At 70.6% G+C, this 51847-nt stretch carries 55 protein-coding genes, 1 pseudogene and 1 riboswitch; of the genes and pseudogenes, 34 read left to right on the top strand and 22 right to left on the bottom strand.

Features of this window, described 5'->3' with window-relative positions:
• Positions 1–827, bottom strand: an 827-nt coding sequence (locus tag JHN45_RS19435) for a methylmalonyl-CoA mutase family protein (RefSeq protein WP_236583814.1), incomplete at its 3' end; no start/stop codon positions are given.
• Between the two features lie 112 nt (positions 828–939).
• Here JHN45_RS19435 and JHN45_RS19430 point away from each other — a divergent pair.
• Positions 940–1755: a L,D-transpeptidase family protein gene (locus JHN45_RS19430; RefSeq protein ID WP_236583813.1), complete on the top strand. Its 816-nt coding sequence runs from the start codon at positions 940–942 to the stop codon at positions 1753–1755.
• Between the two features lie 202 nt (positions 1756–1957).
• Here the strand turns inward: JHN45_RS19430 and JHN45_RS19425 are convergent, their stop codons facing one another.
• The 3 genes from JHN45_RS19425 to JHN45_RS19415 all read right to left on the bottom strand — a co-directional run bounded on the left by JHN45_RS19425 (position 1958) and on the right by JHN45_RS19415 (position 4249).
• Positions 1958–3124, bottom strand: coding sequence for a hypothetical protein (locus JHN45_RS19425; RefSeq protein ID WP_201049828.1), 1167 nt, complete (start codon positions 3122–3124; stop codon positions 1958–1960).
• A complete protein-coding gene (locus JHN45_RS19420) occupies positions 3124–3786 on the bottom strand; it encodes an RNA polymerase sigma factor (RefSeq protein WP_200713663.1) in 663 nt (220 codons plus the stop codon). Before JHN45_RS19420 ends, JHN45_RS19425 begins: the two co-directional genes overlap by 1 nt.
• Before the next feature lie 247 nt (positions 3787–4033).
• Positions 4034–4249, bottom strand: coding sequence for a hypothetical protein (locus JHN45_RS19415; RefSeq protein WP_236583812.1), 216 nt, complete (start codon positions 4247–4249; stop codon positions 4034–4036).
• A 457-nt stretch (positions 4250–4706) separates the two neighbouring features.
• Here JHN45_RS19415 and JHN45_RS19410 point away from each other — a divergent pair, with 457 nt between their 5' ends.
• The 8 genes and pseudogenes from JHN45_RS19410 (at position 4707) to JHN45_RS19375 (ending at position 12788) form a co-directional block, all read left to right on the top strand.
• Entirely contained in the window at positions 4707–5813 is a 1107-nt protein-coding gene (locus tag JHN45_RS19410; RefSeq protein ID WP_200713678.1) for an ATP-binding protein, read from the top strand.
• Between the two features lie 20 nt (positions 5814–5833).
• Entirely contained in the window at positions 5834–6649 is an 816-nt protein-coding gene (locus JHN45_RS19405; RefSeq protein WP_200713679.1) for a roadblock/LC7 domain-containing protein, read from the top strand.
• Complete coding sequence (locus JHN45_RS19400) at positions 6642–7028, top strand: DUF742 domain-containing protein (protein WP_019066890.1); 387 nt, start codon at positions 6642–6644, stop codon at positions 7026–7028. Before JHN45_RS19405 ends, JHN45_RS19400 begins: the two co-directional genes overlap by 8 nt.
• Positions 7029–7032: 4 nt before the next feature.
• Complete coding sequence (locus JHN45_RS19395) at positions 7033–7593, top strand: ATP/GTP-binding protein (protein WP_200713664.1); 561 nt, start codon at positions 7033–7035, stop codon at positions 7591–7593.
• 8 nt (positions 7594–7601) lie between these two features.
• A complete protein-coding gene (locus tag JHN45_RS19390; RefSeq protein WP_201049827.1) occupies positions 7602–8978 on the top strand; it encodes a cytochrome P450 in 1377 nt (458 codons plus the stop codon).
• Positions 8979–9067: 89 nt separating this feature from the next.
• Positions 9068–10315, top strand: coding sequence for a cytochrome P450 (locus JHN45_RS19385; RefSeq protein WP_201049826.1), 1248 nt, complete (start codon positions 9068–9070; stop codon positions 10313–10315).
• 40 nt (positions 10316–10355) lie between these two features.
• Positions 10356–11124 (top strand): annotated as a pseudogene (locus tag JHN45_RS19380) (enoyl-CoA hydratase/isomerase family protein).
• 398 nt (positions 11125–11522) lie between these two features.
• Positions 11523–12788: an amidohydrolase family protein gene (locus JHN45_RS19375; RefSeq protein WP_201049825.1), complete on the top strand. Its 1266-nt coding sequence runs from the start codon at positions 11523–11525 to the stop codon at positions 12786–12788.
• A gap of 33 nt (positions 12789–12821) precedes the next feature.
• Here JHN45_RS19375 and JHN45_RS19370 read toward each other — a convergent pair whose 3' ends face one another.
• The 7 genes from JHN45_RS19370 to JHN45_RS19340 all read right to left on the bottom strand — a co-directional run bounded on the left by JHN45_RS19370 (position 12822) and on the right by JHN45_RS19340 (position 19215).
• Positions 12822–13013 carry a hypothetical protein gene (locus JHN45_RS19370; protein ID WP_234468800.1) on the bottom strand — a complete coding sequence of 64 codons (192 nt, stop codon included), beginning with the start codon at positions 13011–13013 and terminating at the stop codon, positions 12822–12824.
• Positions 13006–13656, bottom strand: a complete 651-nt coding sequence (locus tag JHN45_RS19365; RefSeq protein WP_201049824.1) for an RNA polymerase sigma factor — start codon at positions 13654–13656, stop codon at positions 13006–13008. The genes JHN45_RS19370 and JHN45_RS19365 overlap by 8 nt, the downstream gene beginning before the upstream one ends.
• 362 nt (positions 13657–14018) lie before the next feature.
• Positions 14019–15494 (bottom strand): DHA2 family efflux MFS transporter permease subunit, encoded by a 1476-nt coding sequence (locus JHN45_RS19360; protein ID WP_201049823.1) that lies wholly within the window; start codon positions 15492–15494, stop codon positions 14019–14021.
• Between the two features lie 124 nt (positions 15495–15618).
• Complete coding sequence (locus JHN45_RS19355; protein WP_200713672.1) at positions 15619–16005, bottom strand: hypothetical protein; 387 nt, start codon at positions 16003–16005, stop codon at positions 15619–15621.
• Positions 16006–16143: 138 nt separating this feature from the next.
• Positions 16144–16704, bottom strand: coding sequence for a hypothetical protein (locus JHN45_RS19350; RefSeq protein WP_200713673.1), 561 nt, complete (start codon positions 16702–16704; stop codon positions 16144–16146).
• Positions 16701–17522 carry a DUF4328 domain-containing protein gene (locus JHN45_RS19345; protein WP_201049822.1) on the bottom strand — a complete coding sequence of 274 codons (822 nt, stop codon included), beginning with the start codon at positions 17520–17522 and terminating at the stop codon, positions 16701–16703. Before JHN45_RS19345 ends, JHN45_RS19350 begins: the two co-directional genes overlap by 4 nt.
• 13 nt (positions 17523–17535) lie before the next feature.
• Positions 17536–19215, bottom strand: a complete 1680-nt coding sequence (locus tag JHN45_RS19340; protein WP_374195629.1) for a glycoside hydrolase family 20 protein — start codon at positions 19213–19215, stop codon at positions 17536–17538.
• Positions 19216–19394: 179 nt separating this feature from the next.
• On the opposite strand from JHN45_RS19340, the gene JHN45_RS19335 reads away from it, so the two are divergent.
• The 7 genes from JHN45_RS19335 (at position 19395) to JHN45_RS19305 (ending at position 25917) form a co-directional block, all read left to right on the top strand.
• On the top strand, positions 19395–19952 hold the full coding sequence (locus JHN45_RS19335; RefSeq protein ID WP_201049821.1) for a 2-oxo-4-hydroxy-4-carboxy-5-ureidoimidazoline decarboxylase: 558 nt from the start codon (positions 19395–19397) through the stop codon (positions 19950–19952).
• A gap of 279 nt (positions 19953–20231) precedes the next feature.
• Positions 20232–20612: a succinate dehydrogenase, cytochrome b556 subunit gene (gene sdhC, locus JHN45_RS19330; protein WP_079660228.1), complete on the top strand. Its 381-nt coding sequence runs from the start codon at positions 20232–20234 to the stop codon at positions 20610–20612.
• A 5-nt stretch (positions 20613–20617) separates the two neighbouring features.
• The gene (locus JHN45_RS19325; RefSeq protein ID WP_200713676.1) at positions 20618–21097 is read left to right on the top strand and encodes a succinate dehydrogenase hydrophobic membrane anchor subunit; all 480 of its coding nucleotides are present in this window, start codon (positions 20618–20620) and stop codon (positions 21095–21097) included.
• Between the two features lie 30 nt (positions 21098–21127).
• Positions 21128–22882, top strand: coding sequence for a succinate dehydrogenase flavoprotein subunit (gene sdhA, locus JHN45_RS19320; RefSeq protein WP_043677143.1), 1755 nt, complete (start codon positions 21128–21130; stop codon positions 22880–22882).
• Entirely contained in the window at positions 22882–23661 is a 780-nt protein-coding gene (locus JHN45_RS19315) for a succinate dehydrogenase iron-sulfur subunit (RefSeq protein WP_201049820.1), read from the top strand. Before sdhA ends, JHN45_RS19315 begins: the two co-directional genes overlap by 1 nt.
• Before the next feature lie 159 nt (positions 23662–23820).
• Positions 23821–24429: a Uma2 family endonuclease gene (locus JHN45_RS19310; protein ID WP_200713677.1), complete on the top strand. Its 609-nt coding sequence runs from the start codon at positions 23821–23823 to the stop codon at positions 24427–24429.
• Between the two features lie 111 nt (positions 24430–24540).
• Complete coding sequence (locus tag JHN45_RS19305) at positions 24541–25917, top strand: FG-GAP and VCBS repeat-containing protein (protein ID WP_201049819.1); 1377 nt, start codon at positions 24541–24543, stop codon at positions 25915–25917.
• A gap of 13 nt (positions 25918–25930) precedes the next feature.
• Here JHN45_RS19305 and JHN45_RS19300 read toward each other — a convergent pair whose 3' ends face one another.
• A complete protein-coding gene (locus JHN45_RS19300; protein WP_236583811.1) occupies positions 25931–26656 on the bottom strand; it encodes a class I SAM-dependent methyltransferase in 726 nt (241 codons plus the stop codon).
• A gap of 75 nt (positions 26657–26731) precedes the next feature.
• On the opposite strand from JHN45_RS19300, the gene JHN45_RS19295 reads away from it, so the two are divergent.
• The 4 genes from JHN45_RS19295 to JHN45_RS19280 all read left to right on the top strand — a co-directional run bounded on the left by JHN45_RS19295 (position 26732) and on the right by JHN45_RS19280 (position 28972).
• On the top strand, positions 26732–27142 hold the full coding sequence (locus JHN45_RS19295; RefSeq protein WP_201049818.1) for a VOC family protein: 411 nt from the start codon (positions 26732–26734) through the stop codon (positions 27140–27142).
• Positions 27143–27237: 95 nt separating this feature from the next.
• Positions 27238–27645 carry a hypothetical protein gene (locus JHN45_RS19290; RefSeq protein ID WP_200717458.1) on the top strand — a complete coding sequence of 136 codons (408 nt, stop codon included), beginning with the start codon at positions 27238–27240 and terminating at the stop codon, positions 27643–27645.
• Positions 27642–28163 carry a thiol-disulfide oxidoreductase DCC family protein gene (locus JHN45_RS19285; RefSeq protein ID WP_374195628.1) on the top strand — a complete coding sequence of 174 codons (522 nt, stop codon included), beginning with the start codon at positions 27642–27644 and terminating at the stop codon, positions 28161–28163. The genes JHN45_RS19290 and JHN45_RS19285 overlap by 4 nt, the downstream gene beginning before the upstream one ends.
• An 11-nt stretch (positions 28164–28174) precedes the next feature.
• Complete coding sequence (locus JHN45_RS19280) at positions 28175–28972, top strand: TetR family transcriptional regulator (protein ID WP_200716066.1); 798 nt, start codon at positions 28175–28177, stop codon at positions 28970–28972.
• A gap of 9 nt (positions 28973–28981) precedes the next feature.
• Here the strand turns inward: JHN45_RS19280 and JHN45_RS19275 are convergent, their stop codons facing one another.
• Positions 28982–31381, bottom strand: a complete 2400-nt coding sequence (locus JHN45_RS19275) for an MMPL family transporter (protein WP_201049832.1) — start codon at positions 31379–31381, stop codon at positions 28982–28984.
• Between the two features lie 187 nt (positions 31382–31568).
• Between JHN45_RS19275 and JHN45_RS19270 the strand changes: the two genes are divergently transcribed.
• Together JHN45_RS19270 and JHN45_RS19265 are read left to right on the top strand one after the other, a co-directional pair.
• Positions 31569–32255 (top strand): response regulator transcription factor, encoded by a 687-nt coding sequence (locus JHN45_RS19270; protein ID WP_200716065.1) that lies wholly within the window; start codon positions 31569–31571, stop codon positions 32253–32255.
• Positions 32252–33706 carry a cell wall metabolism sensor histidine kinase WalK gene (locus JHN45_RS19265; RefSeq protein ID WP_200716064.1) on the top strand — a complete coding sequence of 485 codons (1455 nt, stop codon included), beginning with the start codon at positions 32252–32254 and terminating at the stop codon, positions 33704–33706. Before JHN45_RS19270 ends, JHN45_RS19265 begins: the two co-directional genes overlap by 4 nt.
• A 13-nt stretch (positions 33707–33719) precedes the next feature.
• Here JHN45_RS19265 and JHN45_RS19260 read toward each other — a convergent pair whose 3' ends face one another.
• Both JHN45_RS19260 and JHN45_RS19255 read right to left on the bottom strand, forming a co-directional pair.
• Positions 33720–34127 (bottom strand): ATP-binding protein, encoded by a 408-nt coding sequence (locus JHN45_RS19260; protein ID WP_201049817.1) that lies wholly within the window; start codon positions 34125–34127, stop codon positions 33720–33722.
• A 95-nt stretch (positions 34128–34222) separates the two neighbouring features.
• The gene (locus tag JHN45_RS19255; RefSeq protein ID WP_200716062.1) at positions 34223–35779 is read right to left on the bottom strand and encodes an ABC transporter substrate-binding protein; all 1557 of its coding nucleotides are present in this window, start codon (positions 35777–35779) and stop codon (positions 34223–34225) included.
• Positions 35780–36088: 309 nt separating this feature from the next.
• Between JHN45_RS19255 and JHN45_RS19250 the strand changes: the two genes are divergently transcribed.
• The 5 genes from JHN45_RS19250 to JHN45_RS19230 all read left to right on the top strand — a co-directional run bounded on the left by JHN45_RS19250 (position 36089) and on the right by JHN45_RS19230 (position 38565).
• Entirely contained in the window at positions 36089–36697 is a 609-nt protein-coding gene (locus JHN45_RS19250; protein WP_200716061.1) for a DinB family protein, read from the top strand.
• 31 nt (positions 36698–36728) lie between these two features.
• The gene (locus JHN45_RS19245) at positions 36729–37292 is read left to right on the top strand and encodes a dihydrofolate reductase family protein (protein WP_200716060.1); all 564 of its coding nucleotides are present in this window, start codon (positions 36729–36731) and stop codon (positions 37290–37292) included.
• Between the two features lie 132 nt (positions 37293–37424).
• Positions 37425–37796 (top strand): hypothetical protein, encoded by a 372-nt coding sequence (locus JHN45_RS19240; protein WP_200716059.1) that lies wholly within the window; start codon positions 37425–37427, stop codon positions 37794–37796.
• Between the two features lie 69 nt (positions 37797–37865).
• Positions 37866–38306 carry a hypothetical protein gene (locus tag JHN45_RS19235; RefSeq protein WP_201049816.1) on the top strand — a complete coding sequence of 147 codons (441 nt, stop codon included), beginning with the start codon at positions 37866–37868 and terminating at the stop codon, positions 38304–38306.
• A gap of 40 nt (positions 38307–38346) precedes the next feature.
• Positions 38347–38565, top strand: coding sequence for a hypothetical protein (locus tag JHN45_RS19230; RefSeq protein ID WP_201049815.1), 219 nt, complete (start codon positions 38347–38349; stop codon positions 38563–38565).
• A gap of 19 nt (positions 38566–38584) precedes the next feature.
• Here JHN45_RS19230 and JHN45_RS19225 read toward each other — a convergent pair whose 3' ends face one another.
• Both JHN45_RS19225 and JHN45_RS19220 read right to left on the bottom strand, forming a co-directional pair.
• Positions 38585–39811 (bottom strand): metallophosphoesterase, encoded by a 1227-nt coding sequence (locus tag JHN45_RS19225; protein ID WP_201049814.1) that lies wholly within the window; start codon positions 39809–39811, stop codon positions 38585–38587.
• Between the two features lie 4 nt (positions 39812–39815).
• Entirely contained in the window at positions 39816–40055 is a 240-nt protein-coding gene (locus tag JHN45_RS19220) for an SCO4848 family membrane protein (protein ID WP_200715631.1), read from the bottom strand.
• Positions 40056–40146: 91 nt separating this feature from the next.
• On the opposite strand from JHN45_RS19220, the gene JHN45_RS19215 reads away from it, so the two are divergent.
• Positions 40147–41475 carry a D-alanyl-D-alanine carboxypeptidase family protein gene (locus JHN45_RS19215; protein WP_374195627.1) on the top strand — a complete coding sequence of 443 codons (1329 nt, stop codon included), beginning with the start codon at positions 40147–40149 and terminating at the stop codon, positions 41473–41475.
• Here the strand turns inward: JHN45_RS19215 and JHN45_RS19210 are convergent.
• Positions 41423–42373, bottom strand: coding sequence for a YihY/virulence factor BrkB family protein (locus JHN45_RS19210; RefSeq protein WP_201049812.1), 951 nt, complete (start codon positions 42371–42373; stop codon positions 41423–41425). The two genes, JHN45_RS19215 and JHN45_RS19210, sit on opposite strands and share 53 nt — an antisense overlap.
• Before the next feature lie 160 nt (positions 42374–42533).
• Between JHN45_RS19210 and JHN45_RS19205 the strand changes: the two genes are divergently transcribed.
• Positions 42534–43277: a decaprenylphospho-beta-D-erythro-pentofuranosid-2-ulose 2-reductase gene (locus JHN45_RS19205; protein WP_201049811.1), complete on the top strand. Its 744-nt coding sequence runs from the start codon at positions 42534–42536 to the stop codon at positions 43275–43277.
• 9 nt (positions 43278–43286) lie between these two features.
• Here the strand turns inward: JHN45_RS19205 and JHN45_RS19200 are convergent, their stop codons facing one another.
• Positions 43287–43865 (bottom strand): 2'-5' RNA ligase family protein, encoded by a 579-nt coding sequence (locus tag JHN45_RS19200; RefSeq protein ID WP_200715627.1) that lies wholly within the window; start codon positions 43863–43865, stop codon positions 43287–43289.
• Between the two features lie 163 nt (positions 43866–44028).
• Positions 44029–45042, bottom strand: a complete 1014-nt coding sequence (gene trpS, locus JHN45_RS19195; protein WP_200715626.1) for a tryptophan--tRNA ligase — start codon at positions 45040–45042, stop codon at positions 44029–44031.
• Positions 45043–45228: 186 nt separating this feature from the next.
• On the opposite strand from trpS, the gene JHN45_RS19190 reads away from it, so the two are divergent.
• From JHN45_RS19190 to JHN45_RS19175, 4 genes are all read left to right on the top strand, one after another.
• Positions 45229–45789: an RNA polymerase sigma factor gene (locus tag JHN45_RS19190; RefSeq protein WP_307783133.1), complete on the top strand. Its 561-nt coding sequence runs from the start codon at positions 45229–45231 to the stop codon at positions 45787–45789.
• On the top strand, positions 45782–46690 hold the full coding sequence (locus JHN45_RS19185; protein ID WP_201049810.1) for a hypothetical protein: 909 nt from the start codon (positions 45782–45784) through the stop codon (positions 46688–46690). The genes JHN45_RS19190 and JHN45_RS19185 overlap by 8 nt, the downstream gene beginning before the upstream one ends.
• A gap of 183 nt (positions 46691–46873) precedes the next feature.
• Complete coding sequence (locus tag JHN45_RS19180; protein ID WP_201049809.1) at positions 46874–47566, top strand: hypothetical protein; 693 nt, start codon at positions 46874–46876, stop codon at positions 47564–47566.
• Between the two features lie 10 nt (positions 47567–47576).
• The gene (locus tag JHN45_RS19175) at positions 47577–48281 is read left to right on the top strand and encodes a hypothetical protein (RefSeq protein ID WP_374195626.1); all 705 of its coding nucleotides are present in this window, start codon (positions 47577–47579) and stop codon (positions 48279–48281) included.
• A gap of 45 nt (positions 48282–48326) precedes the next feature.
• Here JHN45_RS19175 and JHN45_RS19170 read toward each other — a convergent pair whose 3' ends face one another.
• Positions 48327–49781 (bottom strand): glycine hydroxymethyltransferase, encoded by a 1455-nt coding sequence (locus JHN45_RS19170; RefSeq protein WP_200715622.1) that lies wholly within the window; start codon positions 49779–49781, stop codon positions 48327–48329.
• Between the two features lie 31 nt (positions 49782–49812).
• A riboswitch (ZMP/ZTP riboswitch) is annotated at positions 49813–49902 on the bottom strand.
• Positions 49903–50025: 123 nt separating this feature from the next.
• Here JHN45_RS19170 and JHN45_RS19165 point away from each other — a divergent pair.
• Positions 50026–50883 carry a hypothetical protein gene (locus tag JHN45_RS19165; RefSeq protein ID WP_201049830.1) on the top strand — a complete coding sequence of 286 codons (858 nt, stop codon included), beginning with the start codon at positions 50026–50028 and terminating at the stop codon, positions 50881–50883.
• Positions 50884–50939: 56 nt separating this feature from the next.
• Here JHN45_RS19165 and JHN45_RS19160 read toward each other — a convergent pair.
• Positions 50940–51847, bottom strand: a 908-nt coding sequence (locus tag JHN45_RS19160; RefSeq protein ID WP_374195625.1) for a PLP-dependent aminotransferase family protein, incomplete at its 5' end; no start/stop codon positions are given.

The following is a 51847-nucleotide window of genomic DNA, read 5'->3' as shown; positions in this document are numbered from 1 at the left end:
ATCCTGATCCTGCGCGCGGCACGGAACTTGGCGACCTCTTCGAGGAGTGTCGTACGCGCCACGAAGAAGAACGACAGCCTGGGTGCGAAGTCGTCGACGTCCATGCCGGCCGCGAGCGCGGTGCGGACGTACGCGATGCCGTCGGCGAGGGTGAAGGCGATCTCCTGCGCGGGCGAGGCACCGGCCTCCGCCATGTGGTAGCCGGAGATCGAGATCGTGTTCCACTTCGGGATCTCGGCGCCGCAGTAGCGGAAGATGTCGGCGGTCAGGCGGAGCGACGGCTCCGGGGGAAAGATGTACGTCCCCCTCGCGATGTACTCCTTCAGCACGTCGTTCTGGATCGTGCCCGTCAACTGCCCTGCCGCCACGCCCTGTTCCTCGCCGACCAGCTGGTACATCAGGAGGAGGAGGGCCGCCGGGGCGTTGATCGTCATCGACGTCGACACCTTGTCCAGCGGGATGCCGTCGAACAGCACCCGCATGTCGTCGACCGAGTCGACGGCCACACCCACCTTGCCGACCTCGCCGTGCGCGAGAGTGGCGTCGGAGTCGTGGCCCATCTGGGTGGGCAGGTCGAAGGCGACGGACAGGCCCGTCGTGCCGTGGGCGATCAGCTGCCGGTAGCGGGCGTTGGACTCGGCGGCCGTGCCGAAACCGGCGTACTGGCGCATGGTCCAAGGCCGCCCGGTGTACATGGACGGGTACACGCCCCGCGTGAAGGGGTACTCCCCCGGCTCGCCCAGCCGCTCGGCCGGGTCCCAGCCGGCGAGTGCCCCGGGGCCGTAGACGGGTTCGACGGGCAGACCGGACTCCGATTCGCGCACCATGGTGTGCACCTCCGGTCACCACGATGCCGCGCCGTTCGCGGCCCGTCATCCGGGGGTACGTGTCCGGGTGACACCGGTGAGACGGCGGGGGTCCGCGATGCGTAGTACGGGTATGGGGAGAGCGATCGTCGCCACGGCGGCCCTGTCGGCACTTCTGACGGTGTGCGGCTGCACGGTCCAGGGCACGGACTCGGACGGCAAGCACCACCTGCCGGTGCGCATCGAACTGCCGGGAGCCAAGACCAGTCCCCCGGCGACGACAAGCACGCCGGGCACGCCCAGTGCCGAACCCGCCGCGAACGTCCTGTGGTCGCGCGGCGACAGCGGCTCCGGAGTGCGCGAGCTGCAGGCGCGGCTACGGCAGGTCGACTGGCTCTTCGACGGGCCGACCGGGACCTACGACGACCTCACCGAACAGGCCGTCGCCGGTTTCCAGGGCAAGCGCGGGCTGCCGAGGACGGGCGAGACCGACAAGGTCACCTGGCAGCGGCTGGTGAGGATGACGCACGAGCCGGGCAAGTGGGACCTGTATCTGATGGGCGGCCAGCCCGCCGGAGCACCCGACCCGCGCTGCCTCACCGGCCGGGTGCTGTGCATCGACAAGACGACCCGCACCCTGCGCTGGATGATCGACGGACGGACGGTGTCGACGATGTCCGTCCGGTTCGGCGCGCAGTACACCCCGACCCGGGACGGTGTGTTCCACGTCTACTGGAAGGCCCGGGACTGGGTGTCGACGCTCTACAACTCCCCGATGCCGTATGCCATGTTCTTCAGCGGCGGCCAGGCGGTGCACTACTCCTACGACTTCTCGGCCCGGGGCTACGCGGGCGGCTCGCACGGCTGCGTCAACGTACGGGACGAGGCGGCGATCGCGAGTCTGTTCGCGCAGGTGCGGACCGGCGACAAGGTCGTCGTGTACCGGTGAGACGCGAGGGGAGATGTGCGGGGCGCGGGCGGGACCGGGGGAACGTGTCCCGCCCGCGCCGAGTGCACGAGCCGTAGGTACGGGGGGAACCCCGGCTCTGTGCGACGGCCGATGACCAGTCGGCTCACTCAGTACTGCGCCACGGGGCCCGAAAACGTCACACCCCGCGCGAAAAAAGTTCCGCGGATCACAAAACCACAGGTCAGAGGGCGCTGTACGTCGGGCCAGGCGCCGGTGCCCGCGAGGCGTCGGTCGTGTGCGACGGGGCCGGGACGGACGGTGTCCGCCGGGCGAGCGGGGTGAAGGCGGAGGGGGCCGGGGTGGCGACCACGCCGTTGCCCTTGTGCCCGCCGGCACTCCCGCCACTGCCGCTTCCGCTGCCACTGCCGCCGCCCGCGCTGCCGCCGCCCGGGGCGATCGGGGCCATGTTGCCGTTGCCCTCGCCTGCACCGCCCTGGCCGCCGCTCTGGTCGCCCTGGCTGCCTCCGGGACCGCTCTGGTCGCCGCCCTGGGAGCCGCCGCTCTTGCCGCTGCCGCCTTGGCCGTCCGTGCCACCGCCGGTCGCCTTGAGCAGGACCTTGCAGTACGTCCACACGTGGGAGGTGCCGCCCGCCGCGCCCTCCAGGGTGCGCTTGCGGCCGGGTTCCAGGGACTTGCCGTCGCGCACGGCGCGGCAGGAGGAGGCGACGGCCTTCCACCAGCCGCGCGAGTGGGAGGCCTCGTCGTCGCCGGTGCCGGCGGCGGGGGTGCGGTCCGTGCCGCCGCCGACCACCTCGCCGGAGGAGTCGTCGGAGCCGGCCGCACCACCGCCCGCCGAGGGGGTGCCCGAGCCGAAGGTGCCGCTGGGCGAGGGCGAGATCAGCGGGCGGTCCGGGGTCGCGGCGGCGGAGATCGAGGCGGCGGGCGCCGGGTCGTCGAACGGCGACGGCAGGACTCCCGTACCGGCCGCGACCGCGACCCCGCCGACCAGCCCGACGGCGACCGCGGCGGTCAGCGCGAACCGCGCGGATCTGCCGAGGCGCGGTGCCCCTGCGGTCTCCACGGGCCGCCCGAGCCGGACGAGCCCGGCGTCGGACGAGTGCGCGCGGCCGGGCCGGCCGAGGGCGGGCCGTTCGACATCGTTGCCGGTGCGCGCGGCCCGGAAGGCGGCCAACGCGGCTTCCTCGCCCGGGAGTTCGGCCTTGCCCCAGGTGGGTTCCACGGCCAGCGCGCCCAGGGTCCTGGCGAGCCGTTCGGCCTGGTCGCGGGCGGCCGGGTCGACGGCTTCGAGGGACTCGCCGCGCAGCAGCAGCTCGGCGGTTTCACGGTCCAGCCATCGGCCGGGGGGCCGGGGGGCGTCCCCCGGCACAGCAGAGCGCTCGTCGGCCATCACATGTCCTTCTGCGTCCGCGCACGCGTATGCGTCACAGTGGCGGACGTCACCGCGTGGTCGCGCGGCTCTCGCTGGGGTGGCAGGGCCTCGAGGGCCGCGGCCGATTCCGGGTCGCCGCCGAGCAGCTCCGCGAGCCGTTTCAGACCGCGGTGCGCGGCCGTGCGGACGGCGCCGGGCCGCTTGCCGAGGGTCTCCGCGGCGGTCTTGGCGTCGAGGCCCATCACCACCCGCAGGACGACGGCCTCGGCCTGGTCCTGGGGCAGCTGGGCGATGAGGGAGAGGGTGCGGTTGGTGGCGAGCGCCTCGATGGCCTCCACGGCCGTGTCGGACTCGGCGGCGCGGCCGGTCAGTTCGGTCTCGTCGCCGCCCGTCGCGGGGCGGCGGCCCCGCATCCGTATGTGGTCCAGGGCGCGGTTGCGGGCGATCCTGGCCGCCCAGCCCCGGAAGCGGTCCGCGTCCCCGCTGAAGCGGTCCAGGTCACGGGCGATCTGCAGCCAGGCCTCGGACGCGACGTCCTCGGCGTCGGGTTCGCCGACCAGTGTCCGTACGTATCCGAGCAACCGTGGGTGCACCGTGCGGTACACAGTCCGGAACGCGGTCTCGTCCCCGTCCTGTGCCGCAAGCACCGCGGCGGTCAGCTCCGCGTCGTCCCCCAGCACGTGGTCCCTCGAATTTTGTCGGTCGCGGCCGCCCTCCGGCGCGAAAGGCACGTTACGACCTGAAACTGTCCCTCGTCCATGTCCGTACAACGTGCAACTACATGCTTCGGGCGTGCGGTGTGACAGAAAACGCACTCCTGACGCTGTAGAGAGTACGGGCCGCCGCGCGGCCCGTGCCGCGCGACGGCCGGGGCCTCTCCTGTGGGGGGTGGCGGCCCCGGCCGTTGCCGCGACGGCCGGCCCGTGCTCACTCCTCCGGGTCGGGCCACGTCGCCACCAGCGCCCGCAGATCTGCAAAGCGGGGGCCGGGGACCGACTCCCGGGTGGGTTCACCGTTGAGCAGGCACACCTGCTCGGGGGCGCCGTCGCCGGTGTCGAACAGGCAGCAGACTCCGCCGCTGTCGGCGGTGAGGTCGGTGAACGCCTTCCTCACACGGTCCGACCGCGCGAACAGACGGCTCATCTCCGACGTCGCCGCCCAGCACTCCACCGACGTGTAACCGGGGTGCGGCAACGACTCGAACCGGACCGTGACGTAGACGTACCCGATCCTGATCCGCCCGTCCGCCGCTGACCGATCCTGCGGCGCCGGGGCCCTCGATGTCTCGCTAGGGTCAACACCCCTTACGCAGCAGGCGTGTTAACTCCGTGAAACCCGATGGAGCGACCTCCGATACTCACGGTTGACGGTGATAGCATTCCGCCGTCTGCGACCTTGATCCACATTTGGTCAGGCCTTGAGTCTGAACGCGGTGATCCCTCCGCGTCGATCAGTCATGCAGTCCCCTGGACGGGTTGCGGATCCTTGCAAGGCGTACCCGATGACGCCTGCGTGCCACGCGCCGGGAAAGGTTTCCATGACTCAAGACGTGCTTCTTTGGTGCCTGGTTGCGATAGCGGTGACAGCCGTAGCCGCAGTCGTGGCGCTCGTGCTCCGCAGCAGAGCCCTGGGGCGGAGGAAGAGGGAGTCCGAGGCCGCGCTGGAGGCGCGGCTGCGCTACGCGCAGGGTGAACTCGACCGCGCCCAGGCCGCGTTGACCACCATGCGGGACGAGCAGGACGAGGTCATCCGCGAGGCGGGGCAGGCCGCCGAGGAGAACACCAAGTCGGTCCTCAAGGGTGCCGCCCGCTTCCTGCAGAGCCTCGCGGCCGAGCAGACCACGCTGCTGGACGGGGTCCAGCGCGAGTACGGCGGCCACGCGGTCCTCTCCGACCTGATGGACATCACCCACGCCAACGCCCAGATGGCCCGCAAGGCGCAGGGCATCGCCGTCATGTGCGGCGCGCCGCTGGGCCGTCGCAACCAGCCCGCCAGCGTCTACGACGTCGTCCGCAGCGCCCAGAGCCAGATCCGCAACTTCCAGCGGGTCGAGATCATGCAGCCCAGCGGCATCGCGCTGAAGGCCTCGGCCGTCGCGCCGGTCGCCCTGGCCGTGGCCGAACTCCTCGACAACGCGGCCAGCTTCTCCCAGGCGGACGCCCCGATCGAGGTCACCTTCCGGCAGGCGCAGAAGAACCTGTGCATCGTCATCGACGACGCCGGTGTCGGCATGGGCGACGAGGACCGGCAGCGGGCCAGCGCCCTCCTGTCCGGCGAGGGCCTGCCCCGGCTGTCCCAGCTGGGCACCCAGCCGAAGTTCGGCTTCCCCGTCATCGGTCTGATCGCCCGTCAGCACGGCTTCACGGTGGATGTCACCGGTGTCTCCCGGTACGGCGGCGTACGGGCCGTCGTACTCCTGCCCGAGGAGCTGTGGACCATGGAGGAGGCCCTGCCGCCGGCCACCGAGGCGCCCGTGAGCAGCATCCGGCCGATGGAGACGGGACGGTCGGCGCGTACGGCGGGCGGCCTGCCGAAGCGCGGCTCCCGGATGTCGCCCACCGGTGTCGGCACCGGTGGCGAGCAGTCGCCCCGGCGCAGTGCCCGGCGCGGCACCGGCAGCCTGGCGGCCCTGCAGCGCGGTACGCAGTCCGCGCGCGACACGGCCTCCTTCGACATTCCGACGCCCGGAGGGTCCGAAAACGCATGAGTACAGCAGACCTGTCCTGGATGGTCCAGGACATCGTGGACAACGTGCCGAGAGCACGGCACGCCGTGGTGCTGTCCGCGGACGGTGTACCGCGCGGGTCCACGGACGACCTGACCGGCCAGGACGTGCGGACCATCTCCGCGGCCATGGCGGGGATGCAGTCGCTCAGCCGGGCCACCGCCCACTTCGCCGGACTGGCCCAGAACCGGAACTGGATCCAGACGGTCATCGAGTTCCAGCACGGCTGGGTGTTCCTGATCGGGGCCGGGCAGGGTGCCTATCTGGCCGCCGCCGCGGAGCCCGACGTGGACATGGAGCAGCTGTCGTTCCGGATGAACCGGCTGGTCTCCCGGCTGGGCAACAACCTCACGGTTCCGGCGCGGGTGGCCGGGAGCGAGCCGGCCCATCCCGGGGACGGTGCCGGGGCACCGCTGGACGGCGGGGGCGGCGGGGTCTTCCTGCTCGCGGAGCTGGACAAGGCGGTGGCGTCGGTGCCGGGCGCGCTGCACGCGCTGCTGCTGGGCGCGGACGGGCTGCCGCGCGGGGCGAGTTCGGGGATCGGCAGGAACCTCGCGGACACGATCTCGGCGGCCATGACCGGCATCCACGCCTACAGCCGGGCGACCGCGCCGTTCGCGGGCGGCCAGCAGGACGACGAGTGGATACAGACGGTCATCGAGTTCGAGCACGGCTGGGTGTTCCTGATCGCGGCCGGCGAGGGCGCCTTCCTCGCGGCGGCCGCCGAACACGGCTGTGACATCGAGGAGTTCACCGTACGGCTGGGCGACACGATGCCGGTGCTGGCCGCCGGGGGAGGAAGGACGGGCGATGAGTGACGAACTGGACAGCGAGCTGGAGCTGACGGCTCCATTAGTCCCACTCTTCGTCATCGCGCAGGGTCGCGCGCTGCCGCGGGAGAGCGAGTACGAGCACACCACGATCATCACGGCCCAGGACGGTGCGGTGGCGGCGGCGCGGACGCTCGCCCCGGAAGCCCGTACGGTCCTGGATCTGATCGCGGACGGGTTCCTCTCGGTCGCCGAGGTCGCCGCCCACACCCGGCTGCCCCTCGGCATCGTCCGCATCCTGTTGGCGCAGATGGCCGAGGACGGCCTGATCCATGTGCGCAATCCGGTGCCCCATGCCGAACGCCATGATCCCGTCCTGCTGACCGCCGTGCTCGACGGCCTGATGCGAATTCGAACCGGAGCGTAGTCCCGTGTATCTGGATCCCGACGTCTCCCGCTCCGTGAAGATCCTGGTCGTGGGCCACTTCGCGGTCGGGAAGACCACGTACATCGGAAGTGTCTCCGAGATAGAACCGCTCCAGACCGAGGAGGAGATCACCGAAGCCAGCGAGGGGCTCGACGATCTCTCCGACACCCCGGACAAGACGACCACGACCGTGGCGATGGACTTCGGGCGCCTCACCCTCGGCGAGGACCTGGTCCTCTACATCTTCGGAACCCCCGGGCAGGAGCGGTTCAAGCAGATGTGGGAGGGGCTGTCCCGGGGAGCCCTGGGGGCGCTGGTCCTGGCGGACCCCGAGCGGCTGGAGGAGACGTTTCCGGTCCTCGACCTGGTCGAGGCGTTCGGTCTGCCGTATGTCATCGGCGTCAACACGTTCGAGGGGAAGCACCAGTTCCCGCTCGACGAAGTGTGCGAGGCACTCAACATCTCCGAGGACACCCCGGTCATCCACTGTGACGTCCGGGACCAGGACTCCTCGATGCAGGCACTCATCACGCTCGTGAAGCACCTCTTGTCCTCACTCGGCTAGGAGCCAGCATGCAACAGTCCTTCGACCCGGCCGGGGCACCGGCCGGCTGCCCCGCGCACGGCAACCTCCCGCTGTACGGGCCCGAGTTCGGCTCCGACCCCGAGAGCACGTACGCCAAACTGCGCACGCTGGGGCCCAGCGCCCCGGTCGACATCGCGCCGGACGTCGAGGTCGAGCTGGTCACCAGTTACGACGCCAGTCTCTACATCCTGCAGAACCCGACCCTGTTCATACGGGACTCGCGCCGCTGGAACGCCCTGAACGAGGGCAGGGTGCCCGCGGACAGCCCGGCCGTGCCCATGATGGGTTACCGCCCCAACGCCATGTTCAGCGACGGCGCGGCGCACGCCCGGCTCCGGCAGGCGGTCACGGACAGTCTCGCGACCGTCGACCAGAGCCGGATCGTCCGGCTGACGCAGCAGTCGGCCGACTACCTGATCAGCCAGTTCAGTTCCGAGGCTCTCGGCCAGGCGGAGTTGATGTCCGCCTACGCCCAGCCGCTGCCGCTGCTGGTCTTCGGCGAGCTGTTCGGCTGCCCGCCCGAGCTCGGCGACCGGGTGATCGCCGCGATCACCGGCCTCTTCCAGGGTGTCCCGGGTTCCGACGAGGCCCTGGGCGCCGCGGTCCTCGAACTGATCGCGCTGAAGCGCCGGCAGCCCGGCGAGGACCTCACCACCCGGCTGATGGTGCACTCCTCCCGGCTGACCGACGAGGAGGTGCTGCACCAGCTCGTGACCCTGCTGGGCGGCGGCACCACCCCGCTGGCGGCCTCGATCGGCACCAGCGCCGCGCTGTACCTCAGCGACGACTGGCCGACCGGCCTGCCGGTCGAGGACGCGGTCGTGAAGACCTTGTGGAACTACTCGCCGATCGCCAACTACGCGGGCCACTACCCCACGCAGGACGTCGAGTTGGGCGACCGGACCATCCGGGCGGGCGACCCGGTCCTGATCTCCTTCGCGGCGGCCAACACCGACCCCAAGCTGACCGCGCACCGCGAACAGCTCAGCTCCAAGGCCCACTTGGCGTTCGGCGCGGGCCCGCACGGGTGCCCGGCGAAGGACCCCGCGTTCATGATCACGGCCACCGCCGTCGAGTCCCTGCTCAACCGGCTGCCCGATGTCGAGATGCGCGTCCCCTTCAAGGAGCTGTCGTGGGTGCCGGCGCCGTGGAGCCGCGGGCTGGTGACCCTGCCCATCCGCTACACGCCCCGCACCGTGCCGTCCGCGACGCAGGCCCGGCCGGTCCGGCCGTCGTCCGCTCAGACCGCGCCGTCGCCCGCCGCCATGCCGCAGCAGGTCGCGGCCGGCCGGCCGTCCCACGCCGCTCCGAAGCCCAAGGGCGGGATGTTCAGCCGCTTCCGCGCCTGGGTGAATGGCGAGTGACGTAAGCAACCCTACGAACGCACTGTGTTATTGGATGATTCAAGAATCCCACGGGTACGGATGGCGGCTGGCAGAGAGGAGCCACCATCGTGGGAAGCGGCACGACTCCGTCCGCGGACCGTCGGGCCACCGTCTCCCTGTTCTCCCGCCTCCGGACGGCTGAGGGACAGGCCGATCCCTTCCCCATCTACGCAGAACTCAGGGCGCGCGGCACCATCAGCCCCGCGCCCTGGGGCGGTCACCTCGTGACCAGCTACCACGCCTGCGACCAAGTACTGCGCAACGGCTTCTGGCTCGAAGCGGACACCGACTGGCGGGCTCAGCAGGGCCCGCGCAGCCGCTGGAACGCACCCTCCTCACGTGAGATCAGCCGAACCCTGCTCGCGCTCAACCCTCCGGAGCACACCCGGGTACGCCGGTCGTTCGGCACCTTCGACCGTGCCGACGTCGAAGAGATCGGCCGCCCGGTGAGCCGGATCATCGAGCGCCTCCTCGACACCCTGCATGAGCGCCTCCGTTCGGGGGAGGCCGACTTCACCGCACTGGTCAACGAGGAACTCCCGGTCGCCACCATCGGCGGCTGGCTCGGGCTGCCCAGCGCCGACTGGCCCCGGCTGCGCGCCCTGACCCACGAACAGGTCTTCTCCCAGGAGCTGCTTCCGAACGCCGGCCAGGTGGCCCGTTCCGACGCCGCCACCGCGGAACTGCGCACCTACTTCACGGAGTTGGTGCGCGAGCGGCGCGCACACCCCGGGGACGATCCCGTCTCGGCGTGGATCCGCACCTGGGACGAGCTCGAACCGGACCGGGACAAGGCCGACGAGGCCGTCTGCTTCCTCGCCCTGTTCGTCGTGCCGGCCGCCATGGAGACGACCGCGACGATGCTGTCGAGCACGGTTCTCCGGCTGGTCGAGGACCCCGAACGCTGGAGCCTGCTCGCCGAACACCCGGACCTCGTCCACGAGTTCGTGGAGGAGGCCCTTCGCTACGACCCTCCCCTCCACCTCATCGGCCGGGTCGCCTCCGACGACTGCCTCCTGGAGGGCACCGAGGTCCGGGCCGGGGAGATGATCTACCTCATGACGGGCGCCGCCCACCGCGACCCCGCCCGGTACACCGACCCCGAATCCTTCGACCCCTGGCGCAAGGCGCCCCATCTGGCCTTCGGCGGAGGCATCCACTACTGCCTGGGCGCACCCCTGGCCCGGATGGAGGCGCAGACCCTGCTCCACCGCATGATCGCCCGTCTGCCTCGGCTCACCGTGGTCCGCCGCCCCGCGTGGGCACCCCGGGTGGCGTTCAGGCGGATCCTCAACCTGGACGTTCCACTGACATGAACCCGCCAACGATGCCCGGTGCCGTCGCGCCCGCCCCCGCATGGAGCCCGTGGACCCCGCGGAGCCCGCACCTCCCGCCCCCGTGGGCCTCACCCGGACCGGATCCGTCCTCCCTGTACGGCTCAACCCGTCCGCCCAGGACGACGTCCTGAGCTCGGCGGTCCTGGACGCGCTCATCGCCGTACTCGACGGCCTCCACGAGCAGCCGGACTCCAGATCCTGGTGCTCTCCTCCCTGGGCAAGGACTTCTGCCTGGGAGCGGACCGCCGGAAGTACCAGGAGTCGCCGGCCGGCGATCCGACCGGGGCCACGCTGCGGCGCATCGCGGACAAGGCCCACCGGCTGAGCCAGGCCCTGGAGAACACCCACGCCGTCACCATCGCCCGGCTCCACGGCGGCGTCATCGGCGCCGGCCTCGCGCTCGCCGCCCACTGCGATCTGCGCGCGGGGGCGGACACCTGCCGCTTCCGCATGCCGGAGATCGGCCTCGGACTCGCACCCACCTGGGGAGGCGCGACGGGGCGCCTGATCACCGAGGCCGGTGTCGCCCGGGTCCGCGAACTCCTGCTCACCTGCGACGAGTTCGACGCCCCACCGCCCACCACCTCGGGCTCCTGCACAAGGTCGCACCCCTCGACCAACTGGACGACGCCGTCACCGCCTGGACCGGACCCCTCGCCCGGCGCTCCCCGCAGGCGCTCGTCCTCACGAAACGCATGCTCGCCGGCTACGCGAAGGCCGCCCGCACCAGCGACACCGCCCTGCTCGACGCCCACCTCCTTGCAGCTCAACTCGCCCAGCCGCGCTGAGCGGTACGCCAGTGCCGTCCGGGGTGGGACCCACCCCGGACGGCACTGGCCCAGGGCCTGTCGTCTGGATCATGCCGGCGTCGCGGAGCGTGGCACGCGCTCCCCCACTGCCTTGAAGGCGTGGCGGACCCCCAGCCGCGTTGTCGTCGGTCACCGACGTCCCCCAGCCTTCGGCCGGGAGGTGCCCCCACCGCGCCGCCCGCGGCGGAGCCGCTGATGTCAACGTCTCCTCCGCCTTGCAGCTGCACGCACCACGCCCCGCTCGGGTCGACCGACAAGTCACCGTGACCCAGGCCGGCCTGATCCGGACGACAGGCCCTGGGCGCATGCGGTCCGGTGTCCCGGCCACCGGACCACGGCGCGTGCCGAGTGCGGTCGGTGCGCGATACACGTGGGTCATGCCTGACAACAGTGAACGTCGCTCGTCGGCCCCTGTCGTGTTCACCGGTGTCCGTCTGGTCGACGGGACCGGAGCCCCGCCCGTCGAGTCGGCGGCCGTGGTCGTGGAGGACGGCAGGTTCACCTACGCCGGGCCGGAGCACGCGAGACCCGAGCCGGACGGGGCGACGGTCGTCGACTGCCGCGGACGCACCCTGCTGCCCGGGTTCTTCGACTGCCATCTGCACTTCCTCATGGACAGCAACGCCGACTTCACCGGCAGACTGCTGACCAACCGGCCCACGGTCACCGTCTTCGAACGGGCCCGCCGTATGCGCGAGACCCTGCACGCCGGCATCACGACGGCCCGCGACCTCGGCGGCATCGACGCCGGCTACCGCGACGCCGTGGCGCTCGGCCTGATCGAGGGCCCCCGGCTCCATGTCGCGCTGCGGCTGATGAGCCACACCGGCGGCCACGCCGACTTCAGCATGCCCAGCGGCTACGACCCCTCGGCCCTCCTCGACCCGTTCAGCGAACTGGCCGACGATCCCGGCCAGGTCCGGCTGGCGACACGGCGGTTGCTGCGCGACGGCGCGGACGTCATCAAGATCTGCGCGACCGGCGGCGTCAACAGTCCGAGCGACCAGCCCGAGGACGAGGGCCTGACCGTGGAGGAGATAGCCACGGTCGTGGACGAGACCCGCCGGCACCGCGGCCGGCCCGTCGCCGCGCACGCGCAGGGCACGGTGGGCATCAAGAACGCCCTGCGCGGCGGGGTGACCAGCGTCGAGCACGGCTACCTCATCGACGACGAGGGCATCGATCTGATGCTGGAGAAGGGCGCGTTCCTGGTCCCGACGCTGTCGACGTTCCATGTCGAGCGGAGCCGCTTCACCCCCGCCGCCTACGAGAAGAAGGCCCGGCTCGCGGAGGCGGCGGCGACCCGGCTGGGCGAGGCGGTGCGGCGCGGGGTGAAGGTCGCCCTCGGTACGGACGCGGGCGCCGTTCCCCACGGGCACAACCTCCAGGAGCTGGGCCACATGGTGCGGTTGGGCCTGTCACCGCTGGACGCCGTCCGCGCGGGAACGCTGACGTCCGCCCAACTCCTGGGTCTGGACGAGTCGTTGGGCACGGTCGAGGTCGGGAAGATCGCCGACGTCGTGGTGTGCGAGGGCGATCCCGTCACCGACATCGACCTGCTCGGGGATCCGGCGAACGTGGTGCTGGTCATGCAGGAGGGCCGGATCGTCAAGCACGGCAGGCCAGTTGGGGCAGCGGCGTAGGCACGGTGTCCGGGTTCGCGTGGGCCGGGGGGCTCACGCGGACCCGGGGCGCCAGTCGTCCTCGCTCCGGGTACCGGTCGCGTGGCCGGTCGCGTGCGTGCCGGAGTCCCTGGCCACCCGGAACGCGGCCACCGCCCGCCGCTCCGCCTCGTCGTCCACGACGACATCGCGCAACGCGGCGCCCAGCAGGGCCGGGAAGCCGTCGCCGTTCCGCTGCTCAGTCATCTCCGTGTCCATCCGTCGCCGAACCGTCGTCCGACTCCCCCAGCGTCCTGGTGCCGGCATCCGTCACACCCTCCGCGGCGAGTTCACGGGCCAGCCGCTTCAGCCCCCGGTAGGCCGCGGTGCGTACCGCGCCCGGGCGTTTGCCCAGGACCCGGGCGGCGGCCGGACCGTCGAGACCCACGACGACACGGAGCAGGACCGCCTCCGCCTGGTCGCGGGGCAGGCCGCGGACCAGGTCGAGGGCGTGCTCGGTGGAGAGGGACTCCAGCGCCTGGTCATGGGTGCTGTGCGGACCGGGAAGTTCGAACACGTCCTGTTCGAGCGTGGCCGACCGGGGCCGCACCCGCTGTCTGCGCAGGTGGTCCAGTGCCCGGTGCCGGGCGATGGTCGCCGTCCAGCCGCGGAAGCCCGCCCCGTCGCCCCGGAAGCGGCCGAGGTCACGGGCGATCTCCAGCCAGGCGTCGGCCGCCACGTCCTCGGCCTCGTCGCCGACCAGCCCGCGCAGATACCCGAGCAGCCCCGGCTGCACGATCCGGTACGCGACCGCGAAGGCGCTGTCGTCGCCCTCCTGGGCGCGCGCGACAGCGGCACCCAGTTCCCCGTCGTGCGCGTGCCCGCGGCGGGGCTCGCCTGTCTGGCCCAAGGACTGTCCTCGTCCGTACGCTCCACGTGACGTACCGCGTCACGTACCGAGTTCGCGAAGAATCCGTACCGGGCGCGGCGGTCCCCCCGCACCCCCCATCGCCATCAGCGCCGGACCTCACAGAAGTGTCACAGCGTCAGCGCCGCGATCGCCGGGCACCGCACGGCCGTTGAGGCCCCGGCATCGGCACGGGCCGACGGACACCCGCCAAGTCCCCCCGTTCGGCGGCCTCTTGGTGTACGGCGGCCTTCCGCACCCGGCGGGCGCTCAACCCAACGGTCGCCGCTCGGGCGGCGGCACCCCGTCCGCGGTGCCGCCCCTCGATCCCGAAGGTGCCGCCCCTCGATCCCGAACTCGTCGCCCTAGAGCGTTGTGTCCACCGGCTGTTGGGGCGTCTCCGCCGCCACCGCGCCCGGGGCGGGAACGCGGTCCGCGTTCACCAGGACGCCGGCGATGAGCGCGGCCAGCAGGATCGAGGCCATCGCCCACCAGGTCGCGACGTTGAAGCCGTGCACCGCGGCCTTCGCCTCAAGGAGCTGCTTGTTCACACCGGGGCCCGCGTGCGCGGTGGCGTAGCGGGCGGTGACCGTGGCGGCGATCGTGTTCAGGAGGGCCGTACCGATCGAACCGCCCACCTGCTGGGCGGTGTTGAAGGTGGCGGAGGCGGCGCCGGAGTCGCGCGGGGCGACACCGCCCGTGGCCAGGGACACCGAGGTCATCATCGCCGTACCCATGCCGAGGCCGAGCATCAGCATGCCGGGCAGGATGTACGTGGCGTACGCGGGCTCCACCCCGACCTGGGCGATCAGCGCGAGCGCGCCCGCCGCGACCAGCAGGCCCGGGACCATCAGGGTGCGCGGCGGGACCTTGTAGAGGAGCCGGGCCGCGACCTGCGTGGAACCGGTGATCATGCCGACGGTGATGGGGAGATAGGCGACGCCCGTCTTGACCGGCGAATAGCCGAGGACGCGCTGCATGTAGTAGGTGAGGAAGAGGAACACGCCGAACATGCCGATGGTGACGAACAGGATGGTGAGGAACGCCCCGACCCGCTGACGGTCCTTCACCACCGACATCGGCAGCAGCGGCACCCGTGCCCGGGTCTGCCAGTACCCGAACGCGCCGAGCAGGACGACACCGGCGGCGAGCAGGCCCAGGACGAGTCCGTCGCCCCAACTCCTCGACTCCGCCTCGGAGAAGCCGTAGACGAGAGTGAGCATGCCGAGGGAGCCGAGCAGTGCGCCGGGGATGTCGAGGTGGGCCTCCGGGTGCCGGGAACTGTCGCTGAGCAGCACCCAGGCGCCGGCGAACGCGACCAGCGCGATGGGCACGTTGACGTAGAGGCACCAGCGCCAGTCCAGGTACTGGGTGAGGAAGCCGCCCGCGAGGAGCCCAACTGCCGCTCCCGCACCGACAATCGCGCCGAACACTCCGAAGGCCTTGCCGCGGTCCTTGGGGTCGGTGAACGTCGTCGTGAGCAGCGACAGCGCCGAGGGGGCGAGGAGCGCGGCGAAGACTCCCTGCAGCGCCCTGGCGCCGAACAGCATGCCCTGGTTGGCCGCGGCGCCGCCGAGCGCGGACGCGGCGGCGAAGCCGATCAGGCCGATCATGAAGGTGTTCTTGCGTCCGGCGAGGTCCGCGATCCGGCCGCCGAGCAGCAGCAGTCCGCCGAAGGCGAGGGTGTAGGCGGTGATGACCCACTGCCGGTTCCCGTCCGACATCCCCAGGTCGGTCTGGGCGGACGGCAGTGCGATGTTGACGATGGTCATGTCGAGGACGACCATCAACTGCGCGAGCGCGATGACGACCAGCGCCCACCAACGACGATTGTCGGCCATGTACCCTCCCCGGTCCGGCAGTTGCCCTCATCGTCCTCCCGGACCTCCCCCTTGGGGAACGCCAGCGTCTCTTATTACGCCGATTTTGCCGAGCACGGCGCCCCGGGACGCCCGCCGAACTCCCTTACCCCTGTACGCCGTTCACCGCGTCCCGGCACAGCAGCCGCAGCGAACCGTGCCCGCCGAAACACCGCCGCGCCTCGTCCACCGGGTCCCACAGCCGCCCGTCCGGAGTACGCAGCCAGTGCTCACCGCCGGTCGCCCACCACTCGGCACCGGTCTGCCACGCGATCACCTCGCCGGCGTACGCCCCGAAGCCGCGCAACTCGCTCTCGACGGCGGCGTACGGCGCGCCCTCCCGCCGTATCTCCTCGATCATCCGGTCGACGCGCCACAGGCTCCGCGCCGAGTAGTCGAGGCGCACCCTGGCGCCCTCGCGCATCATCGCCACCGCGTCCGCGGCCCACCGCACGGGCTGCGCGGCGGCTCTGGGCCGCGACCGCTCTCTCATCCGCTCTGTCACCACACCAGGAGAAGCACGGCCGGGCACTCTTCCGGCACCACGATCCGGACATTCCCCCGGACCGGCGCAGGACCGCCCCACACTCACCGCACGACGCTCACAGACCGCGCGGAAACGGGATTCCTCTCATCCCCGGCCGCGGGCCCGCCGCGACACCACCGCGCGCAGGACCCGGCGGCCCTCCGTCGACACGGCCAGCACCTGACGGAGTCCGCCCGGGGCCGGGCCGGAGAGGAGTTCGAGGACGGTGATCTGGCGGCGCAGTTCGGCGGCGACGAGCGGCGAGATCCCGTCCGTACGGCCGGCCCGGCGGGCGTCGACCGGGGAGCCGTCGTCGGCGGGGTCGAGGAGCTGATGGATGCGCAGCGAGGCGACCGAGCAGATGTCGGCCCACTCCCGCACCGCGGGGTCGGCCGGTACGTCCGGGGCGGTGTCGAGCATCCGCCGGGCGAGCGGCGCGGCCAGATCCTCACCGGGTTCCTCGAAGAGGGCGGGCAGTTCACCGCGCGCCTTCTCCAGCCGTTCGCCCCACTCCTCCCCCACCGCGCCGTCCGCGAGGCCGGCCCACAACGGCCGCAGCACCTCGTCGCCACCGCCCAGCAGCGGTACGCACCGATCCAAACAAGCCAGCCCACTGACGGCCAGTGCGCGTTCGTCGGCCCGAGCGATCAGTTCCACCAGACTCATCCGAACCTCCCTCTGCGGGGCCCCTCCCCTTTGGGGCCCGCGTCTCCCCAGACTGCGTGCTCCACCCCGGGAGTGTCACACGGGAGCACCCCGTGCAGGTCGAGAAAGCGGAAGAAGAGATTTTCGGCCAACCGGCGGTCAGACCGCGAGCGCACGCCGGGCCCCGCCAGGATCTTCGCGTGCTGCATGCGGGTCAGTCGCAGCACGACGAGGATCGCGAGGACGGCGGCCACGATCTCGACGGCGTGGGCGAGCAGCGACAACAGGAGGACGGCGCGGTTCGCGTCGGGCGTGAAGTCGATCTCGTAGTGCATGTCGCCGAGCCGGTCGGCGACGATCGACAGGACGCACAGCGTCCACCAGAGGTTGACCAGCAGATGCGACCTGCGGGCGCCCGGGGCCGGCCGACTGGCGTCCCAGATCTCCAGGGTGATCCGGCGCGGGTACCAGAGGTTGAGCCCCGGGGCGAACCAGCCGGCGACCGCCCACCAGGCCTGCATGCTCTGCTCGCCCGGATCGAACACCTCGGCGTTGGCCCGCACCCGCACGAACCAGCTCAGGTACCCGATCACACACACGACCAGCGCGCCCGTGTGCACACGACCGGCCAGCGAGCCGAGCGAATGCGCCGCCTCCACCCGCCGGAACACCGCGTCGCCGCCCGCGCCGCCCATGACGTCGCCTATCACGTCGTAGAACCTGAAGTCGGCGTAGACGGCGAACAGATCGACGGCGATCACCAGCCCGAGCAGCGCGACGGCGATCCGGCCGAGGCCGACCGGCGAACGCGGCCGGGACACGGATATGAATGTGGACATGCTGGCTTCCACCTCAACCCACCTTGTCCGCAAGGGACTTGAACTGGGTCCACGTCAGCGCCGGTGTCCCCGGGTCCCACAGTTTCTGGACGGTGGCCCGCAGGGGCATCCGGATGCCGGCCGCGACCTGCGCCTGCGTCTGCGAGTTGGCCAGGTCGCACCAGACCGCGAAGGAGCCGCCGAGGATCTGGCCGTCGTACTTCGCCGGAACCGCCTGTGTGCCGCGCAGCACGCGCGGGTTCCACTGCTCGTAGATCCGCCGTCCGGTCGGATAGACGAAGGTCTGCGGCTCGCCGAGGACGTAGTAGAGGTACTCGTCGTTGTAGTTGAGTACCTTGCGGCCCGCGCTCAGATAGGCGACGGGCTGCCGGGCGCCGATCTCCTTGCCCGTCCAGTACGCCACTTGGAGATCCTTGGCGGCCTGCACGGACGTACCCGCGAAGAAGCCGTCGTTCCACACCCGCATCGTCCGGTCGTGGTTGCGGACCGTGTCGGCGCGGTCGTTGAGCCAGCCGGTGGTGAGGTCGGCGACGGTACCGCCGGAGCCGTAGGCCTTGGTCGCGGCGGTGGCCAACTGCGGGAAGGACGCCTGGGGGTTGGCGACGGTGAGCGCCTGGTACTCGTCACCGCCGAGGTGCCACTGGTCGCCGGTGAACAACCCGGCGTACTCGTCGAGGAGTTCGTCGACGATCGCGGCGGACGCGTCCTTGGAGATGTCGACGGCACCGCGCCTGGCGACACCGGACACGTTGCGCAGTTGGAGATCGGGGTGGGCGGCGATCACCGCGCCCAGATGCCCCGGCGAGTCGATCTCGGGCACGACGGTGATGTGGCGAGCGGCGGCGAGATCGACGATCGCCTTCACCTGGGCCTTGGTGAGGTGGTCCTTCGACACGACCTCGGGATGGGTCGTGGACTCGATCCGGAACCCCTGGTCGTCGGAGAAGTGCAGCCCGAGTTCGTTGAACTTCAGGTCGCCCAACTCCCGTACCCGGTCCTGGATCCAGGACGCGGTGAACGGCTTGCGCGCGATGTCCAGCATGAACCCCCGCCGCGGCTTGGCCGGTTGGTCGCGCACGACACCCTCCGGCGCCGAACCGCCGCCGTGCACCTCCTGCTTGAGCGTCCGGGTGCCGTAGAACACCCCCGCGTCCGAGGGCCCGCTGATGGTGACCCGCCCACCGCGCACGGTCATCGCGTACGACTCCGGGTTCGCGCCCTCGTCGTCGTTCAGCGCCAGCCGTACGTCCCCGGCGCGCACGTCACTCGCCTCGCCCGCGTACGTCAGCCCCAACTCACCGGCGATCAGCCGCCCTTCGTCGACGAGGTCGGCGTCGTCCACGACGACCCGCTCCCCCTTCGCCGGACGCCAGCCGGGACCGCGCGCGGGAGTGTGCGAACGCACGGCGGGAATCGTGCGGGGCGTCTGCGACAGCGGATAGACGCGGGTCGGGCTGGGGGTCGGAGTGGGCGTGGGGGTACGCGAGTTCGCGGCCCGCGAGGAGGTGGAGCCGGAGTCGGAGGGACTCAGCGCGGCGCCGACCGGACTGCCGTCGTCCCCGCCCGACGCCCACACCCCGAGGCCGACCCCACCCGCGACCACGGCAGTGGCCGCGGCGACGGCGATCAGCCCCCGCCGCTGCTTCAACGGCTTCACCTGCTTCGCCGACGCGCGGCGCCTGTGCTGGCTCACGGCGCCAACCTACGGCCCCGGGCGGACCGCGAGTGTCCACCACGCGTTCCGAAACTCTCCCTTCCGGGTGAAATTCGGGCATCCAACGGACACGTCATGACCACTCCCGATAACGTGGTGACGCACTTCTCATCGCACCTTTCACCACACCTTTCACCGCATCCCCTGCCGCACCATCCGTGACGCGAGGATCCACACTGCCTTCGCACCGCCTTCCCCACCTCCCCGGCCGACTGGCCATACCGGCGCTGCCCGAGCAGTCCCGCACCTCGCCGTCCCCGAATTCGCTGGCGACCTTCAACACGGCACCCCCCGAGGCCGCCCGCCACACCCTCCTCACCTGCCTCCACAGCAACCGCTGGTCCCACCGCCTCACCGACCACCGCCCCTACCCCGACCTCGACGCCCTACTCGCCGCGTCCGACGAGGCGGCGTACGACCTGACGGCGGGGGACTTGGCGGAGGCGTTGGCGGGCGAGTCGCTCCCAGTCCTGCCGGACGACACGTACGAGGCCGCCCACATGGCTCTCGACGCGGCCCACGCGGCGTACGAGGCCCGCTTCGGCCACGTGTTCGTCATCTGCCCCGACGGAATTGCCCCGGACGAGGTCCTCGACCACGTACTGGCGGGCATCCGGTCACGCTTGACGAACGATCCGGAGGAGGAGCGGGTGGTGGTGGCGGAGGAGCTACGGCGCCTGGCAAGGGGACGGCTCGCCGAGGTCTTTGGCTTCTAGGGGCGCGGGGCTGTATCTATTTGCGGCTCCGCCGCGGGGCGCGCCCGGCCACAACGGCGCCGCACCCGGCACTCAACAGAGCCCCCCACCCCATTAGCCGCCCGAAACTAGCCCATACGCGCACCTTTGGGTGCCAGTTCGATCACACAAGCAGGCCCGCCGTAAGACCCGCGTCAGCACCTGGTTACGATGCTGAGGGCCGGTGGACCGTACCCGGCCGGGCCCGACCGACAGAGAAGCCGGCGCGGCCCTAAATCCCCGCTCCCGGAGGGTTCTTCCGTGCCGGCTGGAACGCTGTACCGCGGCCGGGAAGGAATGTGGTCCTGGGTGGCTCATCGAGTCACCGGCGTCCTCATCTTCTTCTTCCTGTTCGTACACGTGCTGGACACCGCTCTTGTGCGTGTCTCCCCCGAGGACTACGACAAGGTCGTAGCCACCTACAAGACGCCGATCGTGGGCCTGCTGGAGTACGGCCTCGTCGCCGCCATCCTGTTCCACGCCCTCAACGGCCTGCGCGTCATCGCCGTCGACTTCTGGTCGAAGGGCCCGCGCTACCAGAAGCAGATGCTCTGGTCGGTCGTAGGCCTGTGGGTCGTGCTCATGCTCGGGGCGATCTACCCCGTGCTCGGCCACGCCGCTCGTGAACTGTTCGGGAGCTGACACCGATGGCCACCACTGAAACCACCTCCGGTATCGGCCCCGTCGAGAGCGCATCCGTCTACACCGTGGACAACCCCGCGCCCCTCATCGAGGCCCCCCGCAAGCGCACCAAGAAGACCCCGAAGTCGACCCGGGGCAATTTCGAGATGTACGGCTGGCTCTTCATGCGCCTGTCGGGCGTCGTGCTGGTCGTCCTGGTCCTCGGCCACCTGCTGATCCAGCTCGTGCTGGACGGCGGCGTCTCCAAGATCGGCTTCGCCTTCGTGGCGGGCCGCTGGGCCTCGCCGTTCTGGCAGGTCTGGGACCTGCTGATGCTCTGGCTGGCGATGCTGCACGGCGCCAACGGCCTGCGCACGGTCATCAACGACTACGCGGAGCGCGCGAACACCCGGCTGTGGCTCAAGGGCCTGCTCTACACCGCCACGGTGTTCACCATCCTGCTGGGCACGCTGGTGATCTTCACCTTCGACCCGAACATCCGCTAGGCCATCGGGCTGAGGGACTGAGGAATTCTGATGAAGATCCACAAATACGACACCGTCATCGTCGGCGCGGGCGGCGCCGGTATGCGCGCCGCGATCGAGTCGACGAAGCGCAGCCGCACCGCGGTCCTGACGAAGCTGTACCCCACCCGCTCCCACACGGGCGCCGCGCAGGGCGGTATGGCCGCCGCGCTCGCCAACGTGGAGGAGGACAACTGGGAGTGGCACACCTTCGACACGATCAAGGGCGGTGACTACCTGGTCGACCAGGACGCCGCCGAGATCCTGGCGAAGGAGGCCATCGACTCCGTCCTCGACCTGGAGAAGATGGGCCTGCCGTTCAACCGCACGCCGAACGGCACGATCGACCAGCGGCGATTCGGTGGTCACTCCCGCAATCACGGCGAGGCGCCCGTCCGCCGCTCCTGCTACGCGGCCGACCGCACCGGCCACATGATCCTCCAGACGCTGTACCAGAACTGCGTGAAGGAGGGCGTGGAGTTCTTCAACGAGTTCTACGTCCTCGACCAGCTGATCGCCGACGTCGACGGCGTGAAGACCTCGGTCGGCGTGGTCGCGTACGAGCTGGCGACCGGCGAGATCCACGTCTTCCAGGCGAAGGCCGTCATCTACGCGTCCGGCGGCTGCGGCAAGTTCTTCAAGGTGACGTCGAACGCGCACACCCTGACCGGTGACGGCCAGGCCGCCGTGTACCGCCGGGGTCTGCCGCTGGAGGACATGGAGTTCTTCCAGTTCCACCCGACCGGCATCTGGCGCATGGGCATCCTGCTGACGGAGGGCGCCCGCGGTGAGGGCGGCATCCTCCGCAACAAGGACGGCGAGCGCTTCATGGAGAAGTACGCGCCGGTCATGAAGGACCTCGCGTCCCGTGACGTCGTGTCCCGCTCCATCTACACGGAGATCCGTGAGGGCCGCGGCTGCGGTCCCGAGGGCGACCACGTGTACCTCGACCTCACGCACCTCCCGCCGGAGCAGCTCGACGCGAAGCTGCCCGACATCACGGAGTTCGCGCGCACCTACCTCGGCATCGAGCCGTACACGGACCCGATCCCGATCCAGCCCACCGCGCACTACGCGATGGGCGGCATCCCGACGAACGTCCAGGGTGAGGTCCTCACGGACAACACCACGGTCGTCCCGGGCCTGTACGCGGCCGGCGAGGTCGCCTGCGTGTCGGTGCACGGCGCCAACCGCCTCGGCACCAACTCCCTCCTGGACATCAACGTGTTCGGCCGCAGGGCGGGCATCGCGGCGGCGGAGTACAGCCAGAAGGCGTCCTACGTCGAGCTGCCGGAGGACCCGGCGCAGCAGGTCATCGACCAGGTCGAGCACCTGCGCAACTCCACGGGCACCGAGCGCGTGGCGGTCATCCGCCGCGAGCTGCAGGAGACCATGGACGCGAACGTCATGGTGTTCCGCACCGAGCAGACCATCAAGACGGCGGTCGAGAAGATCGCGGAGCTGCGCGAGCGCTACCGGAACGTCTCGATCCAGGACAAGGGCCGCCGTTTCAACACGGACCTCCTCGAGGCCATCGAGCTGGGCAACCTGCTCGACCTCGCCGAGGTCATGGCGGTCTCGGCGCTCGCCCGCAAGGAGTCCCGCGGCGGTCACTACCGCGAGGACTACCCCAACCGCGACGACGTCAACTTCATGCGCCACACCATGGCGTACCGCGAGGTCGGCGACGACGGCACCGAGTCCATCCGTCTCGACTACAAGCCGGTCGTCCAGACCCGCTACCAGCCGATGGAGCGTAAGTACTGATGGCTACCCCTGTTCTGGACAAGGCGGAAGCGGCCGGCCAGCCCGAGCCCGGCTTCGCCGACTCCCCGTACATCACGGTCACCTTCCGGGTCCGCCGCTTCAACTCCGAGGTCTCGGCGGAAGCGGTCTGGGAGGACTTCCAGCTGGAGATCGACCCCAAGGAGCGCGTCCTCGACGGTCTCCACAAGATCAAGTGGGACATCGACGGCACGCTGACCTTCCGCCGCTCGTGCGCGCACGGCATCTGCGGTTCGGACGCGATGCGGATCAACGGCAAGAACCGTCTCGCCTGCAAGACCCTGATCAAGGACCTCAACCCCGAGAAGCCGATCACGGTCGAGCCGATCAAGGGTCTGACGGTCCTGAAGGACCTGGTCGTCGACATGGACCCGTTCTTCCAGGCGTACCGCGACGTGATGCCCTTCCTCATCACGAAGGACACGAACGAGCCGACGCGCGAGCGTCTCCAGACGGCCGAGGACCGCGAGCGCTTCGACGACACCACGAAGTGCATCCTGTGCGCGGCCTGCACGTCCTCGTGCCCGGTGTTCTGGAACGACGGCCAGTACTTCGGTCCGGCCGCCATCGTCAACGCCCACCGCTTCATCTTCGACTCGCGCGACGAGGCGGGCGAGCAGCGCCTGGAGATCCTCAACGACCGTGACGGCGTGTGGCGTTGCCGCACCACCTTCAACTGCACGGACGCCTGCCCGCGAGGCATCGAGGTCACGAAGGCGATCCAGGAAGTGAAGCGGGCACTGATCACGCGCCGCTTCTGAGGTTGTTTTCCGTACGGCTTTGAGGGCCCCGTTTCCGGGTTGGGAGCGGGGCCTTCTGGCGTGCGGCAACCCGTCTGGGTGAACGTGATCGTCAAGGACATACCGGCGTTGTCCGGCCTACGATGATGCTCTCGACACCAGCCCAGCAGGAGGCACGCGATGTCCGCAGCATCCGTCGAGCGGCCCCAGGACGACCGTCCGCTGATCGCGGAGGCAAACCGTCTCGCGGACCGCAACCCGGGCTACCGAGTCGAGATCATCGGAGGCCTGATCGTCGTGTCCCCGCCCCCGGACGCACCTCACGCCCGCGCACTGACCAGGTTGATGCGCCCCTTCATCGCAGCTGGCATCGATGGAGACGAGGCGGAAGTGCTTCAGGGCATCGGCCTGTGGCTGCCCACTGGCACCGAGGACTACGCCATCCCCGACCTTGCCATCGTCGACGTCGACATCGAAGAGCACTACGTCGAGAACAACTGCTACGACCCGGCGCCCTTCCGCCTCGTCCTCGAGGTCACCTCCAGCAACTGGAAAGCCGACCTGCAAACCAAGGTCACCGCGTACGCCAACGCCAAGGTACCGATCTACGTCGTTGTCGACCGCAAGCACCAACGCCTCCACGTCCTGACGGACCCCGCGGAGGGCACGTACACGAACCACCGCGTCCACGCCTCCGGCGAACTCGTCCCCCTCCCCGACTCCCTCGGCGCCAAGGTCACCCTCGACGTCGCCGAGATCCTCAAGGCAGGCCAGCCGAAGGCCGATTGAACAAATCCCCGCACCCCGCACAACCCCCACCCCACTCCACGAGTCTCCTCCGTGCACCCATCCAAGATCACGGACGGGCAGGCCGGCCGCGCCGCCCGCAGCAGGAGACTCATGTTCAGGACGAAGACCCACCGCCTGGTTCTCGCGACGGCCACGGCCGCCTCGCTGACCGGTGGACTGCTCACCCTCGCGGTGGGCCCCGCGACCGCCGCGACCCCCGCGAAGTACGCCGACGACTTCAACGGCGACGGCTACCGCGACTACGCGGTCGGCGACAGCGGTTCGGTCACCGTGACGTACGGGACCGCCACGGGCCCCGGCACCAAAGTGAAGACGTTCAACCAGAACAGCGCCGGGATACCGGGCACCGCGGGTGACGCGGGCGGGTTCGCCGACGGGTTCGGTGAGTCCCTGGCGAACGCCGACTTCAACCGCGACGGATACGCCGACCTCGCCGTCGGGGACGTCAGCGAGAAGGTCAGCGGCAAGGTCGCGGCGGGCGCGGTCACCATCGTGTGGGGCTCGGCGTCCGGCCTCGGCTCCAAGGCCAGCCGTATCCCCGTCACACACCGCACCTACTACGGTTTCGGCAACGCCCTCGCGACCGGCGACTTCAACGGCGACGGCAAGGCGGACCTGGCGGTCGCCGACGGGGTCGACACGGTGTACGTCTACCGCGGCGGTTTCTCCACGTCGGGCACGACGGGCAAGGTGACCAAGCACGTCCCGAGCCCGAGCCTGACCGATGTCTTCGAGCCCACCGGGCTGGTCGCCGGCAAGGTCACCAAGGACAAGGCGACAGACCTGTACGTCCTGGGCCAGGGCTACAAGAACGACAGGATGACGCAGGCCGCGTGGTTCCTGCGCGGCGGCACCACGGTCAAGTCCGGCAAGTTCACGACGTACGACAGCTCGTCACCGGACTACAGCCCCACGGGCGTCGTCGCGGACTTCGACAAGAACGGCTACGGAGACCTGGCCGTCAGCGACACCCCGTACAACAAGGGCGCGGGCTCGGTCGTGGTCATGCGCGGCGGGGCGACCGGTCCCACCACCGACTACCGCCTCAGCCAGTCCACTTCGGGCGTCGTGTCGGCCCCGGCCAAGGGTGACTCCTTCGGTACGGCGCTGTCCGCCGGCGACACCAACCGTGACGGCTATCCGGACCTCGCGGTGAGCGCCGCGGAGGAGAAGGTCGGTTCCGCCGCGGGCGCGGGCGGTGTGCACGTCCTGCGCGGCGGCAGGAGCGGCCTGACCGGCAAGAGCTCCCAGTGGTTCTCCCGCGCGACCGCGGGCGTACCGGGCAGCCCGGCCGAGTCCGGCCTCTTCGGTCTCCACGTCCGGCTGCGCGACCTGGACCGCGACGGCGACGCGGACCTCCTGATCTCGGACAACAACGAGCCGAGCGTGCTGCTCCGGGCCGGTTCGACGGGGATCACCACGGTCGGCGCCACGGAGCCGGCGCTGCGGGCGAACTTCCCGCAGTAGCCGGGGGCTGGGGTCAGGCCCGGGTGCGGCCCACGATCAGCTCGTAGAAGATCGGCTCCCCGGTCGTCGTGACGCGGTGCTGGAACCGTGAACGTTCCAGCACCTCAAGGCTTCCCTCCGCCACCGCCTTCGCGACGGCGACCCCGAACCCGTCCGGGTCCGACTCGTCCATCCAGCGCTCGTCGAGCGTGAAGGCCACGGGCGCGCCGGGCGGCAGCAGCGCGAGCGCGTTGGTGAGGGCCCGGGGTGTGGCGTGCGTGCCGCCGAACGCTCCGGCCGACACCAGTCCCCCGGGCGCGTGCGGGCGCAACGCCTCGCGGAGTGTGTCGTCGTCGCGCTGGAAATCGCCGATCACGTAGTCGGCGTAGACGCCCGGCCGGTCGCGCAGGGCCGCCTCGCGTGCCGCCGGCAGCGCGTCGACGCCGACGACCCGGGCGACACCGCCGCGGCGCACCAGTTCGCCGACCAGTCCCGTGCCGGAGCCGACGTCGAGGACCGTCAGCGCGCCCGGCTCCAGTCCGAGGCGCTCGGCCGCGCGCAGGAAGCCCGCCGCCGCCATCTGGGGCGAGGTGCACCGGAGCAGTTCCTGGACGACGTGTTCGTAGAGGCCGGGGACGGCGTATATCCGCGTGTACTCGTGCAGATGGACCGTCTCGTGGCCGTTCAGCGCGATGTACTCGCCGTCGGCCTCCGGCGGGCCGAGCAGTCGGACGCCCGCGAACACCCGTGCGTCTGTCATGTCCGCGAGGTTATGCGAGCGCGTCGGTGGGCAACAATCCCGGCCCTTTGCCGATCATCGCCCTAACCTGACGGCATGTCAGATGAAGAGTCGTACGAACTGCTCGGCTTCGACAACGTCCTCCTCCCCGTAGGGGATCTCGCCGAGGCGGTCCCCTTCTACGAACGTGCCGGATTCGCCGTGGGGTTCCGGCTCGACGAGGCCGGTATCGCGATCCTGAAGGTCGGCGGCGAGACGCCGGGGGTGCTGCTGCGCCAGGAGGACGGGCTCGGGCACCGGCCGCCGCCCTGGCCCTCGCCCCGCGTGTGGCTGGAGGTCCCGGACGCACGGAAGGCCGCGCAGCTCCTCACCGCCGCCGGAATCGCCCTCCTCGACGCACCCTTCTCCGTGGCCACCGGGTGGACCGTGGAGATCGCCGACCCCTGGGGCAACGTCATCGGCTTCACCGACTACACGAAGCGGCCGGAGCTGGCGCGGCGGGTGTGACGCAGCTCCCAGCCCAACCGAGTTGAACGTGTTCAAAAGTGCGCCTACATTCTCCTTGTCAGCGTTTTTGAACGCGTTCAAGAAGGGGGAGGCGCATGGACCGCACGGTCGTCGCCTACGTCATCTATCTGATCGTCAGCATCGGCCTCACCGTCTGGGTGGCCCGCACGCTCAGCCGCAACGGGCGGATCTTCCTCGCCGACGTCCTCCGGGGGAACGAAAAACTCGCGGAGGCCGTGAACCACCTCCTCGTAGTGGGCTTCTACCTCGTGAACCTCGGGTTCGTCGCCCTGTACCTCAGCGGGGACGGCACCATCGAGGACACCAGGGGCATCTTCGAAGCCCTGTCGACCAAGGTGGGCGTGGTGCTGCTGGTGCTCGGGGTGATGCACCTGGGGAACGTGTTCGTGCTGAACAAGATCCGGCGGCGCGGGGTCATGGAGCGGGAGCAGGTGCCGCCCGTCGCGCCGCAGGGGTGGGTTCCGCCGACGGCCGGGGCGTGACGGGGGTGGCCCCGGCCCTCGGCGGGACCCAGGACCGGGACGCCTCGCGCGTCCCGGTCCACGGGCTCACCGTCCTCTACGACGCCGACTGCTCCCTGTGCACCTTCCTGCGCGACTGGCTCGTACGGCAGTCGCAGCTGGTGCCCCTGGAGCTGGTACCGGCGTCCTCCGAAGAGGCGCGGCGGCGCTTCCCCGGGCTCGACCACCGGGCCACCCTCGACGAGATCACCGTCGTCGGCGACTCCGGGCAGGTCTACCGGGGCGCCGCCGCCTGGATCGTCACCCTGTGGGCGCTGCGCGAACAGCGGCCCCTGGCACACCGGTTGAGCACCCCGGCCGGCGCCCGGCTCGCCAAGGGCGCCGTGCTCGCCGCCGCGAAGTGGCGCGGGGCGCAGTGGGGACCCGGGCGGTGGGGCGGTGGCGTGTACCAGCAGGGGGACGGGTGGACGTACGACCCGCACCGGGGATGGACCTACACCGCGCCGGGCTGCACCGACGGCTCCTGCGCCACTGGATAGGCTCTCTTTCCGTGCCCTCGAAGAACGACAGCCCCGAAGAGGACGGCGGTACGCCCGCCAAGTCCGCGAAGTCCGAGCAGACCCGCGCGCTCATCCTGGAGACGGCCATGCGGCTGTTCCAGGAGCACGGCTACGACAAGACGACGATGCGGGCGATCGCCAAGGAAGCGGGCGTCTCCGTAGGCAACGCCTACTACTACTTCGCCGGCAAGGAGCACCTGATCCAGGGCTTCTACGACCGTATCGCCGAGGAGCACCGACTCGCGGTCCGCGAGGTGCTGGACCGGGAGACCGACCTTGAGGCGCGGCTCGCGGGCGTGCTGCGGGTGTGGCTCGACATCGCGACGCCCTACCACGAGTTCGCGGTGCAGTTCTTCAAGAACGCCGCCGACCCGGACAGCCCGCTCAGCCCGTTCTCCCCGGAGAGCGAGCACGCGCGCGTGCAGGCCATCGACGTCCACAAGGAGGTGCTGTTCGGCGCGAAGACCAAGGTGGCGCCGGAACTGCGGGACGTGCTCCCGGAGTTGATGTGGCTCTCCCAGATGGGGCTCGTCCTGTACTGGGTGTTCGACCGGACCGAGGGGCGCGAGCGCAGCTACCGGCTCGCCGAGCGCGGCGCCCGGCTCACCGCGCGCGGTGTGTCGTTGGCCCGCTTCCGGGTGCTGCGGCCGCTCGTCCTCGAGGTGCACGAGTTGTTCACTGACTTCCTGCCGGGCATGACCCACGCACTGCCCGACCCGGCGAAGAAGAAGCAGGGGGACAGGCGCGGGGCGTCCGCCGCCGGTCGCGCCGACGACGAACGCCCCTGAGCAATCGGGTCAGTTGACGGCGTCGACCTCGCCCTCGGCCAGCTCGACGTCGTAGACCAGCGGATCGTCCGTCACGGCCACCTGCCGGGCGGTCGAGCCGTACGACGGTGCCGTCGTCGCCAGGAGGTAGGTCCCCGGGCCCGGCACCGAGACGATGTACGAGCCGTCCGCCAGGGACTCGACGCGGTCCAGTTCGCGTCCGCCGGTCGTCCGCAGCGTGACGGCGGCGCCCTCCACGGGCTCCCCGTCGGTCGTCCGGACGAAGCCGTGGACGGCCGAGGACGGGCCGTCGGGGACGGTCGGGGCGGGCTCCTCGGCGGGTTCCACCGCGAGGTGCGGCAGGCTCTTGTCGAGCCAGGCCGGGAGCCACCAGTTGGAGTTGCCGAGCAGGTGCATCGCGGCCGGGACCAGGGCCGTACGCAGGATGAAGGCGTCCAGGGCGACCGCTGCGGCCAGGCCGACGCCCGCCGTCGCCGCGCCCGTGTTGCCGCTCAGGACGAAGGCCAGGAAGACGCAGACCATGATCAGGGCGGCGGAGTTGATGACGCGGCTGGTCTCCGCGAGGCCGACGCGGACCGCGCGGGCGTTGTCCTTGGTGTGGACCCACTCCTCGTGCATGCGGCTCACCAGGAACACCTGGTAGTCCATGGAGAGGCCGAAGAGCAGCGACAGCATGATGACCGGCAGGAAGGCGTTGATCGGGCCCTCCTTGCCGAGCCCCAGCATGTCCAGGCCCCAGCCCCACTGGAAGATCGCCACCAGGACACCGAAGGAGGCCGCCGCCGCGATGAGGTTCATCAGGGCGGCCGTCAGCGGGACCACGAGCGAGCGGAACGCGAGCAGGAGCAGCAGGAAGCTCAGGCCGATGATCGTCGCGACGAAGAGCGGGAGGCGGTCCCCGGTGACGGACGCGAAGTCCTTGGAGATGGCCGTCACCCCGCCGACGTGACCGGTCGCGCCGGCCTCCGGTATCACCTTGTCGCGCAGGGTGTCGATCAGGTCGTCGGTCTCCACGGACTGCGGTGAGGTCTTCGGGACGACCTGGATCACCGTCACCCCGCCCGTGGGCGGCAGCGCGGCGACCCGGGCCACGTCCTTCGTCGCCTCGATGCCCTTGACCAGGGCGGCCGTGTCACCGCTCGAAGTGACCACCTGGAGCGGGCCGTTGAAGCCGGGGCCGAAACCCTCGGCCAGGAGGTCGTACGCCTTCCTGGTGGTCGTCGAGGCGTTGTCGTTGCCCTGGTCGGTGGCGCCGAGGCGCAGCGACAGCACGGGGAAGGCGAGGACGGCCATGACGACGAGGGCGAAGGCGGCGATCCGGCGCGGACGCTTCTGCACGGCGGCCGACCAGCGGACCGCGAGATTGTCGGTGCGCTCCGGCTCGGGACCGTTCTCCAGCTTGCGGCGCTGCTTGCGGCTGAGCACGCGCGGGCCCAGGAAGCCGAGCAGCGCGGGCAGCAGGGTCGTGGCCGCGAGGACGCTCAGGACGACCGTGAGCGAGGTGCCGATGACGACGCCGTCCAGGAAGCGCAGCTGCGTCACCAGCATGCCGGCGAGCGCGATGCACACGGTGCCGCCCGCGAACAGCACCGCGCGGCCCGAGGTGTTGAGGGCGACGACCGCCGACTCCTCGGGATCCATGCCCCGTTGGAGGCCGCGTCGGTGCCGGGTGACGATGAACAGGGCGTAGTCGATGCCGACGCCGAGGCCGATCAGGGTGGCCAGCAGGGGCGCCAGGTCGGGGATGTCGGTGGCGTGGCTGAGGAGCTGGGTGGAGAACAGGCCGGTGCCGACGCCGAAGATCGCGATGCCGATCGGCAGCAGGGCGGCGTAGAACGAGCCGAAGGCCAGGAACAGCACGACGGCCGCCGCGAGGATGCCGACGCCCTCGGCGATGCCGCCGGGCGGCTCCTCGACCCGCTGGACGGCCTGGCCGCCCAGCTCGACGTGGAGGCCGCTCTGTCGGGCCGCCTGCGCGGTGTCGACGACCTTCTGGACGAGCTCCTTGGGGACGGCGTTCGCCTGCTCGGCGAAGGTGATCTGCGCGTAGGCGATCGTCCCGTCGGAACTGATCTGGGCCGCGCCCCGGGCGCCGGAGTAGGGGCCGGTGACCTCGCCGACGCCCTTCATGCCCGCGATCCTGTCGAGGGCGGGCTGGATGCGGGTCTGTACGGACTGGTCCTTGACCGAGCCCGAGTCGACCTTCCACACCACCGTGTCGGTGTCGCCCGAGCTGTTCGGGAACGCCTTCTGCATCAGGTCGTACGCGCTCTTGGAGTCCGTGTCCGGGAGGGAGAAGACGTTCGCGTAGTCCGTCCCCGCCGTCGTCGCCGAGAAGCCCAGGCCGAACAGTGCCCCCACCCACAGCAACAGGACCACCAGCCGGTGCCGATAGCACCACCGTGCCAATGCCGCCACGCTCAACACTCCTTATTCGAAACCGAGTTGACTCGGTCGATCGGTCGGATGGTCCCCCAGGTCCTGGGCTACACAATTGGCGGTGGCACGCGCGCGTGGACACGTCCTGGCCATGACTCTCAAGGAACTCCAAAGACCGGACGGCCCCGATGTCAGTGGTGCCGCCGATACTGGGGGCATGACGGCTCCAGGAACCGTGCTGGTGGTGGAGGACGAACCGAGCATCGCGGACGTCCTCGCCATCGCGCTGCGCTACCACCGCTTCGAGGTCATGACCGCGGGCACCGTCCGCGAGGCGCTCGCGCTGGCCGAGCGCACCCGCCCCGACTGCGCGCTGCTCGACGTGATGCTCCCGGACGGCGACGGTCGCGCACTGGGTCAGGAGCTGCGCGCCCGCAGGCCCGACCTGGCGCTCGTCTTCCTCACCGCGCGGGACGCGCCGGCCGAGATCGTCGGCGCCCTCGGCTTCGGCGACGACTACATCACCAAGCCCTTCGACATCGACGTGGTCGTCGCCCGCATCACCGCCGTCCTGCGCCGCACCCGCCCCGCCGACGTCCTCCCCCAGCGCCCGCCGCTGCGCTACGGCGACCTGGAGCTGGACGAGACGACGTACTCGGTGCACCGCGCGGACCGCTCGGTCGAGCTGACCCCCACCGAGTACGCCCTGCTGCGCTTCCTGGTGCGCAACGGCGGCCGGATCGTGCCCAAGGAGCAACTGCTGCGCCATGTCTGGCAGTACGAGCACACCCCGCCCGAGTCGACCGTCGTCGAGACCTACATCAGCTATCTGCGGCGCAAGCTGGACACCCTGGGAGCGCCGGTGATCACCACCCGGCGGGGCGTCGGATACGGGCTCGCATGAAGGTCCGGCTGCCGAACTGCGAGCGCGGCGCCCACTCGCTGCGCGCCAAGCTGACCCTGGCCAACCTCGCGCTGCTCTCCCTCGGCATCGTCATGGCCACCGCCGTCAGCCTGATGGGCATGCGGCACTACCTGGTCGCCCAGGTCGACGCGGAGCTCACCAAGTCCCGTGACTCGCTGAGCAGTTCGCAGCTCACCATGCGGCAGATCAACGTACTGAGCTCACTGGCCGGCATCGGCGACCGGCTGGTGCCCCAGCAGCAGCCCGGCTCCCCGAAGCCGGACACGGTGTTCGCGGCGGTCGACCGCCGGGGCAAGGTGCTCACCATCGCCGGATACGCCCCGACCGCCGCACAGCGGGCCCTCGCCGACGCCTTCCACGACCCGGCCAAGCTCACCAAGGACCGCACACCGCGCGACATCTCACTGCGCGGCGACTCCTACCGGGCCACCGGGACCCAGCTCACCGACGGCACCTACATCCTGATCGCCGCCTCCACCGGCGGCCTCCACCACGGCATGGCCAAGGCCCTCAAGCTCGACCTCACCTTCGGCACCCTGCTGCTGGTCCTGCTCGCCACGCTCACCATGGTCAGCGTGCGGCGGCGGCTGCGGCCCCTGGAGGACATGGTGGAGACCTCCACGGCGATCGCCGAGGGCGACCTGACCCGGCGCGTGCCCTCCAGCCACCATCCGACCCAGGAGGTCGAGCAGCTGCGCCTCGCCCTCAACTCCATGCTCCACCAGGTGGAGTCGGCGTACCGCACGCGCGAGCGCACGGCGGCCCAGCTCCGCCGCTTCGTCGCCGACGCCTCGCACGAACTGCGCACCCCGCTGTCGGCGATACGCGGCTATCTCCAGCTCTACGACAAGGGCATGCTGACCGAGCCCGACGAGCGCAGACGCGCCTGGGACCGGATGAACGCGGAGGCCGACCGCATGGGCCGCCTCGTCGACGAACTCCTCACCCTGGCCCGCCTGGACCAGCGGCCCGAACTGCGTTTCCGCAACGTCGACCTGAGCCGCCTGGTGCGCGACGCCGCCGAGGATCTGCGGGTGCAGCAGCCGGAGCGGCCGGTCACGGTCGGCGCCGACGGCTCCCTGCTGGTGCGCGCCGACGAGTCGGGCCTGCGCCAGATACTCGGCAACCTGGTGACCAACGTCCGCACCCACACCCCCGCCGACGTGCCCGTCCGGCTCGGCCTGGAGCGCGAGGACGGGGTCGTACGGCTGTGTGTCGCGGACGAGGGCCCGGGGCTGAAGGAGGACGACGCGGCCCGGATGTTCGACCGCTTCTTCCGGGCGGGCGGCGGTGCGGGCAGCGGACTGGGGCTGGCGATCGTGCAGGGCGTCGTCCAGGCGCACGGCGGGGACGTGGCGGTACGGACGGCGCCCGGCGAGGGCCTCGCGGTGACGGTGACCCTGCCGACGCGGGCGCCGGTGCCGTCGTAGAACACGGGGCATGTCAGGGAGTGTCGTCTGCCTGCACGAGGGCCCACACCGTCTTGCCGTGCGCGCCGCGGCTCCACACGCCCCAGGCCGCCGCGATGCCCTCCACGAGGTGCAGGCCGCGGCCGGCCTCCGCCGCGTCCGTCACGACCCGCAGCCGGGGCTCGACGCGGCCCTCGTCCGACACCTCGATGAGGCAGGAGCCGTCCGCGAGGGCCGTCACCGCGACCTCGAACTCCCGCTCAAGGAGCGGCCCGTGGCGTACGACGTTGGTGGCCAGCTCGGACACCAGCAGCACCGCGTCCAGGAGCGCCGGATCGTCACCGGCGTGCCCCCAGTCGGCCAGATGGTCCCGGACCCGGCGCCTGGCGAGCCCCACCGAGGCCGGATGCCGGGGCAGCCGGAAGGAGTTGCGTCTGACCACGTCGGCTCCTCACCCCGCGCACACCTCCGTCACATGGTGCTGCGTGCGGGGGCCGCCCGGTGTCACTCGGGCGGAGCCCGGCCGGACGGGTGGGCTCAGATCCAGTCCAGCGCCCACAGGCGGAACACGCCGGTGCCGTCCGTGAGGTAGGAGATGCCGCCGACGTCCTCGCTGCTCACGACGTAGTCCTTGCGCTGCCACAGCGGGATCAGCGGCACGTCCTCGGCGACGTCCGTCTGGACGTCGCGGAAGTCGTCGTCGACGCGGCTGCGGTCGGCGAACTTCTGGCTGTTGAGGATGAGTTGGTCGACGAGCTTGTTGCTGTAGCCGGTGTTCATGGTGGAGCCGGTGCCGACGAGCGCGGAGCCGAAGGTGTCCGGGTCGGGGTAGTCCGCGGCCCAGCCGACCGCCCACGCGTCCAGTTTTCCGGTGGCCCAGCGCTTCTGGAAGTCGGTCCACTCGTAGCCCTTGACGTCCACCTTGAACAGGCCGCTCGCCTCCAGCTGCTTCTTCAGCTCGGCGGCCTCCTCGGCACCGGAACCGTGCCCGATGCCGTAGCCGTAGGTGAAGCGCACCGGGACGGAGACACCCGCCTCTTCGAGGAGATCCTTCGCCTTGCTGACGCTCTCGGAGGGGTACGCGTCGAAGAAGGACGTCGTGTGGCCGACGAGGCCGGCCGGGATCAGCGAGTACAGCGGGTCGACCGTGCCGTCGTACACCGTGGCGGCCAGCTCGTCGCGGTTGATCAGCCAGGCCATGGCCCGCCGGACGAGAACGTCGTGCAGGGGCGTGCCCTTACGGGTGTTGAGGTACAGGTTGCGGGTCTCGGAGCTGTCGGCCTCCGACACCCGCTGGTTCGGGTCGCTGGCGGAGAGCCCGGAGAGCATCTTCGGCGGCAGCTGCCGGGTGGCGACCTGGACCTGCTTCGCCTTGTACGCCTTCTGCAGCGCGTCCGAGTCGGCGTAGTACCGCAGCTCGATCGGGCTCCCGGTGCTCTTGACCGCGCCCTTGTAGTGGCTGTTGGGCTTCAGGACGGCCTTCTTGTCCTTCGTATACGACGACAGGGTGTACGGCCCGGTGCCGTCGGCCTGGAACCCGTTGCGCGGGGCGTCCTTCGGGTACTTGGTGCTGTCGACGATCGCACCGGCGCCGGTGGCCACCTTGAACGGGAACGTGGCGTCCGGCGACGACAGATGGAAGGTGACGGTCATGCCGGAGGCGTCGACCGAACCGAGCGTCGAGAGCAGGGGTGCCGGACCCACATCCGAGTTGATCTTCTTGACCCGGTCGAAGGAGTACTTCACGTCCGCGGCGGTCATCGTGCGCCCGCTCGGGAAGGTGAGCCCGCCGCGCACCACACAGCGGTACGTCGTCAGCCCGCCGCCCACGAAGCCGCAGCTCTTGGCCGCGTCCGGCACGGGCGACGTACCGCCCGAGTCGAATGTCATCAGCGACTGGTAGACGTTGTTGTACAACGCCCAGGAACCCGCGTCGTACGCGGCGGCCGGGTCGAGCGAGGTGACGGCGTCCGTCGTCCCCACCGTGATCGTCTTGTTCTTGTTCCCGTCCGACGGCAGCAACTGCCAGCCGCCGACTCCCACGGCCGCCAGAACAAGCAGTGTCGCGAGAATCCGTATGCGAACCGACCGCATCGGTGTGCCCTCCCCAGGACCCTCCCGGGTCCGTGCGCATATGCCACTCCCCTAGTGGCGCGGATCACCTAACCACAGGAGTTTCGTCCGGGGGAAGAGAGTTCTGCCGAGATGAGAAAGAACTTACCGACGAGTGTTAATCGCCCGTTTCACAGACGGCTCCCAGCCATGCGCCGGGAGGCCCCTCACCGGCAACTCAGCCTGTTTCGACGCCAGTTCGACGATTCCTTCCCGAAGCAGGGCCGGTCCCGGGGTGGTCGCCGTCCGCGACCTTGAGAACGCGAACAGCCCATGGCAGGCTCATGCCGCATGATCGATGGATTCGCGAAGGAAACCCTGCACGGGAGACTGCGGCGGGACCGCGAGGCGCTGCTCTGGAAGCTCGACGGCTTGTCCGAATACGACGCCCGACGGCCTCTGACGGCGACCGGGACCAACCTCCTCGGCCTGGTCAAACACGTGGCCACCGTCGAGGCCAGATACTTCGGCGAGGTCTTCGACCGCCCTTCCCCGGAACCGCTGCCCCGGTGGCAGGACCACGACGGCTCCGACCTGTGGGCGGCCGAGGACGAGACCCGCGATCAGATCATCGCGTTCTACCGGCGCACATGGGACCACTCGGACGCGACGATCGACGAGCTTCCCCTCGACGCCCCCGGCCACGTGCCGTGGTGGCCGGAGCCCTATGCCGACACGAACCTGTTCGCCGTCATGGTCCACGTCCTCGGCGAGTCCAACCGGCACACCGGGCACGCCGACATCCTGCGCGAAGGCCTCGACGGCCGGACCGGGATGCGCCCCGAACACGAACAGCCGATCGACGAGACGGCCCGCGCGGCCTACCGCGCCAAGATCGAACAGACCGCCAGGTCGTCTCCCGGCACACCGATGAGTTTCCCGCGCCGCCCCGGTCTGTAAGCGTGAGACCGATTCACGGAAGGCCGGCGCCATGCGGAAACTGATCTACGGCATGAACCTCACCCTGGACGGCTACATCGCCGCGCCCCGCGACGACATCGGCTGGAGCGTGCCCAGCGACGAGCTGTTCCAGTTCTGGTCCGACCAGCTGCGGGCGACCGACCTGTCGTTCTACGGGCGCAGGCTGTGGCAGACGATGAGCTCCCATTGGCCCACCGCCGACCGGCAGCCGGACGCCACCCCGGCGGAGATCGAGTTCGCGCGGAGCTGGCGGGACATGTCGAAGGTGGTGTTCTCCTCGACGATCGACAAGGTCGACTGGAACACCCGCCTGGTCACCGGCGACGCGGTCGCCGAGATCACCCGCCTCAAGGCCGAGGACGGCGGCCCGATGGACATCGGCGGCGCGACGCTCGCCGGGGCGGCCATGCGGGCCGGGCTGATCGACGAGTACGTACTGGCCACCGCACCGGTCCTGGCGGGCGGCGGCACACCGTTCTTCACCGCGCTGGACAACTGGGTGAACCTGAACCTGGTGGAGACACGGACACTTCCCGGCGGCGTGATCCTGACCAGGTACGAGACGAGGCGCTGAGCGCCCGCCCGGGGGGCACGTCAACCAGGCCTGTTTCGAGGCCGGTTCAACTCCGACGACCTGGGCGGGGCCCTGTCGTACCCGTGGGTTACCCTCACCGCTCCTGCACTTTGCACTTACATGGGGGGAACCATGCGCAGCTTTGCCATGCCTGCGATCGCCGCCGTTGCCGTCTTCGCGCTTGCGGGCTGTGGGGGCAGCGACGACAAGGCGGACAGCAAGCCGTCCACAGCACCCGGCTCCGCATCGTCCACACCTGCCGCGCCGGCCGTCCCGTCGCCCGACGAGGCTCAGGCGGAGGCGCTGACAACCGTGTTGGACACGCTGAAGCCCGGACTCGGCAGTGACGACAAGGACTTGAGCAACGCCCGGAACGTGTGCCTCGACCTCAAGCAGGGCAAGGACGACGCGACGGCGGCAAAGAACGCCGCTGCCCGCTACGGCACCGATGAGGTGACGGCCGCCGGGATCGTGGCCGCCGTGAAGGCTTCCTTCTGTTCGTAGCCGCTGTCCGTGGCGAGTTCACGGATCTCAGCCACTTGGGAACCTCAGCAGTCGACGGTGGGGTGGGCCATGGGAACGATCGAGGGGCTCTGGAAGGCCGGGGAGATGCCGCTCCGCGACGGGCTGTACCGGCCTGACGACACTGCCTTGAAGTTGCATGTCGACGGTCCGGGGGCGTACCACCCGGATGCCGGGCAGCCGATTCCCTTCCGTGTCGGAGGACCGTTCGATGTGGCCCAGGCCCTTGAGGAGCACACCATCGACGGGGTCGACACCTGCTTCGAGAGCCCGCTGCCGGACGGATCGGGATGGATGTCCGGCGGGGGCGGCGGGATGGGCAACATCGGCTACCTCGCCCGTCTCGACGCCGACTCCTCGTTGCGGTGGCTCGCCGTCATGTTCCGTTCCAACCCGTTCGTCGGCGTGCGCTACGAGGGCATGCGCGCCGCCTTCACCAACGACTGGGGGAACCTGCTGATCCTCGACCTCACGACCCCTGCTCTTGGCTGAACCACCCAGGCCCACGACGGCAGGCCGATAGGCTCGGAGCATGACCACCGAGCGGCCGTCGGAACGCGTTCCTACGGTGGGTGCGCCCCTCAGCAGCAACGAGATCACCACATCCGAGTGCCGAGAGTGCGGAGCCGAAGTCTCCGGCCTGAACGGGCGCTACGCCTGCGGTCTGTGCGGGTGGGTCAACCACTGGGCCGAGGGAGACGGCGAACTTCCCACAGCCCAGGACGACCCGGATTGGCCCGGTCACCGCTGAAGCGGCCCGGCCACACCGACTAGGCCTGTTTCGACGCCAGTTCGACGACCGTGATGTCCGACGGCGCCCCCACCCGGGTCGGCGGTCCCCACGCGCCCGCGCCCCGGCTGACGTACAACTCGGTGTCCCCGTAACGCTCCAGCCCCGCGACCGTCGGATTGGCCGCCGCCGCGATGAAGTTGCCGGGCCACAACTGCCCGCCGTGCGTGTGCCCGGAGAGCTGGAGATCGACGCCGTGCTTCACGGCCTCGTGGATCTGCACCGGCTGGTGCGCGAGCAGCACGCACGCGCGCGCGGTGTCGCGATCGCCCAACGCCCTACCGAAGTCGGGGCCCTGACCCTCGCTCTCGCCCTGGAGGTCGTTGACCCCGGCGAGGTCGAAGCCGGGGAGTTCGGTACGGGCGTTCTCCAGGGTGTGGATGCCGAGCCTGCGGACCTCTTCCAGCCACTGTTCGGCGCCGGAGAAGTACTCGTGGTTGCCCGTGACGAAGAACGACCCGTGCCGCGCCCGCAGTTGGGCCAGCGGAGCCGCCGCAGGCCCCAGGTTCTTGACGCTGCCGTCCACCAGGTCGCCCACGACCGCGATCAGATCGGGCTGCGTCGAGTTGATCGTGTCGACGACCTTCTGCGCGAACCCCCGCCCCAGAACCGGCCCCAGGTGGATGTCACTGACGACCGCGATCCGGAACCCGTGCGCGGACCGCGGCAGCTTGGCCAACGGCACGGTCACCCGCTTCACACTCGGCCCGCGCAGCACACCGTAGGTGCCGTATCCGACGGTCCCCACGGCAGCGGCAGCGGCGGCGCCCCCGACCACCCGGGAGACGAAGAGCCGACGGGAGGGAGCGGGGGACTGCGGCTCTTCGGAGGTCTCTTCGGAGGCTGCGGATTCGGTCTCTTCTACGACCGTCCCGGCCCGCCCCCGCCGTTCGACGAACCGCCGCAGCAGCGGTCGTAGAACCTCTCCCGCGAGGACGGCCAGCAGCAGGTAGATCGCCAGGGCCATCCACAGGAAGCCGGGCCAGCCCAGGACGCGCTGGAGCCAGAAGGGGGCGCCGCCGCGCTCGGCGGCCAGGGCCGCGATCATCAGGACCGGGCCGGCGATCAGTACGGCCGTGCCGGTGACGCGGGCCGGGCCCCACGCGCGCGTGGTGTCGCGGACCAGGCGGCGCCAGACGTACCAGTGCGCCCCGCCGAGGACGGCGACCGCGACCAGGGCGACGAGAGCGATGACGAGGATGGCCACTTCTCTATGACGTCTCGCGCAGTGCGCGCAGTCCACGCAACCCGAGGCCCCCGATGACCGTCCCCAATACGAAGGACACGACGGCCAGGGTCAGATGGATCCAGAAGTACGCCGTCGGGCGGCCGTCGTCGAAGGCCAGTCCGCTGCCGTCCGCGACGAGATTCTTGACGAAAGTGATCCAGATGATCCAGCTCCACACCCCGAAGGCGAGCAGGAACCAGGAGACGGGGCGGCTGAGCTTCATGAGTCCAGTATCGCCGTCGTCCTCCGGGGCCGGTGGCCGGGGTGGGGCCGGTGACGGGACTTCGGGTCCCCGGGCATGTACGTTCACGTGCGTGCCCGCTCCACAGCAGACCATCAGGCGATCCCTGCTGGTGCTTTCCGCCGCCCTGTCGTCCCTCGCGCTCACCGCGCCGCTCGCCCTCGCGGCTCCGAGTCCGACCCCGACGCCGAGTACCACGCCGAGTGCCACCACAAGTGCCACGGCGAGTCCTACGGCCACTCCCCCGGCGAACATGTCGTCGGTGGGCGGCGCCCGGCTCGCGCAGCCGGGGACGCAGGTCAATCTGACGTCCGGTGTGCCGGTCGTACCGAAAGACCTCACCGCGCGGTCGTGGATCGTGTCCGACGCCGAGACCGGTGATGTGCTGGCCGCGCACAACGCGCACTGGCGGCTGCCTCCGGCGAGCACCCTGAAGATGCTGTTCGCGGACACCGTGCTGCCGAAGTTCCCGAAGACGACCGAGCACAAGGTGGTCGCGTCCGACCTGGCGGGCATGGGCGCCGGTTCCAGCCTGGTCGGGATAAAGGAGGGCGAGAGCTATACGGTCCACGACCTGTGGCTCGGGGTCTTCCTGCGCTCCGGCAACGACGCCGTGCACGTCCTGTCCCACATGAACGGCGGCGTCGACCAGACCGTCGCCGACATGAACGCGCACGCCCAGGATCTCCAGGCGCTGGACACGCGCGTGGTGACGCCGGACGGCTACGACGAGCCGGGGCAGGTCTCGTCGGCGTACGACCTGACGCTGATCGCGCGTTCCGGGCTGCAGAAGAAGGACTTCCGGGAGTACTGCTCGACGGTGAGCGCGAAGTTCCCGGGCGAGACGACGAAGAAGAAGGGCAAGTCGGTCCGCGGGACCTTCGAGATCCAGAACACCAACCGGCTGCTGAGCGGCGACTCGGACGTCTCGGTGTACCCGGGCATCGCCGGGGTCAAGAACGGCAACACCACCAACGCGGGCGCCACCTTCACCGGGGTCGCCGAACGCGGCGGCAAGGTGCTGCTGGTGACGGTCATGAACCCGGAGAAGGACGAGCACAACGAGGTCTACAAGGAGGCCGCGAAGATCCTCGACTGGGGCTTCCAGGCGGCCGGCAAGGTGCAGCCGGTGGGTGAGCTGGTCGCGCCGAAGAACGCGGCGCAGGCGAGCGCCCAGCCGGGTGCGACGGCCAGCGGGGAGGCGGGCGGCGACACGGCGGGCACGAAGCCGACCGCGTCCTCCACGGCCTCCGTGTCGACCGCCGACGAGGACGGTTCGGGCGGGGTCGGGATCGCGCTGGCGATCGTCGGCGGGCTGCTGGTGCTGCTGGCCGGCGGGGTCTTCCTGGTCAACCGGCGGTGGCCGCTGCCGGATCTGGTCCGTCGTCGCCCGCGTCCCTGACCTTGGGGTCCTCGGTGTCGTCGGCCGGGTCGTAGTCGTCGTCCTCGTCCGGTCTGCTCGGGGTCGCCGTCCAGGCCGCGCAGAACAGGACGAGTTTCGAGGTGAAGTTCATCCACAGCAGCAGCGCCACGGGGACGCCGAACGCGCCGTACATGCTCTTCGCGGCCACGCCCTGGATGTAGCCGCTGAGCAGCAGCTTCAGCAGTTCGAAGCCGACCGCGCCGATCAGCGCGGCCACGAAGAGGCGGCGGCGCTGGGGTTCGACGCCGGGCAGCAGGGTCAGGACGTAGAGCAGGAGCAGGAAGTCGGCGAGTACGGCGACGGCGAACGCGGCGATCCGCAGCAGGATCCCGCCCCAGCCGCCCTGGGCGATGCCCAGTTGGTCGTTGATCCAGTCGACCAGTGCGGAGGCGACGGTGGAGACGGCGATCGTCGCGAGGACGGCGCCGCCCAGGCCGATCAGCACCCCGGTGTCGATGAGTTTGCGCAGCAGCGGGTTCTCGTCGCGGTCGGGCAGCTCCCACACCGCGCGCAGGCACTCCCGCATCGAGCCGACCCAGCCGATGCCGGTGAACAGCAGGACGGCACCGGCGATGAGGCCGACGGTGCCCGCGTTGTCCACCAGGGAGCCGATGTTGAGCTGGTCGGAGATGCCGGGGACCTGCTCGGCGATCTTGTCCTGGAGTTCGTGCTGCTGGTCGGTGCTCAGGGTGGCGGCGGCGATCGCGGCGGCCACGGTCAGCAGCGGGAACAGCGCGATGAAGCTGATGAACGTCATGGCGGCGGAGAGCTGCGACCACTTCACCCGGTCGAGGCGCTCGTACGACCGCCACGCGTGCGTGACCGTCAGGCGCGCCACCAGCGGCCCGATGAAGGGGAGCTTCTTCAGCCAGTCCATGATCCGATTCTGCCCCCGTCCACTGACACCGATGTGCGGGTACCCCACAAACACGCGCGCGTGGCGCCCCATTGAACGGCATCCGATTAATCGCCCATTTCAGGGAGGGCGCCGATGCCACACGACCAATCACCCATAAGTGGGCGATACGGTCACGGGCATGCGTCCTCCACAGTCCCTCCTCGTCCTCGGCGGTACGTCCCGGATCGCACTGGCCACCGCCCGCAGACTCATCGCCCGCCGCACCCGCACGGTGTGGCTCGCGGGCCGCCCCTCGCCCGCCCTGGAGAGTGCCGCCACGGAACTGCGCTCCCTGGGGGCCGACGTCCGCACCGTCGCCTTCGACGCGCTCGACCCCGACTCCCACGAGACCGTGCTCGGCAAGGTCTTCGCGGAGGGCGACATCGACATGGTGCTGCTCGCCTTCGGCACCCTCGGCGACCAGGCCCGCGACGAGCGCGATCCGGCCGCCGCGGTACGGGTCGCGCGCACCAACTACACCGGCGCCGTCTCGTCCGGCCTGATCAGCGCCCGGGCCCTGCAGGCCCAGGGCCACGGCTCCCTGGTGGTGCTCTCCTCGGTGGCCGGCGAACGGGCCCGCCGCACGAACTTCATCTACGGCTCCAGCAAGGCCGGCCTCGACACCTTCGCGCAGGGCCTGGGCGACGCGCTGCACGGCACGGGCGTGCACGTCATGGTCGTACGACCCGGTCTCGTCCGCTCACGGACCATGGCCGACCCGAGGGCCGCCTCACTCACGACCACCCCGGAAGCGGTCGCCACAGCCATCGAACTCGGCCTGCGCAGAGGCTCGGAGACGGTGTGGGTGCCGGGGACGCTGCGCGTGGTGACCTCGGTGCTACGGCACCTGCCGCGGGGGCTGTTCAGACGGCTGGCCGTCTGACGACCGTGCTCAGTGGCTGGGGATCGTTCCACGATCCGTGCGGGCCGCCTGGGGTGGTACGACGGCGCCGCCGAAGGTGAACTCGCGGAGTTTGCGCCAGACGTCGTCGGCGCCCTGCTCGTAGAGCGCGAAGCCGGTACAGGGCCACTCCGCGCGGTAGTCGGCGAGCGCTTCGTAGGCGCGGTCCATCGACTCGTCGTCGATGCCGTGCGCCACGGTGACGTGCGGGTGGTACGGGAAGTGCAGCTCGCGCGCCATCGGGCCGGAGGCGGCACGGATCTGCTGCTGCAGCCAGGTACAGGCGGAGCCGCCCTCGACCACCTGGACGTAGACGACCGGCGAGAGCGGCCGGAAGGTACCGGTGCCGGACAGCCGCATCGGGAAGGGGCGCCCGGCGGCGGCGACCGAGACGAGATGGTTCTCGACCTCGGAGAGCTGTGAGGCGTCCACCTCGGTGGGCGGCAACAGCGTGACGTGCGTGGGGATGCCGTGCGCAGCGGCGTCGCCGAAGCCCGCGCGCCGCTCCTGGAGCAGGCTGCCGTGAGGCTCCGGGACCGCGATCGACACACCGATCGTTACGGTCCCCACGTCGTCTCCTGTCGTCCTGATCGGTGTCCTGTTGGTGAGCGCGGACAGCCGTGTGTGCGGCGGCCCGGCTATCGACTGTACGGCCACGGCCGAGTTGTGGGCAGGCGCAACCGTAGTGATGTGCAGCGCTCTGCCCAGTGGTACTGCGGTGCGGTCGTACGCCTCAGTGCTTCGCGGGCAGGAAGCCCACCCGGTCGTACGCCTGGGCGAGGGTCTCGGCCGCCACGGCCCGCGCCTTCTCCGCGCCCTTGGCCAGGATCGCGTCGAGCGTCTCCGGGTCGTCCAGATACTGCTGGGTGCGCTCCCGGAACGGCGTCACGAACTCGACCATGACCTCGGCGAGATCGGTCTTGAGCGCGCCGTACATCTTGCCCTCGTACTCCTTCTCCAGCTCGGCGATCGACTTGCCCGTGAGGGTCGACTGGATGGTGAGGAGGTTGGAGACGCCCGGCTTGTTCTCGGCGTCGTAGCGGATCACGGTCTCCGTGTCGGTGACCGCGCTCTTGACCTTCTTCGCGGTCGCCTTCGGGTCGTCGAGGAGGTTGATGAGGCCCTTCGGGGTGGACGCCGACTTGCTCATCTTGATCGACGGGTCCTGAAGGTCGTAGATCTTCGCCGTCTCCTTGAGGATGTACGGCTTCGGGATCGTGAAGGTCTCGCCGAAGCGGCCGTTGAAGCGCTCGGCGAGGTCGCGGGTGAGCTCGACGTGCTGGCGCTGGTCCTCGCCGACCGGGACCTCGTTCGCCTGGTAGAGCAGGATGTCGGCGACCTGGAGGATCGGGTACGTGAACAGGCCGACGGACGCGCGGTCCGAGCCCTGCTTGGCGGACTTGTCCTTGAACTGGGTCATACGCGCGGCCTCGCCGAAGCCGGTCAGGCAGTTCATGACCCAGGCGAGCTGGGCGTGCTCGGGGACATGGCTCTGGACGAAGAGCGTGCACCGGTCCGGGTCAAGGCCTGCGGCCAGCAGCTGGGCCGTGGCCAGCCGGGTGTTGGCGCGCAGGTCCGCCGGGTCCTGCGGGACCGTGATCGCGTGCAGGTCCACGACCATGTAGAACGCGTCGTGGGACTCCTGGAGGGCCACCCACTGGCGCACGGCGCCGAGGTAGTTGCCGAGGTGGAACGAGCCTGCGGTGGGCTGGATTCCGGAGAGCACGCGAGGACTGTCAGAGGCCATGTTCACCATTCTCTCAGGTCCCGGGACCCGGTCAGGAACCGGCCGGAACCGGGTGGGGAGCGAGGTCGGAACCCGATCGGAACCCGGTCGGAACAGATGCGGCACGAGTGGGAACCGATCCGCGTCCGGCGGTGTACCAGATATGTGAAGACGCGGGAGGGGGGCCGCATCGTCGATGAGGTCGCGGTGATCGCACGCGTACGCGCCGGAGAACCGGAGGCGTACGCGGAGCTGGTGCGGGCCCACACGGGCATCGCGCTCAGGGCGGCCGCGGCACTCGGGGCGGGTGCGGACGCGGAGGACGTGGTGCAGCAGGCCTTCGTCAAGGCGTACTGCGCGCTGGGCAGGTTCCGGGAGGACTCGGCGTTCAAGCCGTGGCTGTTGTCGATCGTCGCCAACGAGACGAGGAACACGGTGCGTACGGCGGCACGCCAGCGCACGCTCGCCGGCCGGGAGGCAGCGTTCGCCGAGGCCGAGCCGCTGATACCGGAATCGGCGGATCCGGCGGTCGCCACGCTGGAGACGGAGCGCCGCGCGGCCCTGTTGTCCGCCCTGGAGCAGCTGAGCGAGGAGCACCGCCTGGTCGTGACCTACCGCTATCTCCTGGAGATGGACGAGCCGGAGACCGCCCAGGCCCTGGGCTGGCCTCGCGGGACGGTGAAGTCCCGGCTGAGCCGCGCGCTGAGGAAACTCGGGCGGCTGCTGCCGGATTTCCAGCCTCGGGAAGGGGGTGACGAGTGTGAGTGACGGACGGGAGTCCTACGACGGCGAGGGCACCGGCGCCCCGTCCAGGTTGCCGGAGGAGCTGCGGGCGCTGGGGCGTTCGCTGGACGCGCGGAGCGGTGGTGAGGGCGGGGCCGCCGGGGCCGAGACGATGGTCGAGCGGGTGCTGGCGCAGATACTGGCCGAGCAGATCCCGGTCCCCGTCCAGGAGGCCGGGCCGAGCGGGGTCCGGGCACGGCTGCGCGCTGTGCGGCACTGGGCGCGGCTGCGCCGGCGCGCGCTGACGGCGGCCCTGTGCGGTCTGCTGACGGTGCTCGTGCTCACACCTCCGGTGCGGGCGGCGGTCTTCGACTGGTTCGGCTTCGGCGGGGTCGAGGTGCGGTACAACCCGTCCGCGGTGCCCTCGGCCGGTGCCGTGGTGCCCGGGTGCGGCCGGTCGGTGACCTTGGCGCAGGCCCGGCGGCAGGCGGGGTTCGAGCCGCTGGTGCCGGACGCGCTGGGTGTTCCGGACGCGGTGACGGTGACCGGCGAACCGCGTGGGCGCTTTCTGGTCAGCCTGTGCTGGCGGGAGGACGGGCACACGGTCCGGGTCGACGAGTATCCGGCGCGGCTGGACATCGGCTTCGCCAAGACGGTGAGCCGACCGCCTGAGTGGCTGTCGCTGGACGCGTCTGTCTCGCCGGACGGCGTACAGGACCCGGCGCTGTGGTTCGCGCGGCCGCATCTGCTGAGTTTCTGGCTGGTGGACGGGGACGGGGACCGCTATACGCGGGCGGAGCGGACGGCCGGCCCGACACTGCTGTGGACGCACACGGCCGCCGGAGTTCCCGGTGGTGATCTGACGTTCCGTCTGGAGGGGGTGGCGTCGAAGCAGCGGGCTGTGGAGATCGCCAAGTCGCTCGACCGCCACGAGTCGGACGAATAGGCCGGGTGGAGTGGGAACCCCGGCGGGTCGGGCGGTGTACCAGAAGTGACAGGCGGCTCGCGGGCGGGCCGTACGGGGATCGGCCGGTTGGGGGTTCGGATGTCCGGAGGCGGAAGTGCGCTCAGGACGAGCGGGAGTGCGGTCAGGATTCGTGAACTGGCGGCTCTGGGCGGGGCGTTGACGATGACGTTGTCTCTCATGGTGTGGGGTGCGTCGGAGGCGGCGGCGGGCGGGCCGACCAGCGTGCTCGTCACCTCGCCGGCCGGCGGACAGGCCGCGGCGCTGTACTACTCGGACGAACAGTACGGAAAGCTCCAGCAGTTGCTCGGTCCGGAGGGCAAGGGCACCCGCGACAAGCCGCCCGAGGCCGATCTGACCCACGCCCGCCAGATCAATGTCACATGGCTGGCGCACGACATATCGCCGTGGCGGATCGACCGGGTCTTTCCGGTCGACTCCCGCCCACAGGCGGTGTGGATCCACACGGCGGCCGACATGCCGGAGAACACGAATCTCAACGGCTATTGGCATCGCGCCGAGCATCCGGACCAACTGCGCGCCCTCTTGCGGAAGTTGGGAGTGACGGGCACGGGCACCGGAGCCGACGGCTACTCGGGCATCTTCCCGGCACCGTGGCAGCCGACCGAGTCCGCTCCGGCCATCGCCGCACCTGACACCGACGCGGAGACCAGCACGGTGCGGGTCACCGTGGGAGACAAGGACGACGACGGCACCGACTGGTGGTGGGCGATACCAGGTGCGGCGGCCGGAGCGGTACTGACCCTCGTTCTGCGGCCGTTCGCCGCGCGGCTGCCGCTGAACCGGTGGCGGAAGGGGCGGGAGCCCGGGCCCAGGCAGGAGTTGCGGGACGTGTGAGGGGTGCGGGATGGGACTCGGAAGGTTGCGGGGCGCGTGGCTGGCCGGGGCGTCGGTGGTGATGGCCCTCGCCGGAGCGGCTCAGGTCCAGGCTGTCGGGATGGATCAGGTGCGGGTTCAGGATCCGCGCCGGGACATCCCGGATCTGGCGCTGGTCGTGGCGGGTGACACGGGCCGGACGGAGGCGTGGCACTCCGGGGAGCCGTCGTTCGCGCGCCTGTGGACGTTGTTACAGCCGACGTACACGGGGACGGAGCGGGTGTCGCAGGAATGGGAGGCGGGCCGGTATCCGGCGGTGCGGATCACCGTGGTGTGGGGGCTGACCGGGGTCGGGGGCTGGCCTCGGACGAGTCGGGCTCCGGGTGGTGATGTGGCGGTGGAGCGTGAGGACCAGTTGTTCGTGGCCGCGGACGGCACACCGTGGGTGCGGACCGATCCGGCGCCGGAGGTGACGGACGACGACATCCGATGGCATCGGGTGCCGCGCCAGGTCTTCACACGGATGGAGCGGGCGGGGCTGCTCGGTACGGCAGCCGGCGAAGGCACGGCGGCCGGGGAGGAGCCGGAATCCTCGGGGTCGGCCTGGTCTGCCTGGTGGGCGGCGGCGGGGGTGGCCGCCGGAGTCGGCGGCACGCTGCTGATACGCCGCGCGGCGGCCCGGCGTGAGGCCGGACCGCCGCATGAGGAACCACGACAGGAACTCATCGATCTTTGAGAGTCGCCGATCTTTGACAACTCCACAGAGGACGCAGGTCGGCTGTCAGCCGAGGTCGATCTCCGGGTACAGGGGGAAGCCGGCCACCAGGTCCGTCGCCCTGCGGGAGATCTCGTCGGAGACCTTTGCGTCCAGGACGTGGGACGCCTTGCTCGGGGCTCCCGACTTCGTCGTGCCCGGCTCGGTGGTGGTGAGGACCCGGTCGATCAGGGACGCGACCTCGTCCATCTCCGCCGTGCCCAGGCCGCGGGTGGTGAGGGCGGGGGTGCCGATGCGGATGCCGGAGGTGTACCAGGCGCCGTTGGGGTCGGCGGGGATGGCGTTGCGGTTGGTGACGATGCCGGAGTCCAGGAGGGCCGTCTCGGCCTGCCGGCCGGTGAGACCGTACGACGTCTCCACGTCGATCAGGTTGAGGTGGTTGTCGGTGCCGCCGGTGACGAGGGTGGCGCCCCGGCGCATCAGGCCGTCCGCCAGCGCACGGGAGTTGTCGACGATGCGCTGGGCGTAGTCCTGGAAGGAGGGCTGCCGGGCCTCGGCGAGGGCGACGGCCTTGGCCGCCATGACGTGCGGGAGCGGGCCGCCGAGGACCATCGGGCAGCCGCGGTCGACCTGGTCCTTGAGGGAGTCGTCGCACAGGACCATGCCGCCGCGCGGGCCACGCAGCGACTTGTGGGTGGTGGTGGTCACGATCTGGGCGTGCGGGACCGGGTCGAAGTCGCCGGTCAGCACCTTGCCCGCCACCAGGCCCGCGAAGTGCGCCATGTCGACCATGAGGGTCGCGCCGACCTCGTCGGCGATCTCGCGCATGATGCGGAAGTTCACCAGACGGGGGTAGGCGGAGTAGCCGGCCACGATGATCAGCGGCTTGAAGTCGCGGGCCGACGCGCGCAGGGCCTCGTAGTCGATGAGGCCGGTCGCCGGGTCGGTGCCGTAGGAGCGCTGGTCGAACATCTTGCCGGAGATGTTGGGACGGAAGCCGTGGGTGAGGTGGCCGCCGGCGTCCAGGGACATGCCCAGCATGCGCTGGTTGCCGAAGGCCTGGCGCAGCTCGGCCCAGTCGGCGTCGGAGAGGTCGTTGACCTGGCGGACGCCCGCCTTCGCGAGGGCGGGGACCTCGACGCGGTCGGCGAGGACCGACCAGAAGGCGACGAGGTTGGCGTCGATGCCGGAGTGCGGCTGGACGTAGGCGTGACGGGCGCCGAAGAGTTCGCGCGCGTGCTCGGCGGCGAGGGACTCGACGGTGTCGACGTTGCGACAGCCGGCGTAGAAGCGGCGGCCGATGGTGCCCTCGGCGTACTTGTCGCTGAACCAGTTGCCCATCGCGAGCAGGGTCGCCGGGGAGGCGTAGTTCTCGGAGGCGATCAGCTTGAGCATCTCGCGCTGGTCGGCGACTTCCTGGCCGATGGCGTCGGCGACGCGCGGCTCGACGGCACGGATCACGTCGAGGGCGGCGCGATAGGCCGTGGACTCGTTCGAAAGGGGCGCGGAATTGTCGGGCATGGGGACCTCCGGACGTGGCGTTCGGCGTTCACGGTACGGCCCAGGCGCACGGCACACATTGCAGCTCGGGCCGCTCCCCGATGGTCGGTCCCATCCCAGCGCGCCAGTCACGGCCCGCCGGTCAGCCTACCGGGCGGGCCGGACGGGACGGCTCGTGCGTCCAGCATCTGGAGTTCGGTGAGAGTCCCTCCGCGGGGGTCCTTGGCGATCTCCCCTCCCCTAGAGTCCCTTTGTGCTCTTTGGAATGGTGTGCGCGCTCGGCGCGGCGATCTGCTTCGGTACGGCGACGGTCCTGCAGGCGGTCGCCACGCGGGCGGCGACGACGGGTGGGGGCGGGGACGCGGCGCTGCTGCTGCGGGCGCTGCGGCAGTGGCGGTACATGGCGGGGCTCGGGCTGGACGGGCTGGGGTTCGTGTTCCAGATCGCGGCGCTGCGGTCACTGCCCATCTACGCGGTCGGGGCGGCCCTGGCGTCGAGCCTCGCGGTGACGGCGGTGGTGGCCGCGCGGCTGCTGAAGGTGCGGCTCAGCGGGATGGAGTGGGCGGCCGTCGGTGTGGTCTGCGCGGGACTCGCGATGCTCGGGCTGGCGTCCGGGGCGGAGGGCGACCGGGCCGGTTCCACGGCTCTGAAGTGGGCGATGTTGGGGACGGCCGGTGCGGTGCTGCTGCTCGGGTTGGTCGGTGGGCGACTGCCGGAGCGGGGGCGGGCGTTGACGCTGGGTCTGGGCGCCGGGTTCGGGTTCGGGGTCGTCGAGGTGGCGGTCCGGCTGATCGACTCGCTCTCGCCGTCGACGCTGTTCGGCAATCCGGCGACGTACGCGCTGCTGGTGGGTGGGGGCGCGGCGTTCCTGTTGCTGACGACGGCTCTGCAGCGGGGGTCGGTGACGACAGCCACGGCGGGGTTGGTGATCGGGGAGACGATCGGGCCGGCGGCGGTGGGGGTGGTGTGGCTCGGTGACCGTACGCGGGAGGGGCTGGAGTGGCTGGCCGTGTTGGGGTTTCTGGTGGCGGTGGTGGGGGCCTTGGCGTTGGCACGGTTCGGCGAGGCGCCGGCCTCTGCCTCCGACGGTGAGGCGGTTGATCGTGCGGGTGAGTCGGGGTGACCGTCCCTGGGGAATTGGGGTGACCGTCCCCGGGTGCCGCGCCCCTCACGGCACCCTCACGGCAGCACCCTGCACAGCGCCTCCACCGCTCCCGCCCACGCGTGGTCCGACGGGGTGCCGTAGCCCACCACCAGGGCGTCCAAGGGGTCGACCTGGGCCTGGTCGTGGCGGTAGGAGGAGAGGGGGTGGAGGGCCAGGCCCTGCCAGGCGGCGGCCTGGACCACGGACTGTTCGGTGCCGGGCGGGAGGCTGAGCACGGCGTGGAAACCGGCCGCGATGCCGGTGACATGGACGTCGGGGGCGTGCCGGGCGAGGGCCTCGACGAGGTTGTCGCGGCGACGGCGGTAGCGCAGACGGGCGGCGCGGACGTGGCGGTCGTGGGCGCCGGAGGTGATGAACTCGGCGAGGGTCAGCTGGTCCAGGACCCCGCAGGTGTCGACGGCGCCCTTCGCCTTCGACACCTCCTCCGCGAGTGACGGCGGCAGGATCAGCCAGGCCAGGCGGAGGCCGGGGGCGAGGGACTTGCTGGCGGTGCCGAGGTAGACGACGTGGTCGGGGTCGAGGCCCTGGAGGGCGCCGATCGGCTGGCGGTCGTGGCGGAGCGGGAGACCCATGGGGAACTGGTGGGCGGGGGTGACCAGGACGGCCGGTTCGTCCGTCAACTGCTCCGGGTTGGTGCCCCGTTCGTCGAAGGGAAGCGGGCGGGTGCGCAGACCGGCCCCGTCGAGGAGCTGCCAGTGCGCGGGCAGGCCGTAGGACTCCACCGCGATCGTGTGGGCGCCGCGGGCCCGTAGTGCCGTGCCGATCAGCCGCAGGCCGTTGGAGATGCCCGCGCTGATCACGATGTGCTCGGGGTCGGCGCGGACGCCGCGGGCTCGGGTCCGCCCCGTACCAGGCCCTCGGCTACGGCGACCCCCGCGGCCGCATCGAAGTGCGCACCGCCCTCGCCGCCTACCTCGCCCGA

Origin of the sequence: Streptomyces sp. MBT53 (assembly GCF_016654115.1) — a bacterium.
Lineage (GTDB): Bacteria > Actinomycetota > Actinomycetes > Streptomycetales > Streptomycetaceae > Streptomyces.
This window is presented reverse-complemented; position numbering and strand designations above follow the sequence as displayed.

Coding starts and splice junctions, on each gene's coding strand:
- JHN45_RS19430 (WP_236583813.1), top strand. CDS start 940: ATGGGGAGAGCGATCGTCGCCACGGCGGCCCTGTCGGCACTTCTGACG.
- JHN45_RS19425 (WP_201049828.1), bottom strand. CDS start 3,124: ATGGCCGACGAGCGCTCTGCTGTGCCGGGGGACGCCCCCCGGCCCCCC.
- JHN45_RS19415 (WP_236583812.1), bottom strand. CDS start 4,249: ATGAGCCGTCTGTTCGCGCGGTCGGACCGTGTGAGGAAGGCGTTCACC.
- JHN45_RS19405 (WP_200713679.1), top strand. CDS start 5,834: ATGGTCCAGGACATCGTGGACAACGTGCCGAGAGCACGGCACGCCGTG.
- JHN45_RS19400 (WP_019066890.1), top strand. CDS start 6,642: ATGAGTGACGAACTGGACAGCGAGCTGGAGCTGACGGCTCCATTAGTC.
- JHN45_RS19390 (WP_201049827.1), top strand. CDS start 7,602: ATGCAACAGTCCTTCGACCCGGCCGGGGCACCGGCCGGCTGCCCCGCG.
- JHN45_RS19375 (WP_201049825.1), top strand. CDS start 11,523: ATGCCTGACAACAGTGAACGTCGCTCGTCGGCCCCTGTCGTGTTCACC.
- JHN45_RS19370 (WP_234468800.1), bottom strand. CDS start 13,013: ATGACTGAGCAGCGGAACGGCGACGGCTTCCCGGCCCTGCTGGGCGCC.
- JHN45_RS19360 (WP_201049823.1), bottom strand. CDS start 15,494: ATGGCCGACAATCGTCGTTGGTGGGCGCTGGTCGTCATCGCGCTCGCG.
- JHN45_RS19355 (WP_200713672.1), bottom strand. CDS start 16,005: ATGAGAGAGCGGTCGCGGCCCAGAGCCGCCGCGCAGCCCGTGCGGTGG.
- JHN45_RS19350 (WP_200713673.1), bottom strand. CDS start 16,704: ATGAGTCTGGTGGAACTGATCGCTCGGGCCGACGAACGCGCACTGGCC.
- JHN45_RS19345 (WP_201049822.1), bottom strand. CDS start 17,522: ATGTCCACATTCATATCCGTGTCCCGGCCGCGTTCGCCGGTCGGCCTC.
- JHN45_RS19325 (WP_200713676.1), top strand. CDS start 20,618: ATGGCCACCACTGAAACCACCTCCGGTATCGGCCCCGTCGAGAGCGCA.
- sdhA (WP_043677143.1), top strand. CDS start 21,128: ATGAAGATCCACAAATACGACACCGTCATCGTCGGCGCGGGCGGCGCC.
- JHN45_RS19315 (WP_201049820.1), top strand. CDS start 22,882: ATGGCTACCCCTGTTCTGGACAAGGCGGAAGCGGCCGGCCAGCCCGAG.
- JHN45_RS19310 (WP_200713677.1), top strand. CDS start 23,821: ATGTCCGCAGCATCCGTCGAGCGGCCCCAGGACGACCGTCCGCTGATC.
- JHN45_RS19305 (WP_201049819.1), top strand. CDS start 24,541: ATGTTCAGGACGAAGACCCACCGCCTGGTTCTCGCGACGGCCACGGCC.
- JHN45_RS19300 (WP_236583811.1), bottom strand. CDS start 26,656: ATGACAGACGCACGGGTGTTCGCGGGCGTCCGACTGCTCGGCCCGCCG.
- JHN45_RS19295 (WP_201049818.1), top strand. CDS start 26,732: ATGTCAGATGAAGAGTCGTACGAACTGCTCGGCTTCGACAACGTCCTC.
- JHN45_RS19290 (WP_200717458.1), top strand. CDS start 27,238: ATGGACCGCACGGTCGTCGCCTACGTCATCTATCTGATCGTCAGCATC.
- JHN45_RS19270 (WP_200716065.1), top strand. CDS start 31,569: ATGACGGCTCCAGGAACCGTGCTGGTGGTGGAGGACGAACCGAGCATC.
- JHN45_RS19265 (WP_200716064.1), top strand. CDS start 32,252: ATGAAGGTCCGGCTGCCGAACTGCGAGCGCGGCGCCCACTCGCTGCGC.
- JHN45_RS19255 (WP_200716062.1), bottom strand. CDS start 35,779: ATGCGGTCGGTTCGCATACGGATTCTCGCGACACTGCTTGTTCTGGCG.
- JHN45_RS19250 (WP_200716061.1), top strand. CDS start 36,089: ATGATCGATGGATTCGCGAAGGAAACCCTGCACGGGAGACTGCGGCGG.
- JHN45_RS19245 (WP_200716060.1), top strand. CDS start 36,729: ATGCGGAAACTGATCTACGGCATGAACCTCACCCTGGACGGCTACATC.
- JHN45_RS19240 (WP_200716059.1), top strand. CDS start 37,425: ATGCGCAGCTTTGCCATGCCTGCGATCGCCGCCGTTGCCGTCTTCGCG.
- JHN45_RS19235 (WP_201049816.1), top strand. CDS start 37,866: ATGGGAACGATCGAGGGGCTCTGGAAGGCCGGGGAGATGCCGCTCCGC.
- JHN45_RS19230 (WP_201049815.1), top strand. CDS start 38,347: ATGACCACCGAGCGGCCGTCGGAACGCGTTCCTACGGTGGGTGCGCCC.
- JHN45_RS19220 (WP_200715631.1), bottom strand. CDS start 40,055: ATGAAGCTCAGCCGCCCCGTCTCCTGGTTCCTGCTCGCCTTCGGGGTG.
- JHN45_RS19210 (WP_201049812.1), bottom strand. CDS start 42,373: ATGGACTGGCTGAAGAAGCTCCCCTTCATCGGGCCGCTGGTGGCGCGC.
- JHN45_RS19205 (WP_201049811.1), top strand. CDS start 42,534: ATGCGTCCTCCACAGTCCCTCCTCGTCCTCGGCGGTACGTCCCGGATC.
- trpS (WP_200715626.1), bottom strand. CDS start 45,042: ATGGCCTCTGACAGTCCTCGCGTGCTCTCCGGAATCCAGCCCACCGCA.
- JHN45_RS19180 (WP_201049809.1), top strand. CDS start 46,874: ATGACGTTGTCTCTCATGGTGTGGGGTGCGTCGGAGGCGGCGGCGGGC.
- JHN45_RS19175 (WP_374195626.1), top strand. CDS start 47,577: ATGGGACTCGGAAGGTTGCGGGGCGCGTGGCTGGCCGGGGCGTCGGTG.
- JHN45_RS19170 (WP_200715622.1), bottom strand. CDS start 49,781: ATGCCCGACAATTCCGCGCCCCTTTCGAACGAGTCCACGGCCTATCGC.
- JHN45_RS19165 (WP_201049830.1), top strand. CDS start 50,026: ATGGTGTGCGCGCTCGGCGCGGCGATCTGCTTCGGTACGGCGACGGTC.